This is a genomic window from Rhodothermus bifroesti, from assembly GCF_017908595.1.
GTDB classification, from domain to species: domain Bacteria; phylum Bacteroidota; class Rhodothermia; order Rhodothermales; family Rhodothermaceae; genus Rhodothermus; species Rhodothermus bifroesti.
In genome coordinates, this window is the sequence record NZ_JAGKTL010000002.1 from 171480 (window position 1) to 229150 (window position 57671).

48 protein-coding genes, 1 tRNA gene and 1 CRISPR repeat array (2 of these 50 cut by a window edge) are annotated in these 57671 nt (G+C 54.9%); of the genes, 22 read left to right on the forward strand and 27 right to left on the reverse strand.

The genetic code is table 11. From position 1 onward, the window contains the following. From J8E65_RS04450 to thpR, 4 genes are all read right to left on the reverse strand, one after another. Nucleotides 1-13, reverse strand: the start of a protein-coding gene (locus J8E65_RS04450; protein ID WP_210374203.1) for a hypothetical protein. It extends 239 nt beyond the left edge of the window; only the first 13 of its 252 coding nucleotides appear in the window; the start codon lies at nt 11-13; its stop codon lies beyond the left edge, outside the window. A 147-nt stretch (nt 14-160) separates the two neighbouring features. Further along, nucleotides 161-1219, reverse strand: coding sequence for a lysylphosphatidylglycerol synthase transmembrane domain-containing protein (locus tag J8E65_RS04455; RefSeq protein ID WP_210374204.1), 1059 nt, complete (start codon nt 1217-1219; stop codon nt 161-163). A 2-nt stretch (nt 1220-1221) separates the two neighbouring features. Then, complete coding sequence (locus J8E65_RS04460) at nt 1222-1890, reverse strand: LolA family protein (RefSeq protein WP_210374205.1); 669 nt, start codon at nt 1888-1890, stop codon at nt 1222-1224. Next, complete coding sequence (gene thpR / locus J8E65_RS04465; protein ID WP_210374206.1) at nt 1856-2401, reverse strand: RNA 2',3'-cyclic phosphodiesterase; 546 nt, start codon at nt 2399-2401, stop codon at nt 1856-1858. Before thpR ends, J8E65_RS04460 begins: the two co-directional genes overlap by 35 nt. Between thpR and J8E65_RS04470 the strand changes: the two genes are divergently transcribed. Next, a complete protein-coding gene (locus tag J8E65_RS04470) occupies nt 2400-2867 on the forward strand; it encodes a putative molybdenum carrier protein (RefSeq protein WP_210374207.1) in 468 nt (155 codons plus the stop codon). The two genes, thpR and J8E65_RS04470, sit on opposite strands and share 2 nt — an antisense overlap. Here J8E65_RS04470 and J8E65_RS04475 read toward each other — a convergent pair. From J8E65_RS04475 to hisB, 6 genes are read right to left on the reverse strand one after another with little or no spacing between them, the layout of a single operon-like run. Continuing rightward, nucleotides 2858-3151 (reverse strand): ABC transporter permease, encoded by a 294-nt coding sequence (locus J8E65_RS04475; protein ID WP_210374208.1) that lies wholly within the window; start codon nt 3149-3151, stop codon nt 2858-2860. The two genes, J8E65_RS04470 and J8E65_RS04475, sit on opposite strands and share 10 nt — an antisense overlap. Continuing rightward, entirely contained in the window at nt 3138-3929 is a 792-nt protein-coding gene (gene hisF, locus J8E65_RS04480) for an imidazole glycerol phosphate synthase subunit HisF (protein WP_210374209.1), read from the reverse strand. The genes J8E65_RS04475 and hisF overlap by 14 nt, the downstream gene beginning before the upstream one ends. Nucleotides 3930-3934: 5 nt before the next feature. Next, nucleotides 3935-4726 (reverse strand): 1-(5-phosphoribosyl)-5-[(5-phosphoribosylamino)methylideneamino]imidazole-4-carboxamide isomerase, encoded by a 792-nt coding sequence (gene hisA / locus J8E65_RS04485; RefSeq protein ID WP_210374210.1) that lies wholly within the window; start codon nt 4724-4726, stop codon nt 3935-3937. A 48-nt stretch (nt 4727-4774) separates the two neighbouring features. Next, nucleotides 4775-5398, reverse strand: coding sequence for an imidazole glycerol phosphate synthase subunit HisH (hisH, locus tag J8E65_RS04490; RefSeq protein WP_210374211.1), 624 nt, complete (start codon nt 5396-5398; stop codon nt 4775-4777). A gap of 4 nt (nt 5399-5402) precedes the next feature. Continuing rightward, nucleotides 5403-6248, reverse strand: coding sequence for a pyrroline-5-carboxylate reductase (gene proC / locus J8E65_RS04495; RefSeq protein ID WP_210374212.1), 846 nt, complete (start codon nt 6246-6248; stop codon nt 5403-5405). Beyond that, on the reverse strand, nt 6245-6853 hold the full coding sequence (gene hisB, locus J8E65_RS04500; RefSeq protein ID WP_210374213.1) for an imidazoleglycerol-phosphate dehydratase HisB: 609 nt from the start codon (nt 6851-6853) through the stop codon (nt 6245-6247). Before hisB ends, proC begins: the two co-directional genes overlap by 4 nt. Before the next feature lie 136 nt (nt 6854-6989). Between hisB and metG the strand changes: the two genes are divergently transcribed. Beyond that, nucleotides 6990-9092, forward strand: coding sequence for a methionine--tRNA ligase (metG, locus tag J8E65_RS04505; RefSeq protein ID WP_210374214.1), 2103 nt, complete (start codon nt 6990-6992; stop codon nt 9090-9092). A 143-nt stretch (nt 9093-9235) separates the two neighbouring features. Here the strand turns inward: metG and J8E65_RS04510 are convergent, their stop codons facing one another. Next, on the reverse strand, nt 9236-10543 hold the full coding sequence (locus J8E65_RS04510) for a coiled-coil domain-containing protein (RefSeq protein ID WP_210374215.1): 1308 nt from the start codon (nt 10541-10543) through the stop codon (nt 9236-9238). Between the two features lie 282 nt (nt 10544-10825). Between J8E65_RS04510 and J8E65_RS04515 the strand changes: the two genes are divergently transcribed. The 4 genes from J8E65_RS04515 to J8E65_RS04530 are packed head-to-tail and all read left to right on the forward strand — an operon-like array spanning nt 10826 to nt 13371. Further along, nucleotides 10826-11041, forward strand: coding sequence for a hypothetical protein (locus J8E65_RS04515; protein WP_210374216.1), 216 nt, complete (start codon nt 10826-10828; stop codon nt 11039-11041). A gap of 28 nt (nt 11042-11069) precedes the next feature. Continuing rightward, nucleotides 11070-11210, forward strand: a complete 141-nt coding sequence (locus J8E65_RS04520; RefSeq protein ID WP_210374217.1) for a cytochrome c oxidase subunit 2A — start codon at nt 11070-11072, stop codon at nt 11208-11210. Nucleotides 11211-11214: 4 nt separating this feature from the next. Further along, nucleotides 11215-11682, forward strand: a complete 468-nt coding sequence (locus J8E65_RS04525; RefSeq protein WP_210374218.1) for a cytochrome c oxidase subunit II — start codon at nt 11215-11217, stop codon at nt 11680-11682. A gap of 3 nt (nt 11683-11685) precedes the next feature. Then, nucleotides 11686-13371, forward strand: a complete 1686-nt coding sequence (locus tag J8E65_RS04530; protein ID WP_210374219.1) for a cbb3-type cytochrome c oxidase subunit I — start codon at nt 11686-11688, stop codon at nt 13369-13371. 50 nt (nt 13372-13421) lie between these two features. Here J8E65_RS04530 and argB read toward each other — a convergent pair whose 3' ends face one another. The 7 genes from argB to folD all read right to left on the reverse strand — a co-directional run bounded on the left by argB (nt 13422) and on the right by folD (nt 21052). Then, entirely contained in the window at nt 13422-14207 is a 786-nt protein-coding gene (gene argB, locus J8E65_RS04535) for an acetylglutamate kinase (protein ID WP_210374220.1), read from the reverse strand. Next, nucleotides 14204-15244, reverse strand: a complete 1041-nt coding sequence (locus J8E65_RS04540) for an N-acetylornithine carbamoyltransferase (protein WP_237181661.1) — start codon at nt 15242-15244, stop codon at nt 14204-14206. The genes argB and J8E65_RS04540 overlap by 4 nt, the downstream gene beginning before the upstream one ends. Then, nucleotides 15244-16437, reverse strand: coding sequence for an aspartate aminotransferase family protein (locus J8E65_RS04545; protein WP_210374221.1), 1194 nt, complete (start codon nt 16435-16437; stop codon nt 15244-15246). The genes J8E65_RS04540 and J8E65_RS04545 overlap by 1 nt, the downstream gene beginning before the upstream one ends. A gap of 50 nt (nt 16438-16487) precedes the next feature. Beyond that, nucleotides 16488-17519, reverse strand: a complete 1032-nt coding sequence (argC, locus tag J8E65_RS04550) for an N-acetyl-gamma-glutamyl-phosphate reductase (RefSeq protein WP_210374222.1) — start codon at nt 17517-17519, stop codon at nt 16488-16490. A 16-nt stretch (nt 17520-17535) separates the two neighbouring features. Beyond that, nucleotides 17536-18630, reverse strand: a complete 1095-nt coding sequence (locus tag J8E65_RS04555; protein WP_210374223.1) for a P-loop NTPase family protein — start codon at nt 18628-18630, stop codon at nt 17536-17538. An 18-nt stretch (nt 18631-18648) separates the two neighbouring features. Next, nucleotides 18649-19878, reverse strand: coding sequence for an argininosuccinate synthase (locus tag J8E65_RS04560; RefSeq protein ID WP_210374224.1), 1230 nt, complete (start codon nt 19876-19878; stop codon nt 18649-18651). Between the two features lie 274 nt (nt 19879-20152). Next, entirely contained in the window at nt 20153-21052 is a 900-nt protein-coding gene (gene folD / locus J8E65_RS04565; RefSeq protein ID WP_210374225.1) for a bifunctional methylenetetrahydrofolate dehydrogenase/methenyltetrahydrofolate cyclohydrolase FolD, read from the reverse strand. Between the two features lie 247 nt (nt 21053-21299). Here folD and porU point away from each other — a divergent pair, with 247 nt between their 5' ends. The 4 genes from porU to J8E65_RS04585 all read left to right on the forward strand — a co-directional run bounded on the left by porU (nt 21300) and on the right by J8E65_RS04585 (nt 29328). After that, nucleotides 21300-25331: a type IX secretion system sortase PorU gene (porU, locus tag J8E65_RS04570; protein WP_210374226.1), complete on the forward strand. Its 4032-nt coding sequence runs from the start codon at nt 21300-21302 to the stop codon at nt 25329-25331. Nucleotides 25332-25396: 65 nt separating this feature from the next. Then, nucleotides 25397-26566, forward strand: a complete 1170-nt coding sequence (porV, locus tag J8E65_RS04575) for a type IX secretion system outer membrane channel protein PorV (protein WP_237181663.1) — start codon at nt 25397-25399, stop codon at nt 26564-26566. Between the two features lie 100 nt (nt 26567-26666). Beyond that, nucleotides 26667-27899: a hypothetical protein gene (locus J8E65_RS04580; RefSeq protein WP_210374227.1), complete on the forward strand. Its 1233-nt coding sequence runs from the start codon at nt 26667-26669 to the stop codon at nt 27897-27899. A 124-nt stretch (nt 27900-28023) separates the two neighbouring features. Then, nucleotides 28024-29328 carry a dicarboxylate/amino acid:cation symporter gene (locus J8E65_RS04585; protein ID WP_210374228.1) on the forward strand — a complete coding sequence of 435 codons (1305 nt, stop codon included), beginning with the start codon at nt 28024-28026 and terminating at the stop codon, nt 29326-29328. Between the two features lie 13 nt (nt 29329-29341). On the opposite strand, the gene J8E65_RS04590 is transcribed toward J8E65_RS04585, so the two are convergent. The 3 genes from J8E65_RS04590 to J8E65_RS04600 all read right to left on the reverse strand — a co-directional run bounded on the left by J8E65_RS04590 (nt 29342) and on the right by J8E65_RS04600 (nt 30429). Further along, nucleotides 29342-29539, reverse strand: coding sequence for a hypothetical protein (locus J8E65_RS04590; protein ID WP_210374229.1), 198 nt, complete (start codon nt 29537-29539; stop codon nt 29342-29344). A 116-nt stretch (nt 29540-29655) separates the two neighbouring features. Then, complete coding sequence (locus J8E65_RS04595; protein ID WP_210374230.1) at nt 29656-30294, reverse strand: 3-keto-disaccharide hydrolase; 639 nt, start codon at nt 30292-30294, stop codon at nt 29656-29658. 62 nt (nt 30295-30356) lie between these two features. Further along, a tRNA-Arg gene (locus J8E65_RS04600) sits at nt 30357-30429 on the reverse strand. A gap of 167 nt (nt 30430-30596) precedes the next feature. Between J8E65_RS04600 and J8E65_RS04605 the strand changes: the two genes are divergently transcribed. The 10 genes from J8E65_RS04605 to J8E65_RS04650 all read left to right on the forward strand — a co-directional run bounded on the left by J8E65_RS04605 (nt 30597) and on the right by J8E65_RS04650 (nt 45577). Then, nucleotides 30597-31520 carry a CPBP family intramembrane glutamic endopeptidase gene (locus tag J8E65_RS04605; RefSeq protein WP_210374231.1) on the forward strand — a complete coding sequence of 308 codons (924 nt, stop codon included), beginning with the start codon at nt 30597-30599 and terminating at the stop codon, nt 31518-31520. Then, entirely contained in the window at nt 31510-31809 is a 300-nt protein-coding gene (locus tag J8E65_RS04610; RefSeq protein ID WP_210374232.1) for a putative signal transducing protein, read from the forward strand. Before J8E65_RS04605 ends, J8E65_RS04610 begins: the two co-directional genes overlap by 11 nt. Then, complete coding sequence (locus tag J8E65_RS04615; RefSeq protein ID WP_210374233.1) at nt 31796-32641, forward strand: phosphatidate cytidylyltransferase; 846 nt, start codon at nt 31796-31798, stop codon at nt 32639-32641. The genes J8E65_RS04610 and J8E65_RS04615 overlap by 14 nt, the downstream gene beginning before the upstream one ends. Before the next feature lie 63 nt (nt 32642-32704). After that, complete coding sequence (locus J8E65_RS04620; RefSeq protein ID WP_210374234.1) at nt 32705-32908, forward strand: hypothetical protein; 204 nt, start codon at nt 32705-32707, stop codon at nt 32906-32908. Between the two features lie 21 nt (nt 32909-32929). After that, nucleotides 32930-34738 (forward strand): DNA mismatch repair endonuclease MutL, encoded by a 1809-nt coding sequence (gene mutL / locus J8E65_RS04625; RefSeq protein WP_341481740.1) that lies wholly within the window; start codon nt 32930-32932, stop codon nt 34736-34738. A gap of 30 nt (nt 34739-34768) precedes the next feature. After that, a complete protein-coding gene (gene tilS / locus J8E65_RS04630) occupies nt 34769-36151 on the forward strand; it encodes a tRNA lysidine(34) synthetase TilS (RefSeq protein WP_210374235.1) in 1383 nt (460 codons plus the stop codon). A 105-nt stretch (nt 36152-36256) separates the two neighbouring features. Continuing rightward, nucleotides 36257-36826: a hypoxanthine phosphoribosyltransferase gene (gene hpt, locus J8E65_RS04635; protein ID WP_210374236.1), complete on the forward strand. Its 570-nt coding sequence runs from the start codon at nt 36257-36259 to the stop codon at nt 36824-36826. 241 nt (nt 36827-37067) lie between these two features. Continuing rightward, nucleotides 37068-42131: direct repeats of the CRISPR family, unit length 30 nt; unit sequence GAAATAATCGCACCTTTGTGGTATTGAAAT. A 246-nt stretch (nt 42132-42377) separates the two neighbouring features. Then, nucleotides 42378-44309, forward strand: coding sequence for a sialate O-acetylesterase (locus tag J8E65_RS04640; protein ID WP_237181665.1), 1932 nt, complete (start codon nt 42378-42380; stop codon nt 44307-44309). Between the two features lie 72 nt (nt 44310-44381). After that, complete coding sequence (locus J8E65_RS04645) at nt 44382-45167, forward strand: GH12 family glycosyl hydrolase domain-containing protein (RefSeq protein WP_210374238.1); 786 nt, start codon at nt 44382-44384, stop codon at nt 45165-45167. A gap of 119 nt (nt 45168-45286) precedes the next feature. Continuing rightward, complete coding sequence (locus tag J8E65_RS04650) at nt 45287-45577, forward strand: GYD domain-containing protein (RefSeq protein ID WP_210374921.1); 291 nt, start codon at nt 45287-45289, stop codon at nt 45575-45577. 6 nt (nt 45578-45583) lie between these two features. Here J8E65_RS04650 and J8E65_RS04655 read toward each other — a convergent pair whose 3' ends face one another. The 3 genes from J8E65_RS04655 to J8E65_RS04665 form a co-directional block, all read right to left on the reverse strand. After that, nucleotides 45584-46615 (reverse strand): histone deacetylase family protein, encoded by a 1032-nt coding sequence (locus tag J8E65_RS04655; RefSeq protein ID WP_210374239.1) that lies wholly within the window; start codon nt 46613-46615, stop codon nt 45584-45586. 75 nt (nt 46616-46690) lie between these two features. Further along, nucleotides 46691-47347, reverse strand: a complete 657-nt coding sequence (locus tag J8E65_RS04660; protein WP_210374240.1) for an NUDIX hydrolase — start codon at nt 47345-47347, stop codon at nt 46691-46693. A 24-nt stretch (nt 47348-47371) separates the two neighbouring features. Next, a complete protein-coding gene (locus J8E65_RS04665) occupies nt 47372-48079 on the reverse strand; it encodes a hypothetical protein (RefSeq protein WP_210374241.1) in 708 nt (235 codons plus the stop codon). A gap of 153 nt (nt 48080-48232) precedes the next feature. Here J8E65_RS04665 and J8E65_RS04670 point away from each other — a divergent pair, with 153 nt between their 5' ends. Both J8E65_RS04670 and J8E65_RS04675 read left to right on the forward strand, forming a co-directional pair. Continuing rightward, entirely contained in the window at nt 48233-48934 is a 702-nt protein-coding gene (locus J8E65_RS04670; protein WP_210374242.1) for a response regulator transcription factor, read from the forward strand. Further along, the gene (locus J8E65_RS04675; protein WP_210374243.1) at nt 48931-50388 is read left to right on the forward strand and encodes a sensor histidine kinase; all 1458 of its coding nucleotides are present in this window, start codon (nt 48931-48933) and stop codon (nt 50386-50388) included. Before J8E65_RS04670 ends, J8E65_RS04675 begins: the two co-directional genes overlap by 4 nt. Here J8E65_RS04675 and J8E65_RS04680 read toward each other — a convergent pair. The 3 genes from J8E65_RS04680 to J8E65_RS04690 all read right to left on the reverse strand — a co-directional run. Next, on the reverse strand, nt 50385-53483 hold the full coding sequence (locus tag J8E65_RS04680; RefSeq protein ID WP_210374244.1) for a PAS domain S-box protein: 3099 nt from the start codon (nt 53481-53483) through the stop codon (nt 50385-50387). The two genes, J8E65_RS04675 and J8E65_RS04680, sit on opposite strands and share 4 nt — an antisense overlap. 46 nt (nt 53484-53529) lie before the next feature. Then, nucleotides 53530-55728 carry a polyphosphate kinase 1 gene (gene ppk1 / locus J8E65_RS04685; protein ID WP_210374245.1) on the reverse strand — a complete coding sequence of 733 codons (2199 nt, stop codon included), beginning with the start codon at nt 55726-55728 and terminating at the stop codon, nt 53530-53532. An 83-nt stretch (nt 55729-55811) separates the two neighbouring features. Further along, on the reverse strand, nt 55812-57671 hold the 3' portion of the coding sequence (locus tag J8E65_RS04690) for a M4 family metallopeptidase (protein WP_210374246.1). It continues 1602 nt past the right edge of the window; the window shows 1860 of its 3462 coding nt (coding positions 1603-3462); the start codon falls outside the window, past its right edge; it ends in the stop codon at nt 55812-55814.

The following is a 57671-nucleotide window of genomic DNA, read 5'->3' on the forward strand; positions in this document are numbered from 1 at the left end:
CAAGGGCTTCCATAGGTCCGGCTGCTGGTGAAGGTGAACAAAAAGAGCATGGCTGCGCGACAGCTAAAGTGTAAACAAACCCGGAAGCATTTTCATGCAGAACGAGGTGAACGGTCAGTAAAGGTGAATAAGCCGCAAAGAGCGCCAAGTGAGCCGTTGTTCAGTGCGTATTGGAAGGGCTTTGGGTGGATTTTGAAAACGCTTCTAGTTCAACCATTGCCCGCCACCCTGTGCCTTGAAGCAATAAACAACCAAAACCGATTACGGTGTAAATCACCATCTGTGCACCATGTGCTAGTACGGCGTAAGTAACTGCTGGTCCTTGAGGCACTCCAAAGACGTGTACCAAGGTTTGTACGGTGATGTAATGATAGGAGCCCAGTCCACCAGGCACAGGCAAGGCAACGCCTACAGCACCCAACACAACCAGCACCCAGGCATCCCAAAGCGTCAGCTGGTAAGGTCCGGCAAGATGCAGCATTATTAGCGGCAGATAGGCCATCGGGATATAGCATATCCACATGGCTAAGGTGCTTAGCAGTAAGGCAGCTGGGCGACCTGTGCGGTTGAGTGTTAGCAGGCCCTGAGTAAAGGCCTCTAAGAAGATTTTTATTCGCCCTACCCAACGCTTTTCGCGGTGTTGCTGCCATAAGTATCTCAAAATGAGGAAACATAACCCCAGGCCTATGGCAAGCAGTACCGCGAGGTGCCACTGGCTAAAGACTGGTGCAATAAACAGCCGATAGACAATGCCCCATCGTTCTAGCAAGAGGATCCCAACGCTAAAAAGCGCCACAAGTAAGGTGGCAATGTCTAAAAGTCGTTCTCCTGCCACGGTGCCTAGCGTGCTACTTAAGCGCATGCCGCTACGTTGGCGCAAGACGGCCGCACGTGCCAGTTCGCCCAGCCTAGGGGCAGCATAGTTGACCATATAGCCAATCATGAGTGCGGCAAAGGCTTCCCCCAGGCGGATGCTTGAAGGATGCTTGGAGTCCGAAAGAGCATTCAGCAGCAAACGCCATCGCCAGGCTCTTAAAACAAGCGTCAGCACCATGAGCCCCACCAGGGGCAACAGCAAACCGTACTGGGCAGTTTTGAGCTCATTCCAAATCTGCGCTAAAGCTACACCACGAAGGGCCAGATAGAGCAAAATGCCAGCAAGGGCAAAGCTCCCTAACCGAAAAAGCCAGGCACGATAGGCAGTACTTAGGCGCGACATACTTACTCTCGCAAATCTACAATCTCAACGCCTGAAGGAGGGTGAAACGTGAACGCGTCATTAGGCACGACTGGGTTAAAGCGAATGTCGGTTAGCATAAACGTTAGATGGGTCTCGTTCACGTCGCGCACTTCCAGCCGCGTTATGGCTAGGTCTCGGTCTCGTACCCATAGGGTTACTTCTTGCACCGCTGCATCGCGCTGGCGAGGTCGTAAACGCAGCCGGTAATGCCGCTCGCCCTGGTAACGCACCGTCTCTCCTCCTTCAACATTGTAGCGCTCTGGGTAACGCACAAGAAATTCGTGCAGCGAGAAAGCAGTTTCGTCAACTACGTAGCGGTTCATCACCACCTGGCGGGTTTCCGGTAGGTAAACCCAGGTGGTCTGGCCATCGGTAACCAAAAGCTGGCGGGGCGTTTCAATGCGGTAACGGTCGCCTGAGAGCAACAATGTGCCTTTTAGCGTATCGCCGCCGTTGGCATAGGGAGTTTGCGTAATTTGAATAAAGGAAGCCTGCAGGGCTTTGAGTTGCGCGTAGCGCTCCCGTAAGCGCTCCATCACCTGCCGGGCAGGCGACTGTGCTTGAAGCGGAAGGGTGTAAAGCAGAACCAACCCAAACAAGACCCATAGGCCTCGGTTATGCCTGTAGCGGAAACTGTTGTAGCGAAACATAGCGAGCTCCTTGAGGATGCAAGTGGCTTTCAAAAAGCGTAAAATGGGCCACGCTAAACGGCTCGAGGGAGAAGTTCTGGTAGCGCTCAAGGAACAGGCGTACCCTTGTAGGCGCGACCTGTTTCAGCCGGGCGAGGGTAATGTGCGGGTGAAAGGGCTTAGGCTCGGGCGCAAACCCTAAGTCCACAACGCGCCGCTCAATCTCTGCCTGTAAGGTGCGCAGTGGCGCTGCAGGGTCTACCGCTGCTGCGAGCACGCGGGGACGCGTGGGTGAGGGAAAGACCACAAGACCGCGAATATGAAGCCAAAAAGCCGGAAGTCTAATGTCCGCTAGCGTGTGCTCTAGGGCAGGCAACACTTTTTCTTCGACCTGGCCCAAGAAACGGAGTGTCAGGTGAAATTGTTCAGGAGTAGCCCAACGGGCTTTCCAGGAAGGATCCCGGAGGGTATAAAGACGGTGCCGATGCGCTTCAGGCACTTCTAAGGCAATGAATAAGCGCAACGAACCCATGCTACGGATAGAAAAAGTTGTTTCTGGTGGACAGACCGGTGTCGATCGCGCAGCGCTCGACGCAGCACGCTCGGCTGGAGTTCCAGTAGGCGGTTGGTGTCCTAAAGGACGTTGGGCCGAAGATGGTGTGATTCCACCACACTATCCGCTTCAGGAAACGCCTTTGCCTGACCCTTCACAGCGCACAGCCTGGAACGTACGGGATAGCGAGGCCACGCTCATTTTACACCCTGGAGGGCCGCTGCGGGGCGGGACAGCCCAAACCGAACGCGAAGCCCGTCAACAGGGTAAGCCTGTGCTGGTGCTTGCGTTGGATCGCCCTGTAGAGCAATTGGTGTCGGACATCCGTCAATGGCTTGAAGCCCATCGCGTTCGCGTACTTAACGTGGCTGGCCCTCGCGAAAGCCAGGCCCCTGGCATTTACCAACGTGCCTATGAGGTGTTGACTGCCCTGTTTCATTCTTGATTTAGGGTGTCAGGGTGAGGCCGATGGCGATGCAGATCTTCACCCCGGGCTACGCGTTGCGCAGCGCGTAAAAACAACGCTACACTGGCCGTGGTGCATAGCAGCACAAAGCCAAGCATAGGAATCCACAATGGCGCCTCGGCACTACCTTGGCGGGCTAAGATGTGGGGATAACGCACCGCCTTGTCGGCCAGCCAGAGCGCTATGGTCAAGCCCAGGACACCAAACAATAACGCGGCGCCTTGTAGCAGACGTACCTGTCGGCGGATTTCAGGCGAAAGCATCGACCGTTTCGGCTAAACGTACGGGAATGCCGGCCCGGTGGAGGTAAAGCTTGGCCTCTTGGATGGTATACTTGCGAAAGTGAAAGATCGAAGCGGCCAGCACAGCATCGGCTTGGCCTTCGATAAAAGCCTGGCGCAGGTGTTCCAGCGTGCCAGCACCTCCTGAAGCGATAACCGGAATGGATACGGCGTTGCTGATAGCACGAAGCAATTCCAGGTCGTAGCCGTCCTGGGTCCCATCCCGATCCATCGAGGTAACGAGCAGCTCTCCGGCACCGCGTGCTTCAGCTTCCTGTGCCCAAGCGACAGCATCCAGGCCTGTAGGACGGCGTCCTCCGTGCGTGTAGACTTCCCAGCGGGGCGGATGGTCGGCCACACGCCGGGCATCGATGGCTACCACAATGCACTGGCTACCAAAGGCCTTGGCGCCGGCTGTGATCAGTTCTGGATTACGAATGGCGGCCGAGTTGATCGATACCTTATCGGCTCCTGCCTCGAGCATGGCGTGCAGGTCTTCGAGCGTGCGCAGCCCACCACCCACCGTAAGCGGAATGAACACCTGGTCAGCTGTGCGACGCACCACTTCGTGCAGGATCGCCCGGTTTTCGTGGGTGGCCGTGATGTCCAAAAACACGAGCTCGTCGGCGCCGGCGGCATCGTAAAAGCGGGCTTGCTCGACGGGATCGCCGGCATCAACCAGGTCAACAAACTGCACTCCTTTGACCACGCGGCCGTGGTCGACGTCCAGGCAAGGAATAATGCGGCGTGCTAGCGGCATAGGGTTTAGGGCAGCGTCACATCTCGTTTAAGCGGGGCCGTGGAGAAGCGCGTCAGGTCGACCTCATCTTTATGGTGCCAGCACCAGAACTGCTGGCAGGGGAAGCGATTTTCATAAAGCGCGCGGCCGATAATGACTGAGTCAACCCGATAGGGTTCCAGTTCCTGCAGGCGCATCAGGTCGCGGTAGCCGCTTACGCCTCCAGAAGCGGTGATGCGGGCTTTTTGGAGCCGCCTTCCTAATGCACGGTACATTTCAATGTTGGGGCCTTCGAGCGTACCATCGCGGCTGATATCGGTGTAGACAAAGCGGCGCACGCCACGCTGCTCCATGTCTAGGGCCAGGGCGATGGCATCAACGCCGCTGCCCGATGTCCAACCTTCAATGCGCACCTCCCCATCCCGGGCGTCGATACCCACAACAATGCGGCTACAGCCATAGCGGGCCAAGGCTTCGGAAATGAGATCGGGCTCGCGTACCGCCGCCGTACCTAGTACAACACGGTAGACACCTTGCGCTAAGAGCGCTTCAATGTCTTCCAGCGTTCGGATGCCCCCGCCCACCTGCACCGGAATGTCCAGTGCCTGGCAAATGGCGCCGATCACCTCCCGGTTATGGCCTTGGTTGCGGGCAGCATCCAGGTCGACCACGTGCAGTACCCGAGCATTTTGCACCCGCCAAAGCCGGGCCATCTTGACCGGATCGTCGAAGTAGACCGTCTCCCGCTCATAGGATCCCTGGTACAGACGTACGCAGCGTCCTCCACGCAGATCGATGGCAGGGATCACCAGCAGCATCGCATAAAAAATTCGTTTCGGTAGGCTTTTGTAAACTCTAAAGCGGTTCTAGAACAATAGATCCGCAAAATTCTTTAGGATGCGAAGACCATATTGCTGGCTTTTTTCAGGGTGAAACTGCACACCGAAGATGCGATCGCGTCCCACAATTGCGGGAAACGGTATGCCATAGGTGCTGCTGGCCAGCACATCCTCTGGACGGGTAGCAGCAGCATAGTAGGAATGCACAAAATAAAAAAATGCCCCCTCTGGGATCCCATCAAGCAACCCTCCAACCTGGTGGCGCGTGATGGTATTCCAGCCCATATGCGGGATTTTCAGGCGCTGGCCATCGGGTGTGGTTTCGGGAAAGCGGATGACCCGACCCGGTAGCAGGCCCAGCCCTCGGTGGCGGCCGTGCTCTTCGCTTTCCTCGAAAAGCAGCTGCAGCCCAGCACACACCCCCAGGAGCGGTGTGCCGCGGTCGACTGCCTCCAAGATAGCCTGCTCTAGTCCACGGCGACGAATCTCTGCTATGCACGCACCAAAGGCACCAACGCCTGGAAGCACCAGCCGCGTTGCCTGCCGCACCCGTTCTGGATCGTCGGTGCGGAGCACCTCGACGCCCACGGCCTGGAATGCCTTCTCCAGCGAACGTAGGTTGCCTATGCCGTAGTCAATAATGGTGACCATGCGGTCAGTCGTGGTTGCTGAGCTGGCTCAGTTCCTGGGAACGTCGGGTAGCAGTAGCTACCGCGTTGATAAGCATGGTGCGCAGGCCATGGGCTTCTAGCTCGGCCACGGCCGCAATAGCAGTGCCTCCCGGTGTGGTCACTTCATCGCGCAAAATGGCCGGATGACGCCCCGTTTCCAGCACCAACTTTGCTGCTCCGTAGACGGTCTGCGCAGCCAAGCGGAAGGCAATCGGACGTGGCAAGCCTTGCTTAACACCAGCATCTGTTAGGGCCTCGATAAACATAAACACGTAAGCTGGTCCACTCCCCGAAAGACCTGTGACGGCATCCATCAGGTATTCGGGCACAGTCTCTACTTTGCCAACGGCTTCAAAAATTTGGCGGCACAGCTCTACATGCTCCGCTCGGGCATGCGCGCCGGCAGCCAAGGCTGTAGCCCCTTCATCAACCAGCGCAGGGGTGTTTGGCATAGCGCGGACTACAGGCAGCGGCCTGCCAAACAAGCGCTCAATGGAGCTGGTTGTCAAACCGGCAAGTACCGAAAGAATTAAAGCCTCGGGAAGCACTTGCGCCCGGATTTCTTCAATCACCTCGCGGGCGTTTTGCGGCTTAACAGCCAGCACAATCAAGGTAGCTTCCCTTACAGCCTGCAGGTTGCTTGTGGTCGTCTGAATACCAGGAAATTCAGCCTGCAGCGCCTCTAGCGCTGAGGGATTGCGGCGCGTAGCACGAATTTGCTCAGGGGCCAGTTCATGGCCGCGTAACAATCCGCCAATGAGCGCCCGGCCAATATTTCCTGCTCCGATGATGGCAATGGTTTGATGAGTCAATAGGGCAGCAGCGGTCATAGCACGCCTTTGGTCGAAAGCACTGGGCCATAGCGCGCGTCGCGCGCTACAGCTTCGCGCAACGCCCGCGCTACGGCTTTGAAGATGGCTTCTACTTGATGATGGGTGTTTTCTCCGTAAAGCACGCTAATATGGAGGTTGCAGCGTGCGTGTTCCGCAAACGAGTACCAAAAATGCCGCACCAGTTCAGTGGGCAAATCCCCAACGGTAGGACGCGCAAATTGGGCGTCAAAGACCAGGTAAAAGCGCCCTGAAAGGTCAACGACGGCCCGAGCTAGCGCCTCGTCCATAGGCACATAGGCCATACCGTAGCGAGCAATGTAGGCCTTGTCCCCCAGGGCTTCAGTAAAGGCTTGACCTAGGGTGATGGCTACGTCTTCGACCGAATGATGCTCATCAACATGCCGGTCGCCTTGGCAGTGGACCACAAGGTCAAAGCTACCATGACGTGCCCAAAGCGCCAGCATGTGATCCAGGAACCCAATGCCCGTCTTACAGTCAGACCGGCCCGTGCCATCTAAAGTCAAGACGACCTCGACATCCGTCTCGCCTGTAGTGCGATGGCGGGAGGCTGATCGGGGGGTAAACGTGGGGATTGTAGCCATCGAACCGATTACGCTAGCTAAGCGTTTGCGCTACCCACAGCATGCAGATAGCTGCGCAAATTTCTGAAACCTGGCAAGCGAATGCTAGCCACTTGCACCAAAATCCTGCGATTTTCTTAAACCGTTTTGGTCTTTTATGGAAGCAACGCGCTTTGAACGCATTCTGGTTACTGCAGCTTTGCCGTATGCCAATGGCCCAATTCACATTGGGCATCTTGCTGGGGCCTATTTGCCGGCAGATCTATACTGTCGCTACCAGCGTCTGAAAGGCCGGGATGTACTGTTTATCTGCGGTTCCGATGAGCTGGGCGTGGCCATTTTGATGCGCGCTCTTGAAGAAGGTACGACACCGCAAGCGATTGTGGACCGCTACCACCCGATGATTCGGGAGAGCTTTGCCCGCTTTGGGATCAGCTTTGATTACTACGGCCGCACCACTTCGCCGGTGCATTTTGAGACCAGCCAGGACTTCTTCCGTCGTTTGGATGCACAAGGCTTCTTTAAGCTGAAGACCGAAAAGCAGCTCTACGATCCCGAAGCCGGGCTGTTTTTGGCTGACCGCTTCGTGCGCGGCACGTGCCCGGTATGCGGCTATGAAGAGGCCTATGGAGACCAGTGTGAGCGCTGCGGTACTTCGCTGAGCCCCACCGATCTCATTAATCCACGCAGCGTGCTCTCTAAAGCGACTCCTGAACTGCGCGAAACCACCCATTGGTATTTGCCGCTGGGCGACTGGCAAGAACGCCTAGAAGCATGGATCGCGACGCACCCGGAATGGAAACCTAACGTGCTGGGACAAGTCCGCAGCTGGCTCCAACAAGGGCTGCGCGACCGCGCCGTCACGCGCGACATTCCTTGGGGCGTGCCTGTGCCGGAAGACGTAGCCCGTCGACATGGCGTGTCTGCCGAGGGCAAAGTGCTCTACGTGTGGTTCGATGCCCCCATAGGCTACATTTCTGCCACCCGCGAGTGGGCACAGCAGCAGGGCGATCCGGAAGCCTGGCGGCGCTACTGGCAGGATAAACGCACGCGCTTAATTCATTTCATTGGAAAAGACAACATTGTCTTTCACTGCCTGATGTTTCCTGCAATGCTCATGATGCATGGCGCGTTCGTGCTGCCCGACAACGTGCCCGCCAACGAGTTTCTCAACCTGGAGGGTAAAAAACTGTCTACCAGCCGTGGCTGGGCAGTCTGGCTGCACGAATATTTGGAAACATTCCCGCCCGATTTGCTGCGCTACGTCTTAACCACAATGCTGCCCGAGACGCGGGATGCGGACTTCAGCTGGAAAGAGTTTCAGCAGCGCGTCAATGCAGAACTGGCCGACATTTTGGGCAATTTCGTTTACCGCACGCTCACCTTTGCTCAGCGGTTTGCTGAGGGTAAAGTGCCTCCGCTACGCAACCCGCGGCCTGTCGATGCAGCCGTGCTCGCCGAACTGGCCTCCTATCCCGAACGAATCGGTACCGCCTACGAGCAGTTCCGTTTTCGTGAAGCCGTTCAGGAGACCATGAACTTGGCTCGGCTTGGCAATAAGTACTTTAACGACACCGAACCTTGGCATACGCGGAAAACCGACCCCCAAGCCTGTGCCAATACAATCCATATCTCGTTGCAGCTTTGCGCAGCCCTTAGCATTCTGCTCGAGCCGGTCTTGCCCTTTGCAGCAGCCCGCCTGCGTCAAATGTTGCGCCTAGAAGGCGTACGCGCTAGCACCCCCGAACGCACTACGGGCACACTTGGATGGGACGATGCCGCACGTCCTTTGCTCGCTGAAGGCCACGTTCTTGGCAATCCTGAAATTCTGTTTTCTAAGATCGAAGATGACATCATCAACCAGCAAATTGCCCACCTGGAGCAGCGAGCAAAACAAACCCCTTCCCAAACCAATGCAACCCCTTATGCGCCGCTGAAACCGGAAATCCTCTATAGCGATTTTGACCGGCTAGACCTAAGGGTTGGGATAGTGCAAAAAGCAGAGCGCGTACCTAAATCACAAAAGCTGCTTCGCTTAGAGGTTGACCTGGGGTTTGAAAAACGGCAAATTCTGGCTGGTGTGGCTGAACAGTGGGCACCAGAGGCCCTAGAAGGACGACGTGTGGTGGTGGTAGCCAACCTGCAGCCTCGACGGCTCATGGGACTTGAAAGCCAGGGGATGCTGCTTATGGCTGAGGATCGTGAAGGCCGTCTGGTGCCGGTTACAGCCGAAAGCGAACCCGGTGCTGTGGTGCGTTGAGTCTTGGGGAGGCGCAACGACGGATTGGGGAAGGGACTGAACAAAAGCCAACGTATCAGAGAGACAGCAGTAAAGCTAAAGAAGAGAGAAAAACCTAAAAGGGCCCGCACTTGCAGGCCCTTTTAGGTTTGCGTTAACCTCTCTTAGCCAAGATGAAGCAACGCTAGCACGGTTGCTGCCAGCCCCGCCCGTGCGTTGCCTTGCAGCGAATTGCTGATGGTGCTTTCAGCGCTGCTGTAGAAAGCTAAAGAAGCTTCCGCAACGGCTGTAGCCGAGCTGGCTAGCGAAAGCGCCGTCTGCAAGGCGTTTTTAGCCGCGCTTAAAGAAGCTTTGAGGTTAGCCATAGCCTGGCTGCTAAGGCCTAGCGTAGCAGCCAGTGCAGCTTCTACGGTCGCAATATATTGGGCACGGGCTTGCTCCATGGCCGTTGTGCTGCTTGCGGCCCGCAAGGAAGCAAACCAATCTGCTCGTGCCTGCACAAGGGAATCCATGCGGGACTGAGCCACACCCTCGGCCCGGAAAGCGGCCTCAACAGCAGCTGTAGTGGCCAGGGCGCTCAGAATTTCTGCCTGCTTGCGTAGGGCAATGCGTGCCGTCTGACTACCCCCAGCTACCAAACGCGTAGCAGCCAAGCGTGCCGTTTGCAGCAGCTTTGCCCGAGCTTCAGCCGAAAGTCCTGCCTCGGTGTAAGCTTCCAAAAAAGCAGCCTCGAAGCTAGCTATGGCGTTGCTTTCGGCTTGTGCACTGGTGGCCGTATGCAACGCAGCCTGGAGGGCTGCCCAAGCCGAAAGTTGCCGCTGACGTGCTTGCGCTAACGCCTGAGCCGAAGCTCCTGCCCGGCTTACAAATGCAGCTTCAGCACGAGCGATTTGCTGCAAGGTAGTGGCAAGCTGCGCTGTGGTAAGGCCACCTGCCTGCAATTCGGCCGCTACCGAGCTAGTTATATAAGCGGCCACCAGTGCCGGCGAGGCGTCGCCCGCATCTTCCTGGCCGTTGTCATCCTGATTGCGTACCGTAACATAAACCTCCGCTTCCGCTTTGGATTCGGCCGTCATAGGCATCGCACGCACCGTGCCACCGCTACCTACATGCACATAGACCAGCACCGCTGAGCGAAAGCTGCCTTTTTCAGCCCGCAGCATCAGCAGATCACCGCTTCGTGCTGCAACATTTAAAGCAAAGGCTCCAGTAGCGTCGCTCTGGACTTGCCCTTCCAGCGGTTGTAACGTACCATTGCCCTGGAGACGGGCAGCTGTAACCACGGCTCCCTCAATAGCAGCCTGGACGGCTGCTACTCCTTGCTTGCCCGCCCCACCAGTCTCACCATAGCCCTGAGCATCGGTGACGCGCCCTTCTAAACGAACCGTTGCCACGTCGCCTCCGCTGTCACATCCCATCAGCCCCAGTCCTAAAGCGAATAAGGCTATTCCAAATAGCTGTGCTACCTTCATCAGTCTCTCCGCTTGGTTACCTTTCAACAGACACCCTTCAGTACCCCGAAAATCATGCCATCTGCCAATTTCCTAGTGAAACAGCCTAACGTTGCTCGAATGATGTGCATATCTCGAAGCGAATGTGCAAAGAGTGCACTATAACCAAACGAGGCACACTTTCCAGTAAGCCGGAGTAGGTAGCCTGCAGGAATCTTCACAAAACTGTAAACCCTTTGTGGTGGGGAGGGCCTTGCATTTTAGGAATTAAAGCGTTTCTTTTGTGAAACCGCTGTCGCTAGTATGAAAGAATCTGTCCGTTTGTTCGTGCAAATGGGGGTGATAGTGATGGTGGGGATTCCTATAGTTGCCTATTTATGGGAAACGCTAAACCAGTTGTTGTCGCTGCATGTGCAGCCGACGCGTTTGTGGATTTCGTTGCCCTTACTGGTTGTGCTGTGGGTTTGGTTGCGTTGGCTTTCCCGACGTGCGCAGGATGGGATGAAAACGAGCCCGTAACTCTGCTAACCTAAGCTGTTGAACTGCTATGGCCGAAGCAAGACCTGTCCAGCAGCCTGCTCCGCCAGAAGAGCCTGACGTGCGGGGCACACTTTTTTTGACCTTGATTTTTTTAGCTATGGTTTTTGGATTTTGGATTATCGTGTACCTTATGCTTTTAAACCGGTAAGCCTATGAAAGTCCATGCCTACGAGCGCACTTTTATGGCCGTTGGGGGCGTTTTGCTGGTGCTTTGTCTGGTAGCCCTCGTTTACGCCTCGTTTGCTATGGGCATTCATTTGCCTGGGCGTACGGGGGAGATTGAGCCTGGCAAGGTTTTTACAACGCCGCCGTTTGACCGTCCTGGCGTGCATCAAACGGGGCCCAACCGGTACGATGTGGTGATTATTGGACAAGCCTGGCGTTTTCACCCGATGGAGCTGCGCGTGCCGGTCGGAGCGGAGCTTAACTTCATCGCGACGGCCTTTGACGTCATCCACGGCTTTTCTATTGAGGGGACGCGCGTGAACATGATGCTCATTCCAGGCCAAATCACCCGTTTAAGCTATCGCTTCCGCTCGCCTGGGGAGTACCTGATCGTATGTCATGAATACTGTGGCGCTGGCCACCATAACATGTACGGAAAAATCATCGTCGAATAAGCCATGGCTGAACATGTTGTTGCTTCGACGCCAGTTGTTGCGGATCCCACGCCGATCACGCTATCGGAAACCCAGCGTCGCGTATTGCGCTGGACGCTATACGTGGGCTACGCGGCACTGACAGCCGGCATTTTTCACGGTTTAGCCCAGGCCCTTTCTTATGCCGGCATCAACATTTTGGGCTACTTTCCAGCTTTACGCAGCTACTACCAAGGCCTCACAGCCCATGGGGTAGCCAATGCGATTATCTTTACGTTCTCTTTTTCCAACGCTTTTCTTCCGCTCATGGTGGCGCGGGCTTTGTCACGCCGCCTAGATGACCGCCTGCTATGGTCCAGCTTCGGCACGCTGGTCGTGGGCAATCTGCTGGTGATTTATGCCGTTGTGACCAACAAAGCCAGCGTGCTCTACACCGCTTATGCACCGCTGCAGGCGCACTGGACCTACTACGTGGGGTTGGTTTTTGTGGTGATCAGCACCTGGCTAGCTTTGCTCAATATGCTGCTAAGCTGGCGCGGATGGAAACGTGACCATCCAGAAGCACGCTTACCGCTTTTGGCCCACATCTCGATCGTCTCTTATGTGATGTGGTTTTTGGCTTCGCTACCCATTGCGGTGGAGTTTTTAGTGTTTCTCATTCCTTGGTCGTTGGGATGGGTAGAGCGGACCGACCCGCTGCTGACGCGCACGCTTTTTTGGTTTACTGGCCATGCTATTGTCTATGCTTGGCTGCTTCCGGCTTATGTGTCTTGGTATGCGCTGGTGCCCCGCCAGGCCGGGGGTAAGGTGGTGAGCGATTCGCTTACCCGATTTGTGTTTATTCTCTTTTTGTTGCTTTCCATCCCGACAGGATTTCACCATCAGTACACCGATCCCGGCGTCCATCAAGGATTTAAGCTGGTGCATGCGGTGCTCACGTTCGGGGTGTTCTTCCCGAGTCTGATCACCGCTTTTAGCGTCATGGCTTCCTTGGAGATGGGGGGGCGGGCCCATGGGGGCCGTGGACTTTTGGGATGGATCCCTAAGCTGCCCTGGAAGGATCCTTCGCTATCGGCTCAGCTTCTGGCGATGATTACGTTCGTTTTTGGCGGCATTACAGGTCTGATTAACGCCTCGTTCACGATGAACCAGGTTGTGCACAATACGACCTGGGTGCCAGGGCACTTCCACATGACGGTAGGCAGTGCGGTAGCCATGACGTTTATGGGCGTGGCCTACTGGATGGTGCCTTATCTGACCGGACGCGGCCTTTGGGGACGCAGCTGGGCTTTGGCCTCGAATTGGATCTATACGATCGGGTTGCTCATCTTTGCACGCGGCATGATCTCGGCCGGCCTGGAAGGCATGCCGCGTCGCACATTCATGGTCCAAGCACCCTACAACGATCCTGACTGGCTCGTCGGACAAATCCTTACCGGGGTCGGGGGCACGCTAATGTTTATTGGTATTGCCCTGTTTTTTGTGGTCATTGTAATGACGATCTGGAAAGGCCGCCCAGGCGAAGGCCCCCAGGACATTCCCTGGTCTGAAACGCTGACGTCTCCTGCTGAAAATGGTTGGGCGCGTCGGCTGGACCGGATTGGCTTCTGGGTCGTTGTGGCCATTCTGCTGATTGTCATTGCCTACGGTCCGTTCTTTGCCACCTATCTACCGCCCAAGCTTTTTTCACCTGGCTTTCGGATTTATTGAGTTGCAAACGAGGGGATAGACCATAGGGTCTATCCCCTTTTCTTTTTGGGCTAAGCTACCACCCGCGTAGCTTGCCGACGCTGCACCAAGTCTTCGGGGGCAAGGATGTAAACCTCGGGAATACCTGCCTGCAGGGCCTGAAAGGCAACATCGAGTTTGATGCGCATGCCACCACTGATCCAACCGTCTTGCACCCCGGAGTCGAAGGTGGCCCTGTCGCAACAAGGAAGTAGGCTGTTGGGGTCGGAGGGGTTGCGCCGCACACCACCCGTTTCTGTAACCAGTAAAAACGTGTTGGCTTGGAGCGCTTTGGCCAGGGCACAGGCTACGGTATCGGCGTTCACATTGTAAAGCTGCCCGGCTTTGTCAATGCCCAAGGGTGCCACGATGGGCATATACCCCCCCGAGAGCAAGTGCTGCAGCAGCTTGGGATCCACATGTTCTACATCTCCTACAAAACCAAAGTCTACCACTTCTCCTTCGATGGTCCAGGGTGGACGGCGCGTGACTTGCAGCATGCCTCCATCGGCGGCAGCAAGCCCTACCGCGGGCAGTCCATGTCGCAGGGCAGCAGCAACCAGGCGCAGATTCAGTTCGCCGCGCAACGCCCATTGCAGAATCTGCAGGTCCAGCGCTGTGGTAACGCGTCGGCCTTGAACAATGCGAGGCCTATGGTCCAGCCTCTGGGCTAGTGCCGTTGCTTGCGGCCCGCCTCCATGTACGACCACCACGGGTGCCTGTTGACGCAAGGTGGATAGCGCAGTCCAGAAAGTTTCTAAAGTGTCGGGCGCCTCGAGCAGCGCGCCCCCAAGCTTGACCACAACCAGCGCACTCATCGGTCAAACGGTGGAAGATGCCATACGTATTCTAAAATGGCCTTTTGTGCATAAAGCCGAAAGGCAGCCTCCTTAAGATGGATAGCCTGGGGGCTATCGAGCACTGCATCGTCGACAACGACATTGCGGCGCACAGGTAGGCAGTGCATGAAAGCGGCTTGGCGCGTGCGCGCCATAAGCGCTGGCGTAACGCGCCAGGACCTATACTGCTGCCGCAGTTTGGCCTCTTCTTCGGGGTGCGTATAGAGCAGCCGGCTAGCCCAGGCTTTGGCGTAGACGATTTCAGCACCTTCGAAGGCTTCGGCCTGGTTATGCACGACGATGACTCGTCCCCCTTGGCGCGTTGCATCGCACCGGGCGCGTTCCATAACCGCTTCGTCCAGCTCGAAGCCCGGCGGATGCGTCACCACAACTTCCATCCCCAGACGTGCTGCCATAAGCAAGGCCGAGTTTGGTACAGCCATCGGTAGTGGGCGTGGGTGATAGGCCCAGCTCAGCACAAAGCGTCGCCCTTGCAAGTTTCCGCCAAGATGATCGACAATCGTGGCCGCATCGGCCAGCGCTTGGCAAGGATGGTAAAAAGCGGATTCCAGGTTAATGACGGGCACGGTAGCAATTTGGGCGATCTTGTGCAGCAGTACATCGTCGCGATCTTGGGCATAGTCGGTTTGCGAGGCAAAGACGCGTACCCCAAGCGCATCGTAGTACTGCGATAGCACCCCAATGGCTTCGCGGATGTGCTCTGCTTCTGGGCCATCCATGACGACGCCGTCGCGCCACTCAATTTGCCAGGTACCTTGACCAGCAACCAGCGTGGTGGCGTGGGCCCCAAGCTGGATAGCGGCCAGTTCCATAGAGGTACGGGTGCGCAGCGAAGGATTGAAAAACAGCAGGCCCAGACTGCGGTTGCGAGCTACATGACTGTAGGCATTTTTGCCTTGTCGGTAATGCTCTAGCGTACGGTTTAGGCAGGCGTTCCAAATGTGATCGTCAAGGTACTGCCAGTCCAGCAAGTGGCGAGGTGGTGGAAGTTCCATCAGGCCGTAGTGGTTTGAGGTTGGTTTACAGAGGTAAGCACGTGAAGGAACGTATCGATGAACATTTCAATGGCCTCGTCCGGCGTGTTCAATGGAGGCATCAGCCGAATGACATTCGGATGGCTTGCATTACCGGCCAGAATGCCAGCTTCTCGCAGCCGGCTAAGTACCGGTGCGGCCGGACGGTCTAGCTCGAGCCCAATCAGGCAGCCGCGGCCACGCACGGCTACCACATGATCGGCTACGCCATCGCGAATGCGCGCAAAAATTTGTGGTGCCCGTTTCATTAAGCCTTCCTCACGCAGCGTTTCGAGTGTAGCTGTAACAGCGGCCATGGCCAACATGCCGCCGCCAAAGGTGGTGCCTTGATCACCATAGCGCACTGAAGCAGCAATGGCATCCGAAACGAGCACGGCGCCAACCGGTACACCTGAGCCTAAGCTTTTAGCCAGCGTGATCAGGTCGGGCCGAATGCCATACTGTTCGGCGATAGAAAAGGTGCCGGTACGTCCAACGCCCGTTTGCACCTCATCGAAAATAAGCAATGCGTTGTAGCGGTCGCACAGGGCACGCAGGGCGCGGTAGTACGCTACGGGAGCCTCGTAGACGCCCGCCATGCTCTGGATGGGCTCTAGGATGATCGCTGCAATATCATCCCGCTGTGCAAGCAGCTGTTCCACAGCCTCTAAGTCCCCCAGAGCAACAAAATGCGTGGGGGGCAGCACGGCCAGATACGGCTTGCGGTAGCCTATCGGTTCAGTAACTGCCAGGCTACCCAGCGTGCGACCGTGAAAGCCTCCTATAAGGGCAATGACTCCAGGTTTGCCAGTGTAGGTTCGGGCTAGTTTGAGGGCTGTTTCGTTGGCTTCAGTACCCGAGTTGCAAAAGAATACATGCCGCAGGCCTTCGGGAGCCATTTCAGCTAGCAAGGCTGCAGCACGGGCCCGTACGGGACTGTAGACCACATTGGAGTAAAAAAGTAACTGTTCAACTTGCTGCTTAAGTGCTGTCACCACGCGGGGAGGGCAGTGCCCTAGCAGCGTAACACAGTGGCCACCGTAAAAATCTAGGTAACGGTTGCCTTCGGCATCCCACACATAGCACCCTTGACCCTTGACCAGGGCTACAGGGTATTTACGGTAGGTAGGAATCTGATACGTGTCTTCCAAAAGAATCGTCTCTTGCGTGTTCATAGCCTTTTCAAACCCATAAAAAAAGCCGGGTCGTGGCGGCCCGGCTGCGGTCAAGTGAGCAATGTTTCGGGGGTAGGGGTAGGGAGCAGCCCAGCCGTTTGGGGGAGTCCCAACAGCAAGTTTAGGTTTTCAATAGCTTGGCTGGCGGCGCCTTTGAGCAGGTTGTCGAGGGCAAAACCGATCACCAGCTGTTCCTTCCCAACAACCCAGCCGATGTCGCAAAACGGGGTGTAGATGCTATAGCGCAACTCAGGTAGCTGCCCAGGCCAGAGCCGCACCAAGGGTGCATGGCTATAGGCTGCTGTAAACCAACGCTCAACCGTTTCAGCATCGATCTCTGTAGCAAGCGGCACAATGGCCGTCCCCCAGATGCCGCGCGTCCAGGGTCCAGAGGCCGGAACGAACCCGATACGGAGGCCTGTACCTACCACCTGCTGCACTTCGGGCAGATGCTGGTGGGCTAGCACTTTGTAGGCACGCACGTTGCCATCACGCTCAGGGAAGTGTGTGGTAGCTTTAGGCTGCGTGCCTGAACCTGAAGCGCCAGTAAGGGCAGTGACGGCCACCTGCGCCTGTGGCACATGCTGGCTCAGGGGCCAAAGCGCCAGGGCTAGACCAGTGGCAAAGCATCCTGGATTCGCCAAAAGGCGTGTTCCTTCAGGATAGGGCGCGTAGACATCGACCAACCCATAAACAAAGCGCGGCAGCAAATCTGCGGCTGGATGCTCAAATCCAAACCATGTAGGATAGACAGCCGCCTCCCGAAAGCGGAAATCTGCACTTAAGTCGATAATCACGCCCTCGTAGCCGCTTTCAAGCAAGCGACTGGCTGTGCGTGCCCCTTGACCATGCTCGGCTGCAATCAAAATAGCGTCAAAGTCCAAAACGTCCAGCGTGGACTCATCCGCAAAGACCAAGTCGGTTTGGCCGCGTAACGTTGGGTGGGCATACCACAAGGGTTTGCCCGCAAACGTACGGCTTGTCACTGCAGCCAGCGTGCAGTAAGGGTGTGCCTGCACAAGCCGGATGAGCTCTCCGCCTACGTAGCCTGCACCGTGAAAAATCGCAATGCGTTTCGCCATAGCTTCTCTAGACACTTCAGGCGATCGTTACTGCAACCCCATTTCCATTGCTATAATGGGGTAAAGGGCGTACAGCTGTGCGCACGGAGCGCGCAATGAGCTGGCCCAAAGCTTCGGCATCTTGTCGGGCATTGAGGGCTGGAATGCCCATGGCGTGCTGAATGTAACGCTTGCCGACAGCGTTGTCGGTAACCGGACCGGTAATCACCGTAATTGGGGCTTGGTAGCGCGTGCGAAAGAGCTGATCCGCTGCCCAAGCGCCAGCTAAATCCGTAGCGGCCACCACATGCGCCCGTGTAAAGCGTTGCAGCTCTTTGTCGAGCAGCAGCTCATCAACGCCGTAGTAGCCAATAAAACCATCACCCAGCTCGACGACAATTACGTCGGGCGCGAAAGTATTCAGGTGCGCAATCAACCCTTTGGCTAGGGGGGCCATTTCTTTGTTTGTGGAAGAAACCACGCCTGCATCAATAAACGTCACGCTGGCAATTGCACCGTGCTCTTCCATCATCCGGGCGTCGCGCAGCAGTGCTGCACCGGTGAGTTTGCCAGCTGCAACGCGCAATCCGTGTTCGGTGAGGTAGCGAATGATCTGGGCTGCGGCAAACGTTTTTCCCGTATTCATCGAGGTGCCGCTAACGATCACCAGCGGCGCCGAATGCGTGAGCGAAAATTGCGGTTCGATAGCGTGATCCTGCACGCGGGCATGCCGCTTTTGGCCGTTGACATCCACCAGCACTGCCCCAAGCACTTCAACACGCAGGGCTGGACCCAGATCGGGGTGGTCGGAAGTGCATTGGCCTAGGATGCCTCCCATGTTGAGCACATTAAGCACATCGCCGACCTGAATGCGGCGAGGAATGCGGCCGCTATAGCCCTTAAGCGCTTGGCGTTCACCTAAGGCACCAATAATCAGATCACCCCGCCGAATAGGTTGAAACGTGCCGTCGGTGCACTCTAGCAAATTATACGTGGTCTTTTCTTCGAGAGCGCGTACAACCAGGCAGTAGCCCTCTTCCGCGACGATGTAAGCGGTCAGTTCTACCTCGTGGCTAAGCCGGCAAGGAGCCGTGCTGGATCCAATTTTGTCCACTGTGAGATACTGGTTCATGGCTGCGGGGATTAGGGTTTATGCGGCCGTCTGGTTTTCTATTTCTGAAGGCGTGGCTGCTTTGCGTACCAAGGCAGCCAATAGGGCTTGCACCCCATAAATGCGGGTAAAGCCTTGGGCATCGCGTCCGTCCCAAAGGCGGTTTTGTTCACCGTAGGTCGCAACACGCGCGTTAAAAAGGGAGTAAGGGCTGTCGCATCCAAGCACTTCGATGTTGCCCTTAAAAAGGCGCACGCCTACGGTGCCCGTAACGACGGTTTGGGAAGAATCCAAAAAAGCTTCAATGTCGCGCATTACAGGATCAAAGTACTGGCCTTCGTGCAGCAGCATGCCGTAGAAGTCGGCAAGATGATCTTTTTGATACCGCTGCCAGCGCGTAAGCACAATTTTTTCTAGCTCTCGGTGTGCCGTGATCAGAATCAGTGCAGCTGGCGCTTCAAAGCCCACGCGGCCTTTGATGCCTAGGATGGTGTCGCCTACATGAATACCCCGGCCTACACCATGTGCAGCTCCTAGCTGGTTTAGGCGCTCAATCAGCGTGACCGGATCGAGAGCTTCGCCATCAAGTGCGGTTGGAATGCCCTGCGTGAACGTAAGGGTAAGCTCCAGGGGGGTGTCGGGGGCTTGGGCTGGCGAGACTGTATCGGGATAAGCCTCGTCGGGTAGCGGATCGGTGGTGGTATGCGTCTCCCGGCCGCCGATCGTTGTGCCCCAAAGACCTCGGTTGATGGAATAAGCAGTTTTCTTTTCCGGTACTGCAATGCCGCGCTCACGCAGATAGGCCGTAGCCGCCGCGCGACTTAGGCCTAGCTCTCGAATAGGCGTCAGAATTTCCAAGTCGTCGGCTAAGATGCGTAGGGCGACGTCAAAGCGCACCTGGTCGTTTCCAGCCCCTGTCGAGCCATGGGCAATCGCCCGCGCACCAAGCTGACGGGCTAGCTCGACTACCTTACGCGCTTGCACAATGCGCTCTGGCCCGACGCACAGCGGATAGACGCCACCCCGCAACACGTTGCCCTTGATCAGGTAGCTCAGATGATCCCGGAAGAGCTCATAGCGACCATCCAGGGTGAAGTGCCCAGCTGCACCAAGCCGCTGGGAAAGCGCCTCAATTTCAGCAAGTGCTTCTGCGGTAAATCCACCCGTATTCACCGTTACCGTGTAAACCGGCTCCTTGTACGTCTCCCGCAAATACGGGACGCAAAATGAGGTGTCTAAGCCACCGCTGAAGGCCAAAACAATCGACATCGCTGGGTTAGTTTTCAGGTTAAAAACGAAGGGCGCCAGCTCCTTTTGGAACCGGCGCCCTGTCTATCGAAAATCGCTTAAATCAACGCAAACTCATGCTGTTGCAAGACAGGATACGCCGGTTCCACCCCCGCGGGGGCGACGGGGACGTCGCACAGGTCGGATGGGTCGAACCGGCAGCATCACAATCATAGACTGCAACAACATGATGCGCGCAAGAATACGGCGATTCTATCGCAATGTCAAGTGTTTCAATCGGTTTTTAATCATTCGCTCACAGAGGGCGTGCCTTATACGTATACGTATATCGCTGCTGCGCAGCATAAAGGGTATTGCGTAGCAGCAAAGCAATCGTCATGGGACCTACACCCCCGGGTACTGGGGTAATCCATCCAGCTTTTTGCGAGACAGCCTCAAAGTCCACGTCGCCTACGAGCCGATAGCCGCGGGGATGCGCAGGATCCTCAACACGGTTGATGCCCACATCGATCACTACAGCACCGTCGCGCACCATATCGGCCGTAATGTAGCGCGGCTGACCTATGGCAGCAATCAAAATATCGGCCTGTTGGGTTAGCGCAGCCAGGTTAGACGTGCGGCTATGACAGACAGTAACCGTGGCATCGATGCCGCGCTGCAGCAAAAGGACAGCCAGCGGACGCCCCACAATGTTGGAGCGCCCCACAACAACCGCATGTTTGCCCGCTGTTTCAATGCCGCTGCGCCGCAATAACTCCAAAATACCTGCCGGTGTAGCAGGCACAAAGCCGGGTTCACCTAAAAGCAGCCTTCCAGCATTAACGGGGTGAAAGCCGTCTACGTCTTTTTCAGGACGGATTGCATGTAGGATGCGGCTGGGGTTGATGTGTGCGGGTAGGGGGAGCTGTACCAGAATGCCGTCGACGCTTTCATCGGCATTAAGCCGCTCGATTTCGGCCAGCAATTCGGCTTCGGTAAGGTGGGTATCGAAATGCAACGTTTCGCTGGCAATACCTACTTCGGCAGCAGCCTGGGTTTTTCCGCGCACGTAGGAAGCCGAAGCTGGGTTGTCGCCTACCAGAATAACGGCCAGATGGGGCGCGCGGTGTCCAGCTGCCACCCAAGCAGCCACTTCAGCTTTTACTTCGGCCCGCACCTGAGCCGCAATGGCTTTCCCGTCAATTAACTGAGCCACCACGGTGTTTTCTAATATCCGCCTGTCGCAACGCAGGCTAAAACTAAGGCATGCGTTGGGAATAAGAAATGCACCCAGAATTCTTCACGTGGGGGGATATAACCAATGGTCTTGTGTTCCTTCTTGCTCGGCGGTATTTTTGAAACAACTCAGCTCACCGATCTTAAGCCTGCGTATTGCTGCACGTGCTACTACGGCATCTAAAGAAGGTCAAAATGCTCGTTGTATAACCAACGGGCACGTATGCATGCGCAGGAAGGGGATTGCTTGTTGGCTTAGGCGCAGCCTGCTTTTTTGGGGGCTCATCGGGGCTGTTGTGGCCAAGGCGCAACAGGTAGAAATGCGCCAGCTTGGCGCAACCGCTCAGGAGCAGCTTTGGGAAGTAACCGCTACGTGGCCGCTGTCATTACAGGCTGCGCTCGATTCGTCCAGTAGGCGCAGTTTGACGCCTGCTGCCGTGATCGCCGCTACCTGGGGTAGGTGGGAGGTTTCAGAGACCGTAAAGCTTCCTACGCTGGCCTTTCCACAAGTGGAGATCGTGCAAGCCGATTATGAGGAGACGCCGCTGCCTGCCGAAGGCGCTTCTTGGACTACAGCAGCCGAACTCAACTTGCCCCCTGTTGAAGTGATTGGCTTGGGGATGGAGCGACGCCAGGCGGCAGCTACATTACATGTGCGTCTGTTGACCTACGACGAAGCACGCCAAGTGCTACGGCGCTACCGCCGACTGGTTGTGCGCCTTCGCCATACGGCCGCCTACGTGCTGCAGGAACAACAGCGGGGGTTGGCCAGCAATCCGCATCTTTCGGTTACCCGAAGTGTGCTGGCTGATGGGCTGATTTTCAAGATCCCTGTGCGTGAAGAAGGCCTCTACCGCATTGACCGTGCGGTGCTGAGCGAGCTGCTCGCCCGCGTAGGCCGCTCGCTGAGCGAGATTGATCCACGTCAGCTGCAGCTTTACGGCAATGGCGGCGCGCCGCTGCCAGCGCTCAATAGCGCCCCCAGACCAGCCGACCTTATCGAAAACCCTGTCTGGCGCGTGGGGCTTGACGATGGATCGTTCGATGCTGGCGATGCCTTGATCTTCTATGCAGCTGGTCCCCAAGGCTGGACCTACAACGCGCAGCGTGGAGAGTGGGAACATTATACCCATCCGTTCTCCAACGAGAACTACTACTTTCTCAAAATTGGCGATCGTGAAGGACGTCGGCTGGAGATGCAGCCGTTTCCAGAAGATGCTGCAGCGCAACCTGTAACGCAGCTGGTGGGACGCTTGGTGGTCGATCCCGAGGATTTTCTTTGGAGCAAAGAAGGCCTTGCCGAAGGCAAGGGCAGCGGCTTAACCTGGGTCAGCGTGCCCATTAGTCCTGCTGGCCGTTTACGCGTGCTGCAAAACGCTACGCCCCCGGGCTTGAGCGCAGGCACGGTCACTTACCGGGCACGCGTAGCTATCCAGTCCAATCCAGCGGCCTCGGTGCAGTTTGTTTCACGCGGGCAAGTGCTGGCTACAGTTTCGGCCGGTGTGACCTTCCCTGATCCTGAAAGTCCGGTAGCCCGTGCAACAGAGGCCACTTTTTCGCAAGCACTGGCTACGGCTTCGCCCCTAGAGCTCGAAATGACGCTAACCAACCCCGGGGGCGACCCCCGCGCTGCCTTGGAGTGGCTGCGCGTCTTTTACCCAATGCGGCTTGCAGCTTCGAAGGGCTACCTGCGGTTTTTTACGCCACCAGGCCAGGCTGGCATTTTTGCGTTTGTGCTGGAAGGCTTTTCTGCAATGCCCCAGGTGTGGGATGTAACCGAGCCTGGTAACCTTATGCGGCTAGAAGTGCGCCCGACTGCAGGCGGCTATGAAGTGCGCGTAGCTGCAACAGATCCTCGACAGCCCCGTGAGCTGGTAGCGTTCACGCTGGAAGCTGTGCGTACGCTTGATGTTGCTGGTGCGCGTCGGGTAGCTAACCAGAATCTGCACGGCCTTGAGCAGTATCCTGATCTGGCCATCATTACCGCCGATACATTTCGGGTCTATGCCGAAGAACTGGCTGAGCACCGGCGCCGTGAAGGCTTGCGCGTGGTTGTAGCAACGGTTGAGCAGATCTACAATGAGTTTTCCGGTGGCGTACCCGATATGCGGGCCGTGCGGGATTACTTAAAGTTTCTCTACGATCGCGCTCCCACAGAACAGCAGTTGTTGCGCTATGCGCTGTTTTTCGGCGACGGTCACTTCAACTATCGTGGGCTTTGGCGGCAGCCTACGCTCCGCAATTGGGTCCCTTCCTACCAGACGGTCGATTCGTACCACCCGATTAATTCGTATACCAGCGACGATTACTTTGGGCTTTTAGATGACGATGAAGGACTGTGGCTCGATTTTGGGGCCGGCGCTTATAGCGCCGAACGCCTGGACCTGGGCATTGGACGGCTTCCAGTACAAACGCCCGAGGAGGCCCGACAGGTGCTCGACAAGATTTTTCGCTATGAAAGCTCCGAAACGTTTGGCGCTTGGCGGTTGCGCTATACCGTAGTGGCCGACGATGGACCTACCGGCGTGGCTGCGCAGCAAAACGACCTCGACCTGCACGTGCAAAATATCGACGTTGTAGCTGAAGAACTCAAGCAACGCTTCCCAGGGGTAGATGTCCAAAAAATTTATGCCCTTTCTTATCCACGGGTGTTTATGGGCATCTGGCGCATCCCAGAAGCACGGCAAGCGATCCTAAGAGCGCTTGAGGAAGGAACACTGGTCATCAACTACAGCGGTCACGGTAGCAGCGATGTGCTGGCCCAGGAAGAAATCTTTACCAAAGACGACGCTGCAGCCCTCACCAACCGGGACCGATTGGCCATTTTTATTACGGCTACCTGCAGTTGGGGACGCTGGGATATGACCGAAACGCAGAGTGGGGGTGAGGTCCTGTTACTTAATCCCAACGGAGGAGCAATAGCCGTGTTCTCCACTGTGCGGCTTGTTTATACTTCTCCCGACAGCAGTGTGCTCAACGTGGGACTAAACCGCATGCTCAATCAGTATTTGTTCACGCCAGAAGCCGACGGACAAATGCCGCGCTTGGGAGATGCATTGCGCCGCACAAAAAATACGCGAGCAGGGCTGCAAAACAACAACCGGCGATTTAATCTGCTAGGTGATCCTACGCTGCGCGTGGGCTTTCCTGCCCGACGCGTCGTTATCGAAGCAATCAACGGACAACCGCCTAGCAACGAGCAGCCTGTACCGGTGCGCGCCCTTGAGCGCGTGACGATCTCGGGCTACGTGCAAAATGCTACCGGCGCCATCGACGCCACGTTTGCCGGCCTAGCTACGCTGACCGTTTTCGATGCCGAACGTCAAAAACCACTGCCCTACTGGCGCTACATGCCTGCGCCCTATTACCTGGTACGGGAAGACCTTATTTGGCGCGGCCAGGTCGACGTGCGCAATGGACGCTTTGAAGCCACGTTTGTTGTGCCTAAAGACATCCTCTACAGCAATCAACGCGGCCGTCTTTCGGTCTACGCGCAAAGCTCTGCAATGCATGCCGCTGGCTTTACCGAAGGGTTTGTGGTAGGCGGTACCGCTGCCAACATCCCAGACGACCAAGAAGGCCCAGAAATTACACTCTACCTCAACGACACTACGTTTGTCTCAGGAGGGCTGGTACCGCCCAACCCTAAACTGTTGGTGTTTCTTTACGACGCTTCGGGCATCAATACAGTAGGAGCTGGTCTAGGACACGAGTTGCTCTTAATCATCGATGGCAATGAGGCACGCGCCCAGAACCTAAGCCAGGCTTTCCGCAGCGAGCCAAACTCCTACCAGCGCGGCCGTGTAGAGTGGACGCTGGGCGATCTGGCCCCAGGACCCCATACGCTTACGGTGCGCGCTTGGGACGTACTGAACAACGTCAGTACAGCCTCGTTGGATTTTATCGTTAGCGACGATCGCCGCCTGGAGCTACGTAATATTTTTAACTATCCGAACCCCACAACGGGACCTACGCGTTTCGTCTTTGAACATAATCAACCCGCTGGTACGCCCGCACGCGTGCAGTTGCGGATCTACACGCTGGCCGGAAGACCTGTACGCACCCTGGACGGCAATGAAACCCTTCCGACCGGAAAGTTGCCTGCTAACCTGGTCATGATTCCTTGGGATGGTAGAGATGAAGACCACGATCGGCTGGCTACAGGAATCTACTTGTATCGCCTTCGTGTGGAGATAGAACGACCCGATGGCTCGCGCCAAGTAGCCGAGCATATCGATCGTGTAGCCATCATTCGGTAAACGTGGTCTTGTTTTTGTGTAATAAACTGGATAATAACAGATTGACGCTTAAACGCAAAAAAGCCATGCGTATGATGTCGAAGATGGTGCACGTTTTGCACACCACGCGCGGTCTACTTTTGACCCTGGCCGGATGCTGCTTGGCAGTGGCGGCACAGGCCCAAGTGGGAGGCGCTGCAGTGCTTTTTTTGCAGATTGAGCCCGATAGCCGTGCTGCTGGCATGGGAAATGCCGGCGTTGCTGTAGCCGATAATGCCTATGCGCTCTTTTGGAATCCGGCCGGGCTAGCCTTCCAGCCACAAGCCGTAGAGGTGTCGATTACGCACTCCAACTGGCTCCCTGAATTCAATGCCGGTCTCTACTATGAATACTTGGTCGGCCGTTTTTCTTTAGGACGTTGGGGGAATATGGGGGCGCACGTAACACTGCTTAACATGGGGGAGCACGAGTGGCGTGACGAAAACAACAACCCCCTAGGCACTTTCCGTTCCTATGATGTGGCGGCCGGACTCTCTTATGGTTACCAGATTCATGATCGGCTGGCCCTAGGCGTGGGCTTACGCTACATCTACTCTAACCTGGCCTCGGGTATCGAAGTCGAAGGTCGTGAGACCAAAGCCGGCAAATCTTTTGGCCTGGACATAGGGCTTTTGTACCGCACACGTCCTTTTAGCTTAGGCGGGCAAGCTAGTGGGCAGTTTTCAGCTGGCTTTAATTTGAATAACATGGGCCCCCAGATCCAGTACTCTGATGGAGCACAGAAAGACCCTATCCCCACAAACATCCGCTTTGGCTATGCCTTTACGTTTGACCTCGATCCCTACAACCGAATCACGTTTGCCAACGATTTTACTAAGCTGCTAATCCGGGTGCGCAGCGATTCAACAGGTTCTCGAGCCGACCCTTTCTACAAAGCGATCTTTACCGCTTGGCGTCCTATTCAGGTACGCGAAAATCCTTACAATGAGCAAGAAGCACGCTACCGCACGCTAAGCGTTTGGGAGCAACTGATGATCGGCTTAGGCGTCGAGTACTGGTACAACCAGCTCTTTGCGTTGCGTACAGGCTTTTTCTACGAAAACCCTTATAACGGAAATCGGCAGTTTATGACGTTTGGGGCCGGTCTGCGCTATAACATCGTTGGGGTCGACTTTTCCTACGTGTATGCCCTTAAAGAAAACCACCCCCTGGCCAACACCATGCGTTTTTCGTTGCTCTTGAACTTCAAGAAGTAGCCCTGGAAACCAAAACGTAAAAAGCGGGCGCTTGCCTTTGTGGCAAGCGCTTTGTTTTTTTAGCGCATGCATGCAAAGCCTTTCGCAGGAGGGTAGCGCTATGGCTCGTCTGCTCAGTTATGCACTCGCCCTAGAACAAAACATATCGGCAAACTGGATTATCAGCCGACGTGCCGACTTGCTCTGGTTTATCGGAGGCGCCTTGGCTGGCTATGCCTTGTTTTTTATGCATGCTGGTTTGGGCTGGGATATGGTGACCATTTGGTTTTTGTGGGTGGTCTTGCTGGATAGCCCGCATTTTTTTGGTACGATTAGCCGGACGTACCTCGATAAGCAGGAATTCCAACAACGCAAAAAGTTGCTTACCTGGAGCCTGCTCTGGTTTGCTGCAGGACCGTTTACTATCCTGCTTTCGTGGGGATTGTTTGAGTTAGGCATAGCAAACTACCTCCTTCCCTGGAAGGCTTTTCTGGTGTTTTTTGGACTATGGGCTTATTGGCATGTTGTCCGGCAGCACTATGGCTTTATGCGTCTTTATCAGCGCAAAAATGGAGAGTTTAACCCAATCGATTACCGAATCGACAGCGCTTTGCTTTACGGCGGCTTACTGCTCCCCTTTGTGGCGTTTGTGGTACGTCACCCCGAAGCCCGGCGCGGATTGGGGTTGCCTGAAACATTGCCCGACTATCCACCTCTGCCACATGGAAGTCGGTGGGCCGCACTGACAGACGTGCATTACCTAAGGGCTGTCGCTTGGGAACACTGGGTGGTGGCATTGACGGCAGCTGCTGTGGGCACCCTGGCCGTGATCTTTCTAACCCGCCAGCTGGTTAAGCTTCGCCGAGGTGAGAAAATCAATTTGCCTAAGGTGTTGTTTATGCTGGCCGTAGTGCCGTTGCATGTGTACGTGTGCTATTCGCCTGCGGTATTAACTGCGCCCCTGTTGGCTTTTGGCGCTTTTGTGACCATTTTCCACGATATCCAGTACCACGCCATCGTTTGGTTTCATCATCGCAATCGCTATCACCGACCTGGTGTGGATCAAAGACAATTTGGGTTAGCACCCAAAATCTCGCGCAACTTGCTTACGTACTTTGGGTGTGCCATCTTCTTTGCGGCCGTTTTCCGCATTTTAGGTTGCACGTTTGATGTGCATCCGGGCTGCGTGCCGTTTGTGATCACCAGCGAAGTGCCGCTTTTTGGTGGATTGCATACGGATGCCTTGTTGAAGGCTTTTCTGATTGGCTTTCCGCTGCACCACTACTTTGTGGATCAGTACATCTGGAAACCAAGCAAAAGCAAGGAGCTGCAGCGCGACCTAAAGCTCACCTAAACCCTTATGAGGGTAAGCTCGGGGGCAGGCCTGCAAGCCTGCCCTTTTGTTTTGGTAAGCCCTTGCATTATGCCCTGCCATTTCGGTTCTTTGGGCAACGTTGACAGCCAACACGACGCACAATATGCCTTGGTATCGAAAGCTTCACTGGCAGATCATCATTGGCTTAGTCCTGGGACTGCTTTTGGGCCTTTGGGCAGCAGCCCAAGGATGGGGCAGTTGGGTAGATCGTTGGATTGCTCCGCTGGGTACGGTTTTTATCAATTTGCTCAAGCTCATCGCGGTGCCGTTGGTGCTGGCATCGCTCATTGTAGGAGTAACGTCGCTATCAGACTTGCGGCGCCTTTCGCGTATTGGTACCAAGACGATCGCGTTGTATATCGCAACGACAGTCGTGGCCATTACGCTTGGCCTGGTGCTGGTGAATCTGCTGCAGCCAGGACACACCGTGCCCGCAGACATGCGCGAGCGTCTGCAGTCGGCCTACGCTGCTGATGTTGAAGCGCGTGCTGAACTAGCCCAGCAGACACGTGAGCGCGGCCCGCTGCAGCTTTTGGTGGATATCGTACCGGAAAACGTTTTTAGCGCTGCAGCAGATAACCGCAATATGCTGCAAGTCGTCTTCATAGCACTGCTGTCTGGAATAGGATTACTCCTCATTCCTCAAGAAAAAGCGCGACCAGTGATCGCCTTTTTTGATGGCGTCAATGCCCTGGTCATTCGCTTAGTCGAACTGATCATGCGTACGGCACCCGTAGGCGTATTTGCCCTTATGGCAGGTACGATTACCTCTATTGCGCACGACAATCTAGAACAGGTGCTAGAGTTGCTGACTGCCCTGGGGTACTACAGCCTGACCGTGCTTTTGGGCCTGGTGCTGCATACGCTGGGTACCTATCCTCTCTTGGTTAAGTTTGGAGCGGGCATGCCCCTTAGGGTCTTTTTTGGCGGTATTGCACCGGCTCAGCTTGTGGCTTTTTCCACCTCTTCAAGCGGAGCGACGCTGCCAGTAACTATGGAGTGTGCCGAAAAAAACTTGAAGATTCCCGAAGAGGTGTCTTCGTTTGTTTTGCCCCTGGGGGCTACGATTAACATGGACGGCACGGCCCTTTACCAGGCTGTGGCATCGGTGTTTATCGCTCAAACGTTAGGCTTAGGATTGGATCTAGGAGCACAGCTAACCATCTTGCTGATGGCCGTGCTCGCCTCTATTGGCACAGCCGCTGTGCCCAGTGCTGGGATTGTCATGCTGGTCATTATTTTAGAGTCGGTAGGCGTGCCTAGTGCCGGCATTGCCCTGATTTTGGGGGTAGACCGCATCTTAGACATGTGCCGCACGGTCACCAATGTCACCGGCGACTTGACCGTTGCCTCTGTGGTGGCCGCAACAGAACACAAGCCTGCTGCTTTACCGAGCCAAACACCCTAGATCAGTTAAGCATTCAGTTTCGCGTGGTGTATTGCCGAAACCGAACCCAGATGCGGCAGGCCATGTCCCCATCCCCAAAAGGCTGGTTAAAGTGGCGGTAGGCAATCCAGCCCATTCGGTCTGAAACCACCTGAAGACGTTGGGATAACTCTTCTAACTGCGCAGAAAGCTGCCGAAAAGCCTGCGCCAGACGTTTATTGGGGTGTTCCATGAGGCGCTTCTCCTTGCTACGCTCAACTTCAAGCCGAATTCAAAATGCAAGCGCCCCGGTCCAAAAATATGCGTCTTTGGCGCAAGCTTACACAGCTTATCGGCGCATGTTACCGGTTACGGATGAGATAGCGGCCGCACGCTGATTTCTTTGAAATACACCACATCTTCGGGACCGTGATTTTGCAGGCCGATATAGCCTTCCAAGGGGCGCGGGCCGCGGTCGGGTTCATACCAAATTTTCTTGGGGGGAACGGGATCGCCTTCGGTATAGTCGGTTACCAATACGCCATTTACATGCACAACGGTGCGGGGGCCGTCGAGCGTGATCTCCATCACATTCCACTCACCTGGCTTGCTTGGGCGCGCCTTAGCCTGGGTGAGTGAGTAAAGCACGCCCGTGCAATGATAGTCGTCACCGTGGTCGTCGATTTGCACCTCATAGCCGCGATTTACGGGCATCCAGGGTTCCGTAGGAGGCTCAGGAATGCGAATAAACACGCCGGAGTTTTTGCCTTCTGGGTTTTTGTAAACGACCCGGATGACCACGTTGCCAAATTTCCGGCCTGTATACCACAGCAGGCCCATGCCCCCTTCGGTTTTGAGCAGACCGTTCTCTACAACAAAGCGTCCTTCGCCTACGTGCTGCCATCCGTTCAGATCCTTGCCGTTAAACAAGGGCGTCCAAAGCGTGTCTTGTGCTGCAGCAGCTGTGGTGACCAAAATCAAAAGGCTGCTCAAGATTAGCAGGCGCATGGCTCTAGCAAGATTGGGTTTACTTGAAAATACAAAAAGCCGATCTGTACCGATCGGCCTTGTGCGCCCGGCAGGATTCGAACCTGCGACACCCAGCTCCGGAGGCTGGTGCTCTGTCCCCTGAGCTACGGGCGCTTTTGCTGAAGGCTAAATATAGCAGCTAGCCGTGGGGAAATCTATGCATTCGTGGTGAATGCGCATGCTAAAGCGTGCGTACGCTACGGTCTGGGAACGCGTTCCCTAAACGTTTAGGTTTGGTTCTGTCGTATCTTTCCCCCTAACGAGCTATGTGTGATAAGACAATGCCTTCTACAACCTGGCTTAACGGGCCTTTTGAACGGGCGCAGTGGCCGCCGTTGCTGACGGCCGTACTTGCCTTGTTTTTGGCATTTGTGCTTTTTCAGCTGGTTATCAGTCCTTTAGCGTTGATGATGGGGGTTGTATGGGCAGGAGAGCCGCCGGAAGCCTTGATGGATTTGCCTGGGCTCATGCGTCGCTGGCCGGGAATGCTGCTTGCAGCAAACACAGCAGGCCAGCTTTTGGGCTTGGCACTGCCAGCGTTGGTGCTTGCGCGGCTGCACACCTCCCAGGTTGATCGATTCCTGCGCCTGCGGTCCCTATCGACCTATACCGTGGTTTGGGCCCTGCTAGGATGGATTTGCCTCCTGCCGGTGGTGCAGTGGTTGGGGCAGGTAAATGCGGCGTTGCCCCTACCCGAAGCATTGCGGGCATTCGACGAGCTGCAAATGGCTTTGATCATGGCTGCTTTGGAAGGGGGTCTTGGCCTGATACCTAATCTACTGATGCTGGCTGTAGTCCCAGCCTTTTGCGAGGAGGTGCTTTTTCGGGGCTATGTGCAGCGTCAGGCTGAGCGTGGCCTGGGGATAGTTGGAGGAATTGTGTTTTCGGGTTTGGTTTTTGGGTTTTACCATTTGCGCCTGACGCAGGTGCTACCGCTTTGCTTGCTGGGGATCTATTTGGCCTATTTGGTTTGGAAAAGTGGAAGTCTTTGGATTGCGGTGATTGTGCATTTAGCCAATAATGCTTTTTCGGTGCTTTTGGCTATGTTCGCACGTCAGCGGGGGATAACGTGGCAAGCGATAGAGGCCTGGGCCGTCCCCTGGTATATGGTAGTGGCCGGATTGATTGGCTTTGGCCTAGTGGTCTATGTGCTTCAAAAGTCTCAGCATTCCTCGACATCTATGGGCATCAGCGATGAAGCGTGACTGGATCGAGGTGTTTCGCTGCAGCACCGACTATGAAGCTGACATGGTGCGGGATCGGCTAGACGACGCTGGCATTCCTGCCGTGGTTTTCACGCAGCGAGATCATGTTTTTAACCTCAATGTGGGCAGCTTGGCACAGGTAAGCGTGCACGTGCCTGTAGCGTTTGCTGAAGCAGCTCGCCGCCTGTTGGAGACACCTGTAGATGAAGCAGCGCTGCGCCGCGCCGCTGAAGAAGCCGGCCGTGCTGCATCAACGGCAGATCCGGATACTCCCGATGCCGAAGCATAAGCGCGCATCAGCGACTGCTTCGAACTTGCTGTTGCGGGTCGTTACGGCGCTCGCAGGGATCCCCTTGCTTATTGGAAGCCTTTGGCTAGGGGGGCAAGTTTTTGTCCTGATGGTGCTCGTTTTGTCTGTTGCAGGTATGGCAGAGTGCTACCAGCTGTTGGCACGCGTTGGCCTGCCTGCTTACCGAAGTGGTGGTTTTGTGCTGGGGATGCTGTTAACGCTTTTGCCGGTATGGCCGGCTGCTTTGCCGCTAGCCATCGTCTGGGGTGTAGGGCTACTGGTACGTGCGCCCTTTCGCAAGCCCGCTTTAGAGATGCCGCTACGTTTGGTTGCAACGCTCTTCGGGGCCGTCTATCCAGCTGGCTTGTTTGGCGCGTTGCTGGCGTTGCGCTTACACCCAGGTCCAGAGGCACCCCAAGCTTTTTGGCTAACACTGGGGCTATTCGTTATCATCTGGGCTACCGACACGTTTGCTTATGTTGTGGGGCGGCTTTGGGGCCGACGCCCGCTGGCGCCGCGCATTTCTCCAAACAAGACATGGGAAGGTGCTGCAGGCGGACTGGCTGGTGCCTTGCTCGTAGCCATAGGGTGGAAGCTTTGGGCAGTAGACTTTCTGGCTTGGCCCCACATGCTTGTGCTGGGCATCTTGTGCGGCGCCGTAGGTCCTTTGGGAGACCTGGCCGAGAGTCAACTCAAGCGCGCAGCTGGGGTAAAAGACTCGAGCAATCTGTTGCCCGGACATGGGGGCGTGCTGGACCGTTTTGACGCTTTGCTGGTGGTTGCACCACTGATTTATTGCTACTTGCGGTGGGTGGTCGGGTTTTACGGATAACCTATGGAACGGCCCATGATTGCCCCTGTATAAATTTCAACGTTAAATGGCCATGAGCACGTAATGGGTATCTTTTTCCCAGAGCGTAGGGCGCCGCGGCGTTTTTCCTATGAGCCGCGTTATTACAACCCAGAGCGAGAAGAGCGGCTGCGACGCCGCTTGCGTATCGAACGCCGCGCGCTTTCTAAGCGACGCCATCCACGGAGCCTGATTTACTTTCTTATTTTGCTACTTATTGCGTTGTATGTATACAATGCACTGGGCTAACCAAACGAGCAAGCAGTAGGCGTGGAAAAAAGCGACTTTCATCTCCTGTCTGAGGCAGCGGAGCCAGATGGCCTCATTCGGGTTATGCCGGAGTCCCTGGCCAACAAGATTGCTGCCGGGGAGGTGGTGCAGCGTCCTGCCTCGGTTGTCAAGGAGCTGGTTGAAAATTCGCTGGATGCCGGTGCTCGAGAGATCACCATTGTGCTCAAAGATGCGGGAAAGACGCTCGTGCAGGTGATCGACGATGGGTGCGGTATGGGTCCTGTCGACGCTTGCCGATGCTTTGAGCGCCACGCCACAAGTAAAATTCGCACGATCGAAGACCTGACGCGCATCCGAACGTTGGGCTTTAGAGGTGAAGCGCTGGCTTCGATTGCAGCCGTAGCCCGTGTTGAACTAAAAACCAAGCGCCGCAGCGATCCAGTAGGCTTCCGGGTGCAGATCGAAGGGGGCAAACAGCTTGCAGCTGAGCCCTGCGCAAGTGCCGACGGCACCTCGGTGGCTGTACGCAACCTGTTTTACAACGTACCTGCCCGCCGCAATTTTCTGAAATCGTCGGCTACGGAATTCAAACATGTTATTGAAATCTTTCAGGTGCTGGCGCTTTCACACCCTGAGGTAGGATTTACTTTGATACATGACGATGTTGAAATCTATCGCCTGTCTGCGGAGACGGACCCTTCGCCTGGTGAGCGCCTTCGGCGTCGCATTGGAGCACTTTTCGGCCCTGAATACGCCCTAGAGCTCATTCCTGTCGATGAAGCTACCAGTTATCTTACAGTGCGGGGATTCCTAGGGCGGCCTGAACTCTATCGCAGAAGCCGGGGAGAACAGTTCTTTTTTGTCAACCATCGCTGGGTGCGGCATCGCTACTTAGAGCATGCGGTCTCTAGCAGCTATGAGCAACTCCTACCGGAAGGAGCGCATCCATTTTTTGTGCTGTTCCTTGAGCTAGATCCGCGGCATGTCGATGTCAACGTGCATCCAACCAAAGCTGAAGTGAAGTTCGATGATGAACGTGGACTTTACGGCGTGCTGCGGGCTATTGTGCGTCGGGCACTGGGTATGGCTGAACGCATACCCCAACTTGAACCCCAGGCGGCACAGCCTCTTTGGGTATCGCTAGCGCAACCTTTGAAAGGTGCCTCTATGGTGCCCGGAGAAATTCGTCAAGGCATTTATGACGCTCCTGCACCTGAACCGGAAACGGCCCAGCTGCTCCCCTCTAGCATTCATCCTGAGGCTGAAGGCGAAACCCCCGAGCACGATACGCTGCTGTGGCAGGTACATGATCGGTATATTCTTACGCAGATTCGCTCAGGCCTACTGCTGATCGATCAAAATGCAGCACACGAGCGCATCCTTTATGAGCGCGCTTTGCGTAGCCTAGAAAGCGGCTTTGGGCTTTCTCAGCAACTGCTTTTCCCACAAACGCTTGAGTTCAACCCAGCGGATTTTACCTTACTGGAAGAACTGCTGCCTGAGCTTCGGGCTTTAGGGTTTGATCTGGAGCTGTTTAGTGGCAGAACTGTGGTGGTACGTGGCGTTCCCGATGGGATTCGTCCGGGTGACGAGCGTACGATGCTTGCTGACCTGCTTGATCAATACAAAGCGCAACAGGCCTTGCGACTTCCAAGTCGGGAAAACCTAGCCCGCAGCATGGCCCGTCGCAATGCTATTCGGCCAGGCGCACGCTTGAGCGAGCATGAAATGCGCACCCTTATTGATCAGCTCTTCCTTTGCGACATGCCTTATGCCTCTCCCAGCGGCCGGCCTACCATGGTGCGTATTACGCTGGAGGAGCTCGATCGGCGTTTTGGTCGTTCTTAAGGCAGTAGTGCTTGTAGCTTCAAGTGCCGCATGCTAGTCGAAAAAGTTCGACGTTTTATTGAGCTGCACGGCTTGCTTCGCCCCGGAGAGCGACTGCTGGTAGGTGTAAGTGGAGGTGTCGACTCGGTAGTGCTGCTCGAAGTGTTGCGCCAGCTAGGCTACAGTCTTATTGTGGCGCATGTGAACTATAAACTACGGGGTGCGGATTCTGATGCTGATGAAGCGTTTGTGCGCGCACTTTGTCGCCAGTATCGAATCCCCATCCGTGTTGCGCGGCTAAATCTTAAAGCCAAAGTGCGGGGCGGTTCGATTCAGGCGGCTGCACGCCGTGTGCGCTATGCGTTTTTTGCCCGCGTGGCGCAGCGTGAAGGTATCGAAGCTGTTGCCGTTGGGCACCATCAGGATGACCAGGCCGAAACCCTATTGCTGAATTTGCTACGGGGTAGTGGTCTAGAAGGCCTGATTGGCATGGCACCGGTCAGACCGTTCGAGGTCGGTCAGAAGTTGCGCCTAGTGCGACCGTTGCTTAGCGTAACGCGCGCGGAAATCGAATCTTGGGCGCGTGCTAAAGGACTATCGTGGCGCGAAGACGTGAGCAACACCTCCCTGAACTATCGTCGAGTGCTGGTGCGCCAGGTGGTGTTGCCTTTGCTTCGGCAGCATTTTGGGCCTAACGTGGCTGAGCGCTTGGCGCACACCGCTGAGCTGTTGCGTGCTTACTGGCAGAGTACGTTTGTTCAGGTGCTTATGCAGCACTGGCTGAGCGCCTCCGAGTCTGATGCAGTCGGGGGATACTTACGCCAAGAAGCGCTTGCGGCAATGCCTAGGGTATGGCAGCAGCGATTGATCTTAGAGGCGCTCAAGCGATGGTTGCCTGGCGCGCCGCGTCACCGGCGCTTGGCCTGGCAGGTACTTCGACTACTCGAGGCGCAGCCTGGCCGGCGACTCAAGCTGCCCCAAGGAACGATCTGGCGTGACCGGAAGGGATTGCGTTTTCGGCGTTGCGCCCCGGCTGCGTCCATAAGCGAAGAGGGTATGCTGGAGCCGGGAAGGCCGCTTGTGCTTGAAGGAGGTGTTTTCGAGGCCGTGCTTCTTTCTCAAAAGCCTGCTTGCTTGAATGCCGGAACGCCTCAAGTAGTGTATGTGGATGCCGATCGGCTTCAATGGCCGCTTTGGGTGCGACGCTGGAAGCCTGGTGATCGGCTGCAGCCGCTAGGAATGCAGGGACATAAAAAAGTGAGCGATTTGCTGACCGATTTGCGCGTGCCTGTGGATCGGCGTGCTCATAGCTACGTGGTATGCCAAGGGGAGGAGATTGTGTGGGTAGCAGGATATCGCCTTGCGGAGCCGTTTCGTGTGCGCCCAGAGACGGTGCACATCGCCCAACTTCAGTTTACCCCTATCGAAGACTAAGTACTTCGCTTTCGGTTTGCTCTCTTGAAAAGATTTATGTCTAAACGAAGGCCAGATTGTTATATTCCAACAGAGGAAAGATGATTAAGCAAAGACGGCTTAGGTATGGCTTGCACGTTTTTTTCTCATGCGGTTCCAGAAGTGGTAGAATGTCACGGTGAGCGGTTTCGGCTTTTTTTGGATGCGGCAACGATTCAGAGACGCGTAGCTGAGTTAGGGCAAGAAATTAGTCGGGATTATGCAGGTAAGCGGCCTATCTTAATTGGCGTGCTGAATGGTGCTTTTGTGTTTTTAGCTGATCTGATTCGGGCTATCACGATTGACTGCGAGGTCGATTTTTTGAAGTTGTCTTCATATGGGGCTGAGAAAGTCTCCAGCGGTCAAGTTTATGAGCTCAAGAAAATTGATGCGGATATTCGAAACCGACATGTGTTGGTTGTCGAGGATATTGTGGATACGGGTTTATCCATGCAGTTTATGCTGGAGCGGCTCAAAGCGCACGAGCCGGCTTCACTGGCGACAGTAGCTTTACTCCATAAGGCAGAGGCCACACGGGTTGAAGTGCCCCTAGATTATGTAGGCTTTAGGATCCCCAATCAGTTTGTAATTGGATATGGCCTAGATTATGGCCAACTAGCGCGCAATTTTTCTTCGATCTATGTACTTGAGAATTAAAGATTAGGACTATTCAAGGTGGCGTCGAGTCTTATCCGTTGGCAATCTTTGGAGGATAGCAAAAGAGGCAAGTTGTATTTCTTTTTTAATAAAATATTGTTTTTGTTTGTCTTAAATCAAGTCGTCGATCAGCCGGGGTTTAAGAGTGAACTGTAGGTCGACGACGTTGTGGTCTTGACATGTTCCTGAAAACCGCTTAAAATTCCCTAAGAATAGCTGATTTTGCTCTTTGAGGCGCTGGGAAATAATCGCACCTTTGTGGTATTGAAATCTAAAACGTCCGTCGACGCAGTGTTAAATTCGTCTAGAAATAATCGCACCTTTGTGGTATTGAAATTCTTCACGTCTTGACGCGACGGTTGGAATGCTATTGGAAATAATCGCACCTTTGTGGTATTGAAATGCCGTTGTTGATGGTATGCGCGGTCGTAACGTAAATGAAATAATCGCACCTTTGTGGTATTGAAATTCGTTGGGCGGGTCGGCGTATATCGTTGACGGAAGAGAAATAATCGCACCTTTGTGGTATTGAAATTTTCGAGTCGTGGCGGTTGGGCAACGCGGAACACCAGAAATAATCGCACCTTTGTGGTATTGAAATTATTCAAGCACTTGCGGAGTCGTATCGTCGGCACCGGAAATAATCGCACCTTTGTGGTATTGAAATTTACGATCAGCGAGGCAGATAGCGACGAGATCCCGGAAATAATCGCACCTTTGTGGTATTGAAATGGCAGAAAGGGTTTCACCTGCAGCTCCCCGCAGGAGAAATAATCGCACCTTTGTGGTATTGAAATTTTTCTACAGCACCTATGCGTTCGGAGAAGACGGCGGAAATAATCGCACCTTTGTGGTATTGAAATGTCCCTCGAGGATTTCTTCCCATTCACTGAAGATCGTGAAATAATCGCACCTTTGTGGTATTGAAATTCGTCGCCGTAATAAGCCTCAACTACCCCTTGAAGCGGAAATAATCGCACCTTTGTGGTATTGAAATAACTGATGTGGAGTATCTCGATACGCCCTACCTCGGAAATAATCGCACCTTTGTGGTATTGAAATTTCGTGGGAGCAAAGCTTAAGTGAAGCAACAGCCTTGAAATAATCGCACCTTTGTGGTATTGAAATTTGTTTTATTTGATCAACCACTCCACGACCCTATCGGAAATAATCGCACCTTTGTGGTATTGAAATAGACTTTTTCCACTCTCTTTTGGGGGTGGAAACGTCGAAATAATCGCACCTTTGTGGTATTGAAATGAACGTAAGTAATACAACGTTCGCTCATGAATATCGGAAATAATCGCACCTTTGTGGTATTGAAATAAGCTCGATGGTCTATTTTTGAACTAGCTTTGCGTAGAAATAATCGCACCTTTGTGGTATTGAAATTGTAGTCATCACTGCGTTGTACGCTAACAAGCCAGAAGAAATAATCGCACCTTTGTGGTATTGAAATACCGGAGAGACGGCTTTCATTCAGACGCGCAAAGAAGAAATAATCGCACCTTTGTGGTATTGAAATGCACGATCACGCTCACATGGCGTGGCTCGAGATCTGGAAATAATCGCACCTTTGTGGTATTGAAATACCAGCTCGGCGCCGAAGACGTGCTGCGCCACGTCGAGGAAATAATCGCACCTTTGTGGTATTGAAATAGAGACGCTGCTGGTCTCTCAGGATCTATGCGATGGGAAATAATCGCACCTTTGTGGTATTGAAATCGGTTACGGCCACGCTTTTCGTTTCTCCTGCAAAAGGAAATAATCGCACCTTTGTGGTATTGAAATGTCAGAATGATCAGCGATCCCGCCGGGATGGTAAGCGGAGAAATAATCGCACCTTTGTGGTATTGAAATGTGCGATCCGATCTACCGGCACCTTCCAGAGTCCCGGAAATAATCGCACCTTTGTGGTATTGAAATTACGTGGTGAGTTATGTACATAATGCGCATTTTAGTGAAATAATCGCACCTTTGTGGTATTGAAATTGCTGGGTTGAAGCGCCACCCACCAGCTGCGCTGTGGAAATAATCGCACCTTTGTGGTATTGAAATAGGGGTGCGGCGGCCCAGCCGGGCCTGGCCCAACTCGGAAATAATCGCACCTTTGTGGTATTGAAATAGCAAACTCCTTCAAAATTTCAGCCATCAAGTCCGGAAATAATCGCACCTTTGTGGTATTGAAATGGGCTTTGGGAGCGGGTCCGAAAAGAGGCGTATGCCGGAAATAATCGCACCTTTGTGGTATTGAAATAAAGCACGACAGGGTGAGGGGTTAAGTTGATGAGTTGAAATAATCGCACCTTTGTGGTATTGAAATGGCTGACTCTTCAGCCAAGAGCTCCTCGACAGGGTTGGAAATAATCGCACCTTTGTGGTATTGAAATTCAAGCATCGCAAAATCGCTTCGCCGGCGGGGCTTTAAGAAATAATCGCACCTTTGTGGTATTGAAATAAGTGAACTCGAGGCGCCGGAGGTACAACAGGCGCTGGAAATAATCGCACCTTTGTGGTATTGAAATGCGCAGATAGTAGCGACGCACGTTTGCCGGTACCTCGAAATAATCGCACCTTTGTGGTATTGAAATTCTGTCGGGCGGAACAACTCAGCGGAGCTTATTAATGAAATAATCGCACCTTTGTGGTATTGAAATCGAATTGCGGGCTGCGTTGGTCTGCGAATTTGAAAAGGAAATAATCGCACCTTTGTGGTATTGAAATAGCCATAAAACGCGCGGAGATGCACTTGGATCGTCGGAAATAATCGCACCTTTGTGGTATTGAAATGTACGTGTTTTTGCGTGGCATCGTGGATCCAAAACTGGAAATAATCGCACCTTTGTGGTATTGAAATCGGCGCGCCCGAGGCGTTTCTTCTTCTCCTCATCGAGAAATAATCGCACCTTTGTGGTATTGAAATTGAGGAGGGGAAGCGTGTAATTACTAACGCGTTTTTGAAATAATCGCACCTTTGTGGTATTGAAATATAGACAAAATGTTAATCAAAGAAACATTGCGCATCGAAATAATCGCACCTTTGTGGTATTGAAATTGGGATGATGTTCGCAGTGCTCGCCGCGCTGTTCAAGAAATAATCGCACCTTTGTGGTATTGAAATCTGTTTTATATTGCTACTATCTATCAACCAAACGGAGAGAAATAATCGCACCTTTGTGGTATTGAAATTTTTAAAGCTCTTTTTAATTGCCGGGCACGGCCATTTGAAATAATCGCACCTTTGTGGTATTGAAATTTCATTTGGGAAGAAGAAACGTTAAACATAGATCAAAGAAATAATCGCACCTTTGTGGTATTGAAATGTACCCATACTTTCGGTACTTGCGCGCAATATAAAGGAAATAATCGCACCTTTGTGGTATTGAAATTCTGCATTATGTAAAGTATATTTAACGCTTATATATGAAATAATCGCACCTTTGTGGTATTGAAATTGTGCACGTATGCCTGGATGCGGGGGCTCCAGGGTGGAAATAATCGCACCTTTGTGGTATTGAAATAAGCCGAGCGCTCGGAAGGTGGCGCGTATGCTTGAGAAATAATCGCACCTTTGTGGTATTGAAATAAAGAGATCGTTCGAATGGAAGCGCTTTTATCACCGAGAAATAATCGCACCTTTGTGGTATTGAAATAAGAGAATGTGGCGCCCGTCGACGCGCACCTTGAAGAAATAATCGCACCTTTGTGGTATTGAAATACATAAGTAGTAACTTTTATAATTAAACGTAAACGTAGAAATAATCGCACCTTTGTGGTATTGAAATTGGCGTCCTCGACTCGGACCACCACGTCCTCCAGCGGAAATAATCGCACCTTTGTGGTATTGAAATTATGATGTAAGTGAACTACACGTTTTCGTTTATCGAAGAAATAATCGCACCTTTGTGGTATTGAAATAGGCGAGGCTAAGAACCGGTTGGTCCTCCATGCCGGGAAATAATCGCACCTTTGTGGTATTGAAATTAGTTTGATCGCAAATGTTGATTTTCAGAACAACTAGAAATAATCGCACCTTTGTGGTATTGAAATCGGAGGGGGCGGTACGAGACGCCGATGGCCGCATTGGAAATAATCGCACCTTTGTGGTATTGAAATCGCCTCGAGCATGACGGCTTTTATCGGCACATTCAGAAATAATCGCACCTTTGTGGTATTGAAATGGCCGGCGGCGGTCTCGGTCTCCCGCGTCCAGGCAGGAAATAATCGCACCTTTGTGGTATTGAAATGGTAGCGCTGCAGCAGAGCGCTCGGGCTCTGGAGGAGAAATAATCGCACCTTTGTGGTATTGAAATCGGCGCTCGGCGCGTCGGCGCCGACGCGATAGAGGTGAAATAATCGCACCTTTGTGGTATTGAAATGAATCGTCGTGTGGCTTCGCCCCTCGATTAGCGTGCGAAATAATCGCACCTTTGTGGTATTGAAATGGCTGAGCGCAGCAACCCGGGCGCGCGTGGCGTCGTGAAATAATCGCACCTTTGTGGTATTGAAATAGTGCGCCGCACGTGCCTGCGCAGATAGTAGCGACGGAAATAATCGCACCTTTGTGGTATTGAAATACACGCTTGATGAGGGCCGTCTGACCCAGGGCATAGCGAAATAATCGCACCTTTGTGGTATTGAAATTTATTTTATAAGGTCAGACAAAAACTGCCAGGGCCGAAATAATCGCACCTTTGTGGTATTGAAATGGATGGCGGCATTCACGCCATCCTCAATGGCCTCCAAGAAATAATCGCACCTTTGTGGTATTGAAATGTATTCAAACGGTTGTCGTTCGTTTGACCGTTTGGAGAAATAATCGCACCTTTGTGGTATTGAAATCAGCGTGCTTGCGATCAAGGAAAATGATGCCCATAGTGAAATAATCGCACCTTTGTGGTATTGAAATGATGGAAGAGTCGGTAGATCAAAACAAGGCCCTCGGGAAATAATCGCACCTTTGTGGTATTGAAATCCCCCCTCCCCCCTGCCTCCCCCCAGGGCCGCTGGGGAAATAATCGCACCTTTGTGGTATTGAAATAAATACCGCGGAGAAGGACGCTCTATATAGACAACAGAAATAATCGCACCTTTGTGGTATTGAAATACGGACATCGTTGGACATTTCATTGTCAACAAAGATGAAATAATCGCACCTTTGTGGTATTGAAATGGAGGCGGCCTCAAACGCCCGCGTCCACCAATGTCCGAAATAATCGCACCTTTGTGGTATTGAAATCTGTTGTCGCTGACTACATTCTGCATAATCCCGGCAGAAATAATCGCACCTTTGTGGTATTGAAATCGAGGAGCCGTTCCCAGAAATAATCGCAATCTTTATGGCATTGGAATGAAAGCAAGTGAAAGAATTGTGATTTAGTGGGACTGGGATTTGTGATTCGTAATATTGAAATGATCATTATTAGGCGGACTAATCTAAGAAAATATGAGAAACGCTATCTGGGGGCTAGCTCTTCTAGGTGTCACAGTAGTTGGAGGCTGCAGAAGCAATGTCCAACAGCTACGCTTGGCACCTATCTTTGCAGATCATATGGTGCTACAACGCCAGCAGCCCATACGTGTCTGGGGTTGGGCAACACCGCAGACAGCCCTCCTCATACGCCTCGACACCCTCGAAGTGCAAGCCCAAGCCGATGCCAACGGTCGATGGATGGCTACATTGCCCCCTCTTGAAGCTGGAGGACCTTATACCCTGGAAGTGCAAGCAGGGTCTAATACCTTAATCCTGCGAGATGTGCTTATTGGGGAAGTCTGGCTCGCCTCAGGGCAGTCTAATATGGAAATGCCGCTCGTCCCTCGCGTCGCCGGTTGGTCACCCAACGATTCCGTCTTAGGAGCAACCGAAACCATTCTGCAAGCCAACTGCGCTTCCATTCGGTTGCTTACCGTAGAACATACTGTAGCTTTAACACCTCAGGAAACGTTCAATAACACCTGGCAAATTTGTTCTTCAGAGACGCTCCCTACCTTCAGCGCAGTAGCCTATTTTTTTGGCCATAGGCTTCATGAAGCCTTAGGCGTCCCAATCGGGCTCATCCTAAGCAGCTGGGGAGGTACACCCGCCGAAGCCTGGGTTGACCGCGAACACTTACGCAAACTGCCTGACTTTCAAGACCTTATTGCTCGTTTAGAAGCAGCCGAACCAATACTCCGCGAACTGGAAGCCTGGCGCGCCCGGCTTGAGCAGCGCGAAGTGCCCTCGGATACCACTTTCTGGTCCACACTCGAGCTAAATGATGCCCTCCATGCCCACACACCGCTTAGCGATACGCTCACAATGACCCTTCCTAGCCGCTGGGAAGATACAGCGCTAGGGGCCTTCGACGGCGTGGTCTGGTTCCAGAAAACCGTTGAAGTCCCTGAAAACTGGATAGGCCACGAGCTCATCTTGGAGCTCGGACCCATAGATGATATGGACCGCACCTATTTTAACGGGCAGCAAGTAGGCGGCTACCAACAGCTAGGCTATTGGGAAACGCCCCGTCGCTACCGCATTCCACCTGAGCTGGTCAAGCGCCAGAACCTGGTCGCCGTGCGCGTTATCGACACCCAGGGCGGTGGTGGTCTCTGGGGAAGCCCTAAACAGCTTCGACTCTATCCCAAAAATCAGCCAGAGGCAGCCTTGTCGCTAGCTGGGCCTTGGCGTTATCTGCCCGTGGCTGAACTGGTAGGACGTCGGCTTTATGTTTTTGGCAGAGGCGCACTTAGCTACGCCGGCAGGCCCAAACTGCCAGTTCCTCTTGGGCCTAGTACGCCTAGTACGCTCTTTAACGGCATGATTTCTCCACTCATTCCATTCAGCATGCGCGGTGCTATCTGGTACCAAGGTGAATCAAACGTAGGGCGTGCCGGCCAGTACGAACGGCTCTTTCCTACGCTCATTCAATGCTGGCGCGAACACTGGGATCTAGGCGAATTCCCATTCTACTTTGTACAAATTGCTCCGTACGACTACGGCCCACAGGCACGCTCCCAACGCCTGCGCGAAGCACAGCTACGCACCATGCTTAGCGTGCCCTATACCGGTATGGTTGTAACCATCGACGTGGGCGACGAGCGCAACATTCACCCTGCCCGCAAACGAGAAGTGGGAGAACGCCTAGCAAGATGGGCGCTGGCGAATACCTACGGCTTTGAAGGCATTACCTTCTCCGGACCCATCTATGAGCGCATGGTACGCGAGGGCAATCGCATTCGGCTTTACTTTCGCTATGCTGACGAAGGCTTGCTACTGCGACCAACTGCTGATCGGAACGCCTTCGTTATTGCCGGAGCTGACCGCGTCTTTTATCCCGCCCACGTGCGCATCGAAGGCAGCACACTGGTTGTCTGGAATCCAAACGTCCCTAATCCCCAGGCTGTGCGCTATGGCTGGTCGAACGCGCCGCGCGCAGTGCTTTTCAACCGAGCTGGTCTGCCAGCCTCTCCGTTTCGAACCGATGATTGGCCGGAGGGAGATTAACTTTATGCCACTTGCTTTGAAAAAGGGACCGTGCATACCTTAAACGGTCCCTTTTTTATTTGAGGCAAGGCGATGAAGCACTTTTACTGGACGCTTTTCCTGATCGGATTTCTAGCAGGATGCAGCCTGCTGTTCCCAGAGAAAAATGAATCTAACCCCCAAGCAGAAGATGAGCCCACGGCTACAGTATGCGATCGGTGGGGCTCACGGGATGTCGCCGGAGGCCGCTATCGGGTGATCAACAATGTATGGGGCGCCGAAACAGCGCAGTGTATTGAAATAGGCTTGGAAACGGGCAACTTTATCCTTACGCGGGCTGAGCACAGCAACGGCGATAATGTAGCTGCCTATCCAGCCATCTATTTAGGATGCCATTGGGGCGCTTGCACGAGCCAGTCGGGCCTACCCCTTCGGGTTGAGGCGATCTCCAGGCTTCAAAGCAACTGGAGACTTACACCCATTAGCTCAGGTCGCTGGAATGCTGCCTACGACCTTTGGTTTAGCCCGTCGCTTACTTCAACAAATGGCTATAGCGGCGGGGCTGAACTCATGATTTGGCTCAACTGGCGAGGTAACGTGATGCCAGGGGGAAATCGGGTAGCGACCGTCTCTCTGGCCGGCGCTACCTGGGAAGTATGGTTTGCCGATTGGGACTGGAACTACATCGCCTACCGGCGTACAACACCCGTCACGGAAGTGACCCAGCTCGACCTAAAAGCTTTTATTGACGATGCGGTAGCGCGCGGCTACATCAGCCCAACGTGGTATCTGCATGCTGTAGAAACCGGCTTTGAACTTTGGGAAGGGGGTAGGGGGCTCAAAAGTAGCGATTTTAGCGTTACTTTGACCGCACGCTAAAGTGAAACTTTGGGCCACATACTTGGTGTCTAAAGCTTGTAAAGCCTTTGTGTAGCGATCCTTTGCAGCCCTACGCTACGGCATTTCTTTCATGCTTTAAAAACGTAAAAGGGATGACCATGGCAACGTATCTCATCTTCACGCGGCTGGGCCCCGATGCATTCAGAGATCCTAACGAGTTTCGGCAACTGGCTGAACGCGTCTCTTCAGAAATCCAAAAGCGCTGTCCCGGCGTAACCTGGAAAGAAAGCTACGTGACGCTGGGGCGTTTTGACATTGTAGACATTGTGGAAGCTGCTGATCAAAAGGAAGTGGAGCGTGCAGCCATGCTCATTCGAGCATTGGCACGAGCCACAACCGAAACTATGCCTGCTACGCCCTGGAAAACGTTTTTGGCCCATTTAAGCTAAAAGTCTTCAGGCTACGTGATGCAGTAGCCTGAGCTCGTAGAGCAGGTCGCGTACGTCGACAGCCTCGTGGGGTGAGGGACCCAAGGCATCAGCGATGGGTGCTAAGGGATCCTGCAAGCGCACTAGGGTGGCTTCTACGCAGGCTGCTAAAGCTTCAAGGTCGTAGCCGCCCTCAAGCGCTGCCACTAGGCGGCCGTCGCAACAGGCATCGGCCCATTCCATGAGCTCATAAACCAGGGCAGCGTAGCCTGTTACGCTGAGCTGCATGGACCCTAGCGGATCGCGCCAGTGGGCATCGTATCCAGCCGAAAGAAAAATCACCTCAGGCCGAAAGCGGCGTACTACAGGGCCTAACAGGCGTCGAAAAGCCTCTAGGTAGCCCTCGTCTCCGGTATAAGCCGGAAGCGGCACGTTTACGGTAGTGCCACGGCCACGTCCGGTACCGATTTCCTCGGCCCGACCCGTGCCAGGATAATGGGGAAACTGATGCACACTCAGAAAAAGCACATTCGGATCTTCGTAAAAGACTTCCTGCGTGCCGTTGCCATGATGGACGTCGAAATCCACAATAGCCACGCGCTCAACACCAAAGGTTTGCTGCACCCAACGTGTAGCAATAGCTACGTTCGAAAACAGGCAAAAGCCCATGGCCCGGTCAGGCGTTGCATGATGACCTGGGGGACGAACCGCCGCAAAGCCATTGCTGGCCCGCCTTTCAAGTACGGCTTGCGTAACGGCTAGAAGTGCACCCACAGCTTCCAGCGCAGCTTCTAAGCTACCTGGCTGTAGATAAGTGTCGACGTCGAGTCGGAGAGGAGCATGCGCTACTGCTTGCTGCAAGCGTTCAATGTAGGTGCGTCGGTGTACCAAGCGAATAATTTCCCAATCTATAGGAAGAGGCTGCTGAAGCGCTAGCCGGTCCCATAGCTGCGCAGTGGTCAAGCGCTCTCGGATTGCTTCCAGGCGTTCCGGTCGCTCCACATGTCCGGTTTCTGCATGGGCCGTGTGCGTGGCATTCCAGGCAAAGGCGGTCGTCATACAGCAACGGCGCTTTGTTGGAGAAAACTTTCTCCTAAAAAAGTAAGCCGATGCAAGTTTGGCAATTAAGCAAGACTACGTAGAATTGGCCATATGAATGTGCGATAAGTCACGCAGCAGCGCCAGAAGTTCCGCAAGGATCATGGCGGTTGCACCCCAGATGCGATGCGATTCGACCTCGAAAAACGGGACCTGCGTGCGCTGCCCTCGGATATCCCAAAGCTCACACCGTTGCGCATGAGGATCCAGTAGCCGCTCCAGCGGTACCCGGAGCACTGCTGCAACTTCCTCTGGGCAAGGCTTAAGGGGAGGAAGGGCCTGGAGGCTGCCTACAAACGGATAGACGCAAAAATGGGATACAGGAATATAAAGCGGCGTTAAGGCGCCTAGCAGCGTGATGCTTGTGGCCAAGATGCCCAGTTCTTCTTCGGTTTCGCGCAAAGCGGTTTGCCAGAGGGGTTCATCGGCTTCGCGCCGGCCTCCTGGAAAGCTAATCTGCCCTCCATGGGCTTTGAGATTCGCCGGACGCACAATCAGTAGCACCATGGGGTGCGATAGCTCAGGGTAGATGGGCACTAGCACAGCAGCTTCTTGGCACATTTTGCGCTCAGCCCGAAACTGCTCAGGATCTTGACGGTGGGCTGGCGCCATCGTCAGTTGCGCCTGTGTGCCAGGCAAAGGGCCTTGGAGCCGCTGGCGTAAAGCGTCGATGACCTCATGAAACGTCAGCATGGCCCTCCAAACGCGCTGGTGGCGCTAACGGGTTCCCGCAGCTTCCAAGCGATAGTCGCGATAGTACACTTCTTGCGTGATGAGCATGGTGTAGCGACGCATGCGGCGACGCATTGGATGCATCCATTCGATGTAGCGGTACTGGGGCAGATCCAGCCCATGCAGACGTGTAAACCGAGTCAGAATAACCCTAGGGGGAGCAGCAGGTCGCCAGCGCACGAGCAAGCGGCTCTGTAGCAGCCGTCCATCCTGTTGCGCAAACCAGAGCGTAGCACGCTCGGCAGGACTAGGGCCAGGAGGGTGCAGTTCGACGCGCCAGCAGGGCGCAGCCTCAACGGTGTCAGCGATTGCCGGAGCGTGCGCTAGCCAGCGTGTCCAAGCATTGCGCAGAGGCATCACATGGGCCAGTGCGTGGAGCTCGGCTTCAGCAAAGGCAGGGACTGGTGGCGTAGGTACCCGATTGTTGATGTCAAGGGAGCGTACTTGCCAGCCCATGACATCGGCCTCCAAGTACGCTTCAGCGGCGATCTGCCAGCGACGCACGCCAAAAGGACTGTCCAGTTTACGGTGGATTTCAAGCGTCACGCGCAGTGCTTGCCAGCGGCTCCACGCTTGCCGCTGCGCGTGCAGCCAGCGCTCCATAAGCGTATCCGCTGGGAGGCCCTGCGCATAAAGACCAGGGCCTAGCCATAGAAAAAGCATTCCAGCCAGACACAAACGACGCGCGCGCATAAGCAAACGGTCTAGGCCAGCTACTTCCTTTATCGATAGCTGGCCTGGCAAGATGTTGCCAATATGTGGCAAAAGTACACTTTTTTGTCATCGCGGGAGCATTTTTTTCGTTTGAAACGATGCTACCTTAGATGCAACGCTGAAGGGCTTGCTATGGCTGCGCAGCTCCTTATTGTTGAAGACGACGAAGCGCTACGAACGCTCCTCGTCGAGCGCCTGCAGACTGAAGGGTATGCAGTAAAGGCCGTGGCTTGTGGCGAAGCGGCCTTAGAAGAGGTTGCCCGAGCAGTGCCGGACTTGATCATACTGGACTTGATGCTGCCCGGTATGGATGGTTTAGAAGTATGTCGCCGGCTTCGAGTGCGTTATCCGGCAGTTTATGTGCTTATGCTCACAGCGCGGTCGAGCGAGCTTGACCGGGTTGTTGGATTAGAGGTAGGAGCAGACGATTACGTCACCAAGCCGTTTAGCCTAAACGAGCTGGTGGCACGTGTTCGCGCTGGGCTGCGGCGATTACAGCTCGACCGCGAAGCAACAGTAGAAGAGCCGCTTGTGTTTGGCAGCTTGCGGATCGATCCCGTGCGGCGGCAAGTTTGGCGTGACGAGCAGCTTGTGCATTTGACCGTTCGAGAGTTTGACCTGCTTTGTTTTTTGGCGCGGCATCCCGACCGTCCGTTCACACGGCTGCAGCTTCTACGGGAGGTGTGGGGTATTGATTATCCAGGATATGCCCGCACCGTCGATTCGCACGTGCAGCGTCTGCGTGCTAAAATTGAACCGCTGCCCGGCTCGCCGCGCTATATTCGGACGGTCTGGGGCGTGGGCTACAAGTTCCAGGCCGAAGAAGAGGCATGAGCTTTTGGCGACGCTCTGTGTTTGGCCGGGTTGCGCTGCTGCTGAGCGGCGCCCAGGTGCTGGTTGCTTTGCTGGCTGTGGGGCTGAGCGCTTACTTTGCCCGCACGCGTAGCCTGGGGCTTGCCGCAGCAGGTATTCGCCTACGGTTAGATGCCCTGGCTGAAGAAATCGAGCAGCGCGTAGATCTTGACAGGGCTGACTTGGCGCATCTGCCGCTTCCGGTGCAGCTCGACCTGAGCGCGCGCTTCCCAGATCCGGTGTTGCTGCTGGACTCGCTGGGACATTTGGTAACCATTATCTGGCCTGATTCTGAGCTGTTTGGGCCTTATCCAAACACTTTGCCCGTTTTACCGTCTGAGGTGGCCTCCTGGCTGCGTGCCGATGAAGTGGTTGTGCAGCTTGAGGGCGACGGTTGGGCGCTGGCTCCGCTGTACCGCCTAGACGGGCGGCGCGCAGGTAGCGTACTGGTAGCACCACTGAGGCGGTCGTTGGCACGAGAGCTTTCAGGAACACAGGCAGCCTACTATCGCGCCTTGGCGCTAACGCTGGCAGCAGCTGTCTTGCTAGCGCTGCTGCTGGGAGCCTTGTTCACCCGCGCACTGCTGAAGCCCCTTAGACAGGTGGTGGCCGAAGTGCAGCGACTAGGCGCAGGAGACCTGAGCGCTCGGTTGCCTGTTGCACGGGACGATGAGTTTGGCCGTCTGGCCCGCGCTGTCAATGAAATGGCTGAAGCTGTTGCACGCAGTGTTACCCTCTTGCAGGAAACCGACCGTATGCGCCGCGAGCTGATTGCCGGTATTGGTCACGATCTGCGCACACCGCTGGCTACGCTGCTCGGCTACCTGGAGGAGGCGCAGCGGCACCTTGAGGCAGGTCGCCTGGAGGCTACCCAAGCTGCTCTAGAGGTGGTCCAAGCACGCGGCCGGCACCTTGGAAGGCTAATCGAAGACTTGTTTGAACTAAGCGTATTGGAGCGTCCAAAACCGCCCCTACACCTTGAGCCCGTACCGCTGGCCGAGCTGCTTGAAGAAACCGCACGCGCACACCGGAAGCTATTTACAGCAGCCGGCATCAAGCTGCAAACGTCGTGGCCTGCTGAGCTGCCTGTCCTTGAAGCCGATGGTGCCCGCCTGCGGCGCGTACTGGACAATCTGCTCGACAATGCCCGACGGCATACCCCCTCGGGCGGAACGGTAGTGCTTAGCGCAGAAGTCACGGAAACCATGGTGCGTTTGGCTGTGCACGATACCGGGGAAGGTCTAACCCCAGAGGAGCAGGCGCGACTGCTGCGTTTCCCTACTACGGAAACACAACCGCAGGGCACGGGGCTGGGCCTTCGGGTAAGCCAGGCTATCGCGCGGGCCCATGGGGGCTGGCTCGAGGTTAAAAGTAGCCCTGGTCAGGGCAGTACGTTTACCCTTGTACTACTGCGCCAAGAAGTGCAGTTTGACTAAACAAAAGCTTGTGCTTCGGCAAGGCTTGAAAGCGGGGCAGGGGGGAGCCTCACTTCAAACGTAGTACCGCGACCTTTTTCCGAAACCACACGGATTTGGCCTCCCATGAGCTCAACCAACCGGCGAGCAATCGACAGCCCTAGACCAACGCCTTGGTGCGTCTGCGTTAGGCCTTCCCGCTCTTGCCGAAAAGGTTCAAAAAGATGAGGTAGAAATGCCGGATCGATGCCACAACCGGTATCCTCCACAGCTAGCCAAACCCTTCCGTCTCGGCTTCCGGTATGCACGCGTACATAGCCAGCATCGGTGAATTTGATGGCATTCGAAAGCAGGTTGACCACTACCTGGTGGAGACGGACAGGGTCGGCCATAGCAAGCGGCGGATTTCCTAGCCTGAGCTCTAGCGACAGCCCCTTTTCCACCGCCAAAGGGCGCATAAGCTGGACAGCCTGTTCCACAACCTCATTAACCTCGACAGGGCAAAGCTTAAGTTCTAACCGGTTTGCTTCGATCTTGCTTAGGTCTAACAGATCGTTTAGCAGGCTAAGAAGTCGCCGACCGGAGCGGTCGATAATTTGAGCAAATTCGCGCAGGTCTTCTTGGCCTCGAGCAGCCAGCTCTTCATCCAGGAGCTCCGCAAAGCCTAAAATGCCCGTCAGTGGCGTGCGAATCTCATGACTGATGTTGGCCAAGAAGGCCGACTTAAGACGGCTAGCTTCTTCGGCACGTTCCTTGGCTTCCTCCAGCTGCCGTTCGGCTTCTACAAGTTCAGTCACATCCGCCATCAGGCCAATGTAACCCACATGTTGGCCTTGCTCGTCGTAGAGCAAATCGATGTGCACCTCATCCCAGAAGGTTGACCCATCCTTACGATAATGCACAAGCCGAGCGTGGGCAGCGCGTCCGCGCAGCAGCCGTAGTCGCATGCAGCGAAGTGTTTCGCGGTCGGTTTGCGGACCGTGCAGCAGGTGCTCAATGTTTTTACCACGCACTTCCTCAAGAGTATAGCCCGTCAGACGCGTGAAGGCATCATTGACCCAGACGAGGTTGCCCCGGGTATCGGTTAAGGCCACGCCTTGTGAAATTTGGGCAACTACGCGCGCCAGGCGCTCGCGCGTTTCCCGCAACAGGGATTTTTCCATACCCAAGCTGGCCAGCTGGGCCAGACGGGCAGCGATGGCCTGGTCATCGGCACTTGGCGAGCGAACTGTTTCAAAACACAAACCCATAACGCCTAAGAGTTCCTCGCGGCTACCGATAAGGGGTAAAGCCCAGCAGGCGCGTATGCCCGTTTGGCCGCGCAGCGACCGCAGCTTGGCCCAAGAGGGATCGCTTTCGATGTCGGCGGTCCAGACGGGCTGGCGAGAGGCTAGCGCCTTTCCTAGGCTGTTGTCAAAGCCAATGGGCTGACCCTCAAATGCTGCCGTAAACGCCGGAGGAAGGTTGGGCGCTGCACACAGGCGCAGTTTTCCTTCTTCGTAGAGCCATACCGAGGCCAAAGCACCAGGCACAAAACGTTCGGCCAGATGGCAAAACTGCGTGCACAGTGCTCGCCGTGAAGCCCCAGCAATAAGTTGTTCTAAAAATTGCCCTTCTGCTTCTAGCAAGGCCTGCAACTGCCGTATTTCGGTAATGTCGCGCGCAATGCCAGCAATGAGTCGGATGCGACCGTCAGGGTCAGGGATAGGTACAAGTTGGGTGAGCCAAGTACGCCGTCCTGCGGGTAGATCTAGCGTTTCCTCGTATTGGACGGGATGGCCTGCCTCCAGGCATCGCCGATAATTGCTGATCACATGGGCTACCAGCTCGGGAGGCAAAACTTGGTCGAGAGGACGGTTCCAGAGCATCTCCGGCGTGAGGCCTGTTTTGCGCTGATGGGAAGGATTGGTGGCCTCGACCAGAAATTGCCCATCTTCGGTAACGCGAATCCAGAAAATAGCGTCTTCGGTGTGGTTGTAGAGCCCCAAATAGCGGCGGCGCTGCTCAAACAAGTCGGTAAGATCGATGAGTGTGCCTTCGATAAACTCGGTGCCATCCTCTTCTCGGACAATGTGGACATTTTCGATGCCCCAGAGCCTACGGCCATCTCGCCGTCGCAGCTGAATCTCATAGTTAACCAGACAACCTTGCTGACGTAGTGCTTGGATAAAGCTTTCCCGATCGGCTTGATTGAAGTAGAGGATGGCAGCACTCTGGCCGTTGAGGGCTTCGGGATCCTCGTATCCCAGCATGCGGGCTAGGGCAGGATTAACAGCCAGGATGCGCCCGTCGAGTGTGGTGCGGTAGTAGCCGGCGACGCTGTGTTCGAAGAGCCGGCGGTAGCGGGCTTCGCTTTGCCTTAGGCGTTCTGTCGCCCGTACTTCGTCGTCGACGTCCAGCACAGTCCCCAAAATAGCTGGCTTACCGTTGTGCATAATGCGCCGCCCGCGCACTTCTACGTAGCGAATGCTGCCGTCTTTATGTTTGCCTCGGAAGCGATAGCGCGCTTCTTCGACCTGGCCTGAGAGTCGCTCGCGCAGGTTTTTAATTACAAGGGGTCGATCAGCTTCTGCCACAAGTTCTAAGACTGACGTCCCTTCGATTTCTTCTGGAGTATATCCAAAAATGGCGGCGGCTTGGGGATTAGCTAGCACAATCTTGTCCCCCTGGAGGAGGTAAATGCCGGCCAAGCTGGTTTCAAAGAGGGCGCGATAGAGCGTTTCGACCTCGCGGAGTGCTTGCTCTTCGCGCAGGTCTCGGAAAATACCTAGTATCAGTTTTTTCTTTTCGATCGGAAAGACGCGAGCCAAGATTTCGACAGGCACCCAGCTGCCATCCGCACGCGCAATCAAAAGGCCGCGTTCACGTGCAGCGCCAATTTTTACCGTTTCCAGAAATTTTTGCCAATAATGCTCGGCTAGCTCAGGAGGATGCAGCGCTGTAACAGACATGCTGCAAAGCTGCGCTCGGCTGTAGCCCCAAAGCCGCTCGGCTGCGGGATTGGCTTCCAGAACCTGGCCCGTTTCTGGGTCAGCAATTAAAACCGCTTCGGGGGTGTGCTCATATAGAGCCTGATAAATGGTTGCGTGCAGGCTGGTCTGGGTGGGGTACTCCATAGGAGCAAAACATTGTATGCTGCCTCTTGAGGCTACTGCACAAACCTTATTCCAAAGGTGGTTTAGCCCTTTCGAGCAAGTGGGGGCAGACCCACTGCATCAGGCGTTCTTGAAAGCCCAGAGGTTGGGTGCCAGGCGGCGGAGAGCGGCGAAGGTAGTGGCCGTCGGCCTGGAGTTCCCAGGCAGTATAAGCGTCTTCTAAGGCCCACTGCAAGATGCGCAAGAGTTGTTGCTGCAGTGCAGGATTTTCGATAGGGACCAGCACTTCGACCCGATCGTCTAGGTTGCGCCGCATCCAGTCGGCGCTGCCGATGTAAAAGCGTGGTGTGCCCCCATGGTGGAAGTAGTAGATGCGGCTGTGTTCGAGAAAGCGGCCAACGATGCTGCGTACGCGGATGGTTTCGCTATAGCCTTTGAGTCCTGGTCGCAGGCGGCAAGGGCCGCGTACGATTAGGTCGATAGGTACGCCGGCCTGAGAGGCTCGGTAGAGTTCTTGGATAAGGTCGAGATCGTCAAGGCCGTTCATTTTGGCGATAATCCGACCGTTGCCCTGCTGTTCTTGATAGTGAACCTCGTCCCGAATCAGCTGCACAAGGGCTGGTCGCAGGTTGCGTGGAGCAACGAGCAGTTTTTGGTAGTGCTGTTCAGGCGCGTAGCCTGTTAGAAAATGAAAGAGGTTTACCAGGTCGTGCCCGATGGCAGGTTGGCTGGTCAGGAATCCCAAGTCGGCATATAGCCGAGCGGTTTCTGGATTGTAGTTTCCAGTACCGATATGGCTGTAGGTACGCAGGCCGTCGGGTTCTTCCCGCACTACGAGGCTCACTTTTGCATGGGTTTTGAGACCGGTTACGCCGTAGGTGACGTGCACGCCAGCTCGCTCGAGCTGCTGACCCCATTCTAGGTTGTTTTCTTCGTCGAAACGGGCTTTGACCTCGACCAGTACGGCCACCTGCTTGCCTTGTTCGGCAGCGCGCATGAGCGCTTTCATAATCGGGGAGTCGCTTGAGGTGCGATAGAGCGTTTGTTTGATGGCCAGTACGTGAGGATCGCTGGCAGCCTCTTCTAGAAAGCGCTGCACCGTGGCCGTAAACGATTCATAAGGATGATGCACGAGCACGTCGCGCTGTCGGAGCAGGTCAAAAAGCATTCGACGTTCTCGGCCTTCTGTTTCCTGCAGCAAGAGCATGGGGACGACAGGCTCCCAGGGTTTGTATTTGAAGTTGGGTAAGTCAAGTTCGGCCAGTGCTGCGCAGTCGCCCAAGTTAAGTGGACCGTTGGCTTCGTAGAGATCTGCCTCGCTGAGTTCAAGCTCAGCCATTAGGCGGTGTCGCACCGTCGGCGGCATGTCTTTTTCCAACTCCATGCGCACTACGGGGGCAAAGCGCCGCTGCCGCAGTTCTTCGGTGATCATGGCGATCAGGTCTTCGGCTTCCTCTTCGGCACGCAGCACGTCGGCATTTCGTGTGATGCGAAAAGTCCAGGCACCCAAGACTTCCATCCCGCGGAACAGCTCGTGTAGGTGGTGGCGCACAACCTCTTCCAAGGGCACAAAATGCAGCGGTGCGTCTAAAGGGACCCAACGGCCTCGGTCGGTTGGGATTTTGACGTGGGCAAAATATTCGGTATCCTGCTGGGGATGCCGCAGCAAAACGGCCATCGACAGGCTAAGGTTGGCAATCAACGGAAACGGTTGGCCAGGCGTGACGGCCAAGGGGGTAAGTACAGGAAAGACTTTTTCTCTGAAGTACTGGCTAAGCTGCACGCGCTGCTTGGCGGATAGGTCTGTGTAGTCGAGGAGATAGACGCCAGCTTCCCGAGCTAGTGCTGGACGCAGCACTTCACGCCAGAGCTGGTACATGGCGTCGTACATAGGACGAATGGCTTCTCGAATGAGCTGTAGTTGTTCCGAGGGGGTGCGGCCGTCGGGTGAACGCTGGCGTACACCGGCCGCTTCCTGGCGCTTAAGGCCACCGTAACGCTTGCGAAAGAACTCGTCGAGATTAGTGTAGGTGATCGCCAAAAAGCGCACGCGCTCTAGCAGGGGAACGTGAGCATCAAACGCCTGGGCAAGCACGCGCCAGTTAAAATCGATCCAGCTGAGCTCCCGGTTGAAGTAAAGCCGAGGGTCGTTGAGGGGTTGGCCAGGTGGTACAGAACGAGGGCGGGTGGCCCGCGGTACTGCAAATCCTGGTGCCGCTTGTCCATCGGTTACCGATGGAGCACGTGTGACGGTCTGACGCGGCATCTCCGTCCTTTGATCGGGATGATGAAGCTCTGCAACTTCAAAAACCCGATCAAGCGCGCTTTGTTGCGCAAGACGGTTGCCGACTAGGGCGCGATGATTACCGTGCGCTTGAGCTGATGGCTCGCCTGGCGCAGCACGAGCTGGTAAGCACCAGCTGCTAGTTTGGGCAGCGAAAGCACGACTTGCTGCCAGCCGCGTGCGGCCTCAAGAGTCTGGTTCCATACTTCCTGGCCTAAGACGTCGTAAATTTGAATCCATAACGTTCCTGCCTGCGGCACGCCGATCTGCAGCGTAAGGCTTTGCCGCACAGGATGCGGATACCAGGCTTTCAGCGTCAGCTGTTCCGGTAGTGCAGGCCATGGGGAGGCGTCGCTGAGCGTCTGGCGCACTTCAATCGTAACAGAGTCGCGGCCCACGGCACCCCAAGGATCAACAACGTAAAGGCGGACGGTGTAGCTGCCCGGAGATTGGAAGGTATGCGTTGTACGTTGGCCGCTGCCGGTAGCTCCGTTGCCAAATTCCCAGCGGAAGGTTAAGCTATCCCCGTCGGGATCTGAAGAAGCCGAAGCATCAAACGTGACCGTCAAAGGAGCAAGGCCTACGGTGGAATCTGCCCGCAAGACCGCAACAGGCGGTCGGTTTTGGCGGTCTTGGCCGAGCTGGCCTAGCCATACGGCATTGAAGGGCACGCCACCAAAAATTTGACTAATGTCGATAAAGCCCAATTGCTGCGTATCATCGAACACGAGCCATCCTTTACTGGGGCTGGTCACCATGAGCAGCCTTCCGTCGGGAGAAAAGCAAGGACGCAAGGGGTCAATCACCTGTCCACCGGTGCGTTCGGGGAAACCTAAGGCCAACAGGCGTTTTTGCTCGTAGTCGAGGAGCACAACATCGGCTGTGTCGCCGATCACCACGTTGAAGGCGATCACATCCGGATTGGTCGGAAAGTACATCGGATTCCCAATGCTAATCTGGGGATTCTGTGCTGGAATAAGGCTGTAGATCTCAAAGTTTTGCGCAAAGTCCACCTCGTAGGCTGACCAGTAACTCATGGGTTGACCGCCGAGCTGCATGCGGTTCAGGGCGTCGAACACAATGCGTGGAAGGGCTGGGTTGGGCGACCAGTTAACTACGTCGGGGAAGGCGATGGTTTTAACCTTCACGTACATCGTGCTGGTAGGCTCCAGCGGAAGCTGGAAGACCTGCTCACCATTCCAAAAGTACAGCGTGGGGTCATTTTCATAAGCAGAGACGATTGCAGCTACGCTACCATCTGGACTGATCGAGGCATTCCACAGATCGCCCGGCTCCCTTAGGTAAAAGTCGAAGCTGTAGATTTGGCCGCTTGTAAGGTCGATGGCGGTAAGCTGGCCATTGGCGTCAACAAACCAAAGCGAGCGGCCATCGCGCGTGCCTGAGAGTTGGGCCACGTCCAGCGCTCCGTTTTCAAGTTCGGTAAAGCGTGCTTGGACAGCATCAATCAGAGCTAGCTGGGGGTTTTGTGGCTGGGTAAGATCTAGGACACCGATTTCTCCCGCGTACTGATATCCAAAAGGATCCCAGAGTACAAAGAAAATCAGCGAAGTTTGGACCTGAGGAGCCGGCAGGTCGTTTCCGGGGTTGCCGCCTTGGCCAACGTCCAAAGTGATGCCAACAGCATCAAAGGCCTGGCGTACGGTTTGCAATTCTGCTCCCTCTCCGTAGAGGTCACGTGTAGATTGTTCAATGGCCTGCCGCAAGTCGCCAAACTGACTATTGCGCGTCAGGTATTGGCTTAAGGCCCGGTAGTAGATCTGGCCAGCTTTTTCTGGGCCGATTTGTTCAATGATCATGGAGGCGGCTCGGTTGGGAATGCCGCTGTTGATGTGTACGCCACCGTTGTCTTGGGTGATGTCCAGGTTAAGGTATGCCGACATGTGTGCAGGTTGGCGGCTTAGGAC

Bases quoted from the DNA above. Each gene is read 5' to 3' on its own strand.
- J8E65_RS04455 (WP_210374204.1), bottom strand. From the start codon at position 1,219: ATGTCGCGCCTAAGTACTGCCTATCGTGCCTGGCTTTTTCGGTTAGGG.
- J8E65_RS04460 (WP_210374205.1), bottom strand. From the start codon at position 1,890: ATGTTTCGCTACAACAGTTTCCGCTACAGGCATAACCGAGGCCTATGG.
- J8E65_RS04470 (WP_210374207.1), top strand. From the start codon at position 2,400: ATGCTACGGATAGAAAAAGTTGTTTCTGGTGGACAGACCGGTGTCGAT.
- thpR (WP_210374206.1), bottom strand. From the start codon at position 2,401: ATGGGTTCGTTGCGCTTATTCATTGCCTTAGAAGTGCCTGAAGCGCAT.
- J8E65_RS04475 (WP_210374208.1), bottom strand. From the start codon at position 3,151: ATGCTTTCGCCTGAAATCCGCCGACAGGTACGTCTGCTACAAGGCGCC.
- hisF (WP_210374209.1), bottom strand. From the start codon at position 3,929: ATGCCGCTAGCACGCCGCATTATTCCTTGCCTGGACGTCGACCACGGC.
- hisA (WP_210374210.1), bottom strand. From the start codon at position 4,726: ATGCTGCTGGTGATCCCTGCCATCGATCTGCGTGGAGGACGCTGCGTA.
- hisH (WP_210374211.1), bottom strand. From the start codon at position 5,398: ATGGTCACCATTATTGACTACGGCATAGGCAACCTACGTTCGCTGGAG.
- proC (WP_210374212.1), bottom strand. From the start codon at position 6,248: ATGACCGCTGCTGCCCTATTGACTCATCAAACCATTGCCATCATCGGA.
- hisB (WP_210374213.1), bottom strand. From the start codon at position 6,853: ATGGCTACAATCCCCACGTTTACCCCCCGATCAGCCTCCCGCCATCGC.
- metG (WP_210374214.1), top strand. From the start codon at position 6,990: ATGGAAGCAACGCGCTTTGAACGCATTCTGGTTACTGCAGCTTTGCCG.
- J8E65_RS04510 (WP_210374215.1), bottom strand. From the start codon at position 10,543: ATGAAGGTAGCACAGCTATTTGGAATAGCCTTATTCGCTTTAGGACTG.
- J8E65_RS04515 (WP_210374216.1), top strand. From the start codon at position 10,826: ATGAAAGAATCTGTCCGTTTGTTCGTGCAAATGGGGGTGATAGTGATG.
- J8E65_RS04520 (WP_210374217.1), top strand. From the start codon at position 11,070: ATGGCCGAAGCAAGACCTGTCCAGCAGCCTGCTCCGCCAGAAGAGCCT.
- J8E65_RS04525 (WP_210374218.1), top strand. From the start codon at position 11,215: ATGAAAGTCCATGCCTACGAGCGCACTTTTATGGCCGTTGGGGGCGTT.
- J8E65_RS04530 (WP_210374219.1), top strand. From the start codon at position 11,686: ATGGCTGAACATGTTGTTGCTTCGACGCCAGTTGTTGCGGATCCCACG.
- argB (WP_210374220.1), bottom strand. From the start codon at position 14,207: ATGAGTGCGCTGGTTGTGGTCAAGCTTGGGGGCGCGCTGCTCGAGGCG.
- J8E65_RS04540 (WP_237181661.1), bottom strand. From the start codon at position 15,244: ATGGAACTTCCACCACCTCGCCACTTGCTGGACTGGCAGTACCTTGAC.
- J8E65_RS04545 (WP_210374221.1), bottom strand. From the start codon at position 16,437: ATGAACACGCAAGAGACGATTCTTTTGGAAGACACGTATCAGATTCCT.
- argC (WP_210374222.1), bottom strand. From the start codon at position 17,519: ATGGCGAAACGCATTGCGATTTTTCACGGTGCAGGCTACGTAGGCGGA.
- J8E65_RS04555 (WP_210374223.1), bottom strand. From the start codon at position 18,630: ATGAACCAGTATCTCACAGTGGACAAAATTGGATCCAGCACGGCTCCT.
- J8E65_RS04560 (WP_210374224.1), bottom strand. From the start codon at position 19,878: ATGTCGATTGTTTTGGCCTTCAGCGGTGGCTTAGACACCTCATTTTGC.
- porU (WP_210374226.1), top strand. From the start codon at position 21,300: ATGCGCAGGAAGGGGATTGCTTGTTGGCTTAGGCGCAGCCTGCTTTTT.
- porV (WP_237181663.1), top strand. From the start codon at position 25,397: ATGCGTATGATGTCGAAGATGGTGCACGTTTTGCACACCACGCGCGGT.
- J8E65_RS04580 (WP_210374227.1), top strand. From the start codon at position 26,667: ATGGCTCGTCTGCTCAGTTATGCACTCGCCCTAGAACAAAACATATCG.
- J8E65_RS04585 (WP_210374228.1), top strand. From the start codon at position 28,024: ATGCCTTGGTATCGAAAGCTTCACTGGCAGATCATCATTGGCTTAGTC.
- J8E65_RS04590 (WP_210374229.1), bottom strand. From the start codon at position 29,539: ATGGAACACCCCAATAAACGTCTGGCGCAGGCTTTTCGGCAGCTTTCT.
- J8E65_RS04595 (WP_210374230.1), bottom strand. From the start codon at position 30,294: ATGCGCCTGCTAATCTTGAGCAGCCTTTTGATTTTGGTCACCACAGCT.
- J8E65_RS04605 (WP_210374231.1), top strand. From the start codon at position 30,597: ATGCCTTCTACAACCTGGCTTAACGGGCCTTTTGAACGGGCGCAGTGG.
- J8E65_RS04610 (WP_210374232.1), top strand. From the start codon at position 31,510: ATGAAGCGTGACTGGATCGAGGTGTTTCGCTGCAGCACCGACTATGAA.
- J8E65_RS04615 (WP_210374233.1), top strand. From the start codon at position 31,796: ATGCCGAAGCATAAGCGCGCATCAGCGACTGCTTCGAACTTGCTGTTG.
- J8E65_RS04620 (WP_210374234.1), top strand. From the start codon at position 32,705: ATGGGTATCTTTTTCCCAGAGCGTAGGGCGCCGCGGCGTTTTTCCTAT.
- tilS (WP_210374235.1), top strand. From the start codon at position 34,769: ATGCTAGTCGAAAAAGTTCGACGTTTTATTGAGCTGCACGGCTTGCTT.
- hpt (WP_210374236.1), top strand. From the start codon at position 36,257: ATGGCTTGCACGTTTTTTTCTCATGCGGTTCCAGAAGTGGTAGAATGT.
- J8E65_RS04640 (WP_237181665.1), top strand. From the start codon at position 42,378: ATGGTGCTACAACGCCAGCAGCCCATACGTGTCTGGGGTTGGGCAACA.
- J8E65_RS04645 (WP_210374238.1), top strand. From the start codon at position 44,382: ATGAAGCACTTTTACTGGACGCTTTTCCTGATCGGATTTCTAGCAGGA.
- J8E65_RS04650 (WP_210374921.1), top strand. From the start codon at position 45,287: ATGGCAACGTATCTCATCTTCACGCGGCTGGGCCCCGATGCATTCAGA.
- J8E65_RS04655 (WP_210374239.1), bottom strand. From the start codon at position 46,615: ATGACGACCGCCTTTGCCTGGAATGCCACGCACACGGCCCATGCAGAA.
- J8E65_RS04660 (WP_210374240.1), bottom strand. From the start codon at position 47,347: ATGCTGACGTTTCATGAGGTCATCGACGCTTTACGCCAGCGGCTCCAA.
- J8E65_RS04665 (WP_210374241.1), bottom strand. From the start codon at position 48,079: ATGCGCGCGCGTCGTTTGTGTCTGGCTGGAATGCTTTTTCTATGGCTA.
- J8E65_RS04670 (WP_210374242.1), top strand. From the start codon at position 48,233: ATGGCTGCGCAGCTCCTTATTGTTGAAGACGACGAAGCGCTACGAACG.
- J8E65_RS04675 (WP_210374243.1), top strand. From the start codon at position 48,931: ATGAGCTTTTGGCGACGCTCTGTGTTTGGCCGGGTTGCGCTGCTGCTG.
- J8E65_RS04680 (WP_210374244.1), bottom strand. From the start codon at position 53,483: ATGGAGTACCCCACCCAGACCAGCCTGCACGCAACCATTTATCAGGCT.
- ppk1 (WP_210374245.1), bottom strand. From the start codon at position 55,728: ATGCCGCGTCAGACCGTCACACGTGCTCCATCGGTAACCGATGGACAA.